At 64.6% G+C, this 57671-nt stretch carries 41 protein-coding genes (2 of these 41 running past the window's edge); 15 read left to right on the top strand and 26 right to left on the bottom strand.

The annotated features are described in order from the left end of the window. Positions 1-749 carry the 5' portion of an L-threonine 3-dehydrogenase gene (gene tdh, locus ACWA13_RS06650; RefSeq protein WP_463937361.1) on the bottom strand. Its footprint begins 298 nt before the window's first position, so 749 of the gene's 1047 nt are visible here — the first part of the coding sequence; the start codon lies at positions 747-749; the stop codon falls past the left edge of the window. 114 nt (positions 750-863) lie between these two features. On the opposite strand from tdh, the gene ACWA13_RS06645 reads away from it, so the two are divergent. Beyond that, positions 864-1781 carry a LysR family transcriptional regulator gene (locus ACWA13_RS06645; RefSeq protein ID WP_463937360.1) on the top strand — a complete coding sequence of 306 codons (918 nt, stop codon included), beginning with the start codon at positions 864-866 and terminating at the stop codon, positions 1779-1781. A gap of 76 nt (positions 1782-1857) precedes the next feature. On the opposite strand, the gene gatB is transcribed toward ACWA13_RS06645, so the two are convergent. The 4 genes from gatB to ACWA13_RS06625 form a co-directional block, all read right to left on the bottom strand. After that, the gene (gene gatB / locus ACWA13_RS06640) at positions 1858-3363 is read right to left on the bottom strand and encodes an Asp-tRNA(Asn)/Glu-tRNA(Gln) amidotransferase subunit GatB (RefSeq protein ID WP_463937359.1); all 1506 of its coding nucleotides are present in this window, start codon (positions 3361-3363) and stop codon (positions 1858-1860) included. Further along, positions 3364-4980: an Asp-tRNA(Asn)/Glu-tRNA(Gln) amidotransferase subunit GatA gene (gatA, locus tag ACWA13_RS06635; protein WP_463937358.1), complete on the bottom strand. Its 1617-nt coding sequence runs from the start codon at positions 4978-4980 to the stop codon at positions 3364-3366. It abuts the gene before it with no gap. 2 nt (positions 4981-4982) lie between these two features. Continuing rightward, complete coding sequence (gene gatC, locus ACWA13_RS06630) at positions 4983-5279, bottom strand: Asp-tRNA(Asn)/Glu-tRNA(Gln) amidotransferase subunit GatC (RefSeq protein ID WP_463937357.1); 297 nt, start codon at positions 5277-5279, stop codon at positions 4983-4985. An 81-nt stretch (positions 5280-5360) separates the two neighbouring features. Next, entirely contained in the window at positions 5361-6836 is a 1476-nt protein-coding gene (locus tag ACWA13_RS06625; RefSeq protein ID WP_463937356.1) for a CitMHS family transporter, read from the bottom strand. A gap of 156 nt (positions 6837-6992) precedes the next feature. Here ACWA13_RS06625 and ACWA13_RS06620 point away from each other — a divergent pair, with 156 nt between their 5' ends. Next, positions 6993-8729, top strand: coding sequence for a sensor histidine kinase (locus ACWA13_RS06620; protein WP_463937355.1), 1737 nt, complete (start codon positions 6993-6995; stop codon positions 8727-8729). Further along, positions 8722-9396, top strand: coding sequence for a response regulator (locus tag ACWA13_RS06615; protein WP_463937354.1), 675 nt, complete (start codon positions 8722-8724; stop codon positions 9394-9396). Before ACWA13_RS06620 ends, ACWA13_RS06615 begins: the two co-directional genes overlap by 8 nt. Here ACWA13_RS06615 and ACWA13_RS06610 read toward each other — a convergent pair. The 5 genes from ACWA13_RS06610 to ligA form a co-directional block, all read right to left on the bottom strand. Further along, entirely contained in the window at positions 9393-9776 is a 384-nt protein-coding gene (locus ACWA13_RS06610; RefSeq protein ID WP_463937353.1) for a RidA family protein, read from the bottom strand. The two genes, ACWA13_RS06615 and ACWA13_RS06610, sit on opposite strands and share 4 nt — an antisense overlap. Positions 9777-9822: 46 nt before the next feature. After that, positions 9823-10326, bottom strand: a complete 504-nt coding sequence (locus tag ACWA13_RS06605; RefSeq protein WP_463937352.1) for a GNAT family N-acetyltransferase — start codon at positions 10324-10326, stop codon at positions 9823-9825. A 137-nt stretch (positions 10327-10463) separates the two neighbouring features. Further along, a complete protein-coding gene (locus tag ACWA13_RS06600; protein WP_463937351.1) occupies positions 10464-11663 on the bottom strand; it encodes an AAA family ATPase in 1200 nt (399 codons plus the stop codon). A 1-nt stretch (position 11664) separates the two neighbouring features. Next, the gene (locus ACWA13_RS06595) at positions 11665-12480 is read right to left on the bottom strand and encodes an inositol monophosphatase family protein (RefSeq protein ID WP_463937350.1); all 816 of its coding nucleotides are present in this window, start codon (positions 12478-12480) and stop codon (positions 11665-11667) included. Then, on the bottom strand, positions 12477-14792 hold the full coding sequence (ligA, locus tag ACWA13_RS06590) for an NAD-dependent DNA ligase LigA (protein ID WP_463937349.1): 2316 nt from the start codon (positions 14790-14792) through the stop codon (positions 12477-12479). Before ligA ends, ACWA13_RS06595 begins: the two co-directional genes overlap by 4 nt. A 104-nt stretch (positions 14793-14896) precedes the next feature. On the opposite strand from ligA, the gene ACWA13_RS06585 reads away from it, so the two are divergent. Then, the gene (locus ACWA13_RS06585) at positions 14897-15262 is read left to right on the top strand and encodes a hypothetical protein (protein ID WP_463937348.1); all 366 of its coding nucleotides are present in this window, start codon (positions 14897-14899) and stop codon (positions 15260-15262) included. 262 nt (positions 15263-15524) lie between these two features. On the opposite strand, the gene ACWA13_RS06580 is transcribed toward ACWA13_RS06585, so the two are convergent. The 14 genes from ACWA13_RS06580 to ACWA13_RS06515 all read right to left on the bottom strand — a co-directional run bounded on the left by ACWA13_RS06580 (position 15525) and on the right by ACWA13_RS06515 (position 41852). After that, positions 15525-19970 carry an FtsK/SpoIIIE domain-containing protein gene (locus tag ACWA13_RS06580; RefSeq protein ID WP_463937346.1) on the bottom strand — a complete coding sequence of 1482 codons (4446 nt, stop codon included), beginning with the start codon at positions 19968-19970 and terminating at the stop codon, positions 15525-15527. Further along, positions 19967-20671: a hypothetical protein gene (locus ACWA13_RS06575; protein ID WP_463937855.1), complete on the bottom strand. Its 705-nt coding sequence runs from the start codon at positions 20669-20671 to the stop codon at positions 19967-19969. The genes ACWA13_RS06580 and ACWA13_RS06575 overlap by 4 nt, the downstream gene beginning before the upstream one ends. A gap of 47 nt (positions 20672-20718) precedes the next feature. Further along, entirely contained in the window at positions 20719-22551 is a 1833-nt protein-coding gene (locus ACWA13_RS06570) for a serine/threonine-protein kinase (RefSeq protein WP_463937345.1), read from the bottom strand. Then, positions 22548-24482, bottom strand: coding sequence for an FHA domain-containing protein (locus ACWA13_RS06565; RefSeq protein ID WP_463937344.1), 1935 nt, complete (start codon positions 24480-24482; stop codon positions 22548-22550). Before ACWA13_RS06565 ends, ACWA13_RS06570 begins: the two co-directional genes overlap by 4 nt. Beyond that, positions 24472-25389, bottom strand: coding sequence for a PP2C family protein-serine/threonine phosphatase (locus ACWA13_RS06560; protein WP_463937343.1), 918 nt, complete (start codon positions 25387-25389; stop codon positions 24472-24474). Before ACWA13_RS06560 ends, ACWA13_RS06565 begins: the two co-directional genes overlap by 11 nt. Then, complete coding sequence (locus ACWA13_RS06555; protein ID WP_463937342.1) at positions 25386-26633, bottom strand: RDD family protein; 1248 nt, start codon at positions 26631-26633, stop codon at positions 25386-25388. The genes ACWA13_RS06560 and ACWA13_RS06555 overlap by 4 nt, the downstream gene beginning before the upstream one ends. A 257-nt stretch (positions 26634-26890) precedes the next feature. After that, positions 26891-29434: a transglutaminase TgpA family protein gene (locus ACWA13_RS06550; protein WP_463937341.1), complete on the bottom strand. Its 2544-nt coding sequence runs from the start codon at positions 29432-29434 to the stop codon at positions 26891-26893. Further along, positions 29431-30813: a DUF58 domain-containing protein gene (locus ACWA13_RS06545; protein ID WP_463937340.1), complete on the bottom strand. Its 1383-nt coding sequence runs from the start codon at positions 30811-30813 to the stop codon at positions 29431-29433. The genes ACWA13_RS06550 and ACWA13_RS06545 overlap by 4 nt, the downstream gene beginning before the upstream one ends. 53 nt (positions 30814-30866) lie before the next feature. Next, positions 30867-31838 (bottom strand): AAA family ATPase, encoded by a 972-nt coding sequence (locus ACWA13_RS06540; protein ID WP_463937339.1) that lies wholly within the window; start codon positions 31836-31838, stop codon positions 30867-30869. Positions 31839-31902: 64 nt separating this feature from the next. Further along, entirely contained in the window at positions 31903-38016 is a 6114-nt protein-coding gene (locus ACWA13_RS06535; protein WP_463937338.1) for an Ig-like domain-containing protein, read from the bottom strand. A 199-nt stretch (positions 38017-38215) separates the two neighbouring features. Next, a complete protein-coding gene (locus ACWA13_RS06530) occupies positions 38216-39379 on the bottom strand; it encodes an adenylate/guanylate cyclase domain-containing protein (RefSeq protein ID WP_463937337.1) in 1164 nt (387 codons plus the stop codon). Beyond that, the gene (locus ACWA13_RS06525) at positions 39369-39965 is read right to left on the bottom strand and encodes a PH domain-containing protein (RefSeq protein ID WP_463937336.1); all 597 of its coding nucleotides are present in this window, start codon (positions 39963-39965) and stop codon (positions 39369-39371) included. The genes ACWA13_RS06530 and ACWA13_RS06525 overlap by 11 nt, the downstream gene beginning before the upstream one ends. Next, on the bottom strand, positions 39958-40914 hold the full coding sequence (locus ACWA13_RS06520; protein ID WP_463937335.1) for a biotin--[acetyl-CoA-carboxylase] ligase: 957 nt from the start codon (positions 40912-40914) through the stop codon (positions 39958-39960). Before ACWA13_RS06520 ends, ACWA13_RS06525 begins: the two co-directional genes overlap by 8 nt. Before the next feature lie 35 nt (positions 40915-40949). Beyond that, positions 40950-41852, bottom strand: a complete 903-nt coding sequence (locus ACWA13_RS06515) for an SDR family oxidoreductase (RefSeq protein ID WP_463937334.1) — start codon at positions 41850-41852, stop codon at positions 40950-40952. 252 nt (positions 41853-42104) lie between these two features. Between ACWA13_RS06515 and ACWA13_RS06510 the strand changes: the two genes are divergently transcribed. From ACWA13_RS06510 to ACWA13_RS06465, 10 genes are all read left to right on the top strand, one after another. Beyond that, the gene (locus tag ACWA13_RS06510; protein ID WP_463937333.1) at positions 42105-43688 is read left to right on the top strand and encodes an acyl-CoA carboxylase subunit beta; all 1584 of its coding nucleotides are present in this window, start codon (positions 42105-42107) and stop codon (positions 43686-43688) included. Beyond that, entirely contained in the window at positions 43685-43951 is a 267-nt protein-coding gene (locus tag ACWA13_RS06505; RefSeq protein ID WP_463937332.1) for an acyl-CoA carboxylase subunit epsilon, read from the top strand. The genes ACWA13_RS06510 and ACWA13_RS06505 overlap by 4 nt, the downstream gene beginning before the upstream one ends. Before the next feature lie 71 nt (positions 43952-44022). Continuing rightward, entirely contained in the window at positions 44023-45705 is a 1683-nt protein-coding gene (locus ACWA13_RS06500) for a DUF885 domain-containing protein (protein ID WP_463937331.1), read from the top strand. Positions 45706-46024: 319 nt separating this feature from the next. Continuing rightward, entirely contained in the window at positions 46025-47449 is a 1425-nt protein-coding gene (locus ACWA13_RS06495) for a dicarboxylate/amino acid:cation symporter (RefSeq protein ID WP_463937330.1), read from the top strand. A 189-nt stretch (positions 47450-47638) separates the two neighbouring features. Beyond that, positions 47639-48325 carry a TetR/AcrR family transcriptional regulator gene (locus ACWA13_RS06490; protein WP_463937328.1) on the top strand — a complete coding sequence of 229 codons (687 nt, stop codon included), beginning with the start codon at positions 47639-47641 and terminating at the stop codon, positions 48323-48325. A 44-nt stretch (positions 48326-48369) separates the two neighbouring features. Next, entirely contained in the window at positions 48370-50895 is a 2526-nt protein-coding gene (locus ACWA13_RS06485) for an MMPL family transporter (RefSeq protein WP_463937327.1), read from the top strand. 10 nt (positions 50896-50905) lie between these two features. Then, on the top strand, positions 50906-51538 hold the full coding sequence (locus tag ACWA13_RS06480) for a Maf family protein (RefSeq protein WP_463937326.1): 633 nt from the start codon (positions 50906-50908) through the stop codon (positions 51536-51538). A 127-nt stretch (positions 51539-51665) separates the two neighbouring features. After that, positions 51666-53477 carry an acetyl/propionyl/methylcrotonyl-CoA carboxylase subunit alpha gene (locus ACWA13_RS06475; protein WP_463937325.1) on the top strand — a complete coding sequence of 604 codons (1812 nt, stop codon included), beginning with the start codon at positions 51666-51668 and terminating at the stop codon, positions 53475-53477. A 15-nt stretch (positions 53478-53492) separates the two neighbouring features. Then, complete coding sequence (locus tag ACWA13_RS06470; RefSeq protein WP_463937324.1) at positions 53493-53921, top strand: YybH family protein; 429 nt, start codon at positions 53493-53495, stop codon at positions 53919-53921. A gap of 36 nt (positions 53922-53957) precedes the next feature. Beyond that, positions 53958-54689, top strand: coding sequence for a glutamine amidotransferase (locus tag ACWA13_RS06465; RefSeq protein WP_463937854.1), 732 nt, complete (start codon positions 53958-53960; stop codon positions 54687-54689). A gap of 57 nt (positions 54690-54746) precedes the next feature. Here ACWA13_RS06465 and ACWA13_RS06460 read toward each other — a convergent pair whose 3' ends face one another. Both ACWA13_RS06460 and ACWA13_RS06455 read right to left on the bottom strand, forming a co-directional pair. After that, on the bottom strand, positions 54747-56162 hold the full coding sequence (locus ACWA13_RS06460; RefSeq protein ID WP_463937323.1) for an MFS transporter: 1416 nt from the start codon (positions 56160-56162) through the stop codon (positions 54747-54749). Between the two features lie 203 nt (positions 56163-56365). Beyond that, positions 56366-56989: an NAD(P)H-dependent oxidoreductase gene (locus ACWA13_RS06455; RefSeq protein ID WP_463937322.1), complete on the bottom strand. Its 624-nt coding sequence runs from the start codon at positions 56987-56989 to the stop codon at positions 56366-56368. Between the two features lie 130 nt (positions 56990-57119). Between ACWA13_RS06455 and ACWA13_RS06450 the strand changes: the two genes are divergently transcribed. Beyond that, on the top strand, positions 57120-57671 hold the 5' portion of the coding sequence (locus ACWA13_RS06450) for a TetR/AcrR family transcriptional regulator (RefSeq protein ID WP_463937321.1). Its footprint extends 72 nt past the window's final position; the window shows 552 of its 624 coding nt (coding positions 1-552); it begins with the start codon at positions 57120-57122; its stop codon lies beyond the right edge, outside the window.

Below are 57671 nucleotides of genomic sequence, written 5' to 3'. Positions count from 1 at the left end.
ATCTCAGGCAGCGCCGTGGGGTGGCCGGACATTTCCAGGCCGATGTCGAAACCCTCGCGCATACCCAGCGCCTGCTGCGCTTCCTTGACCCTCGTGGTGGAAACGTCGATGGCAAGGTCCGCGCCGAGACTGCGGGCCAGCTGCAGGCGGGGTGCGGAGACGTCGGTGATGGCGATCTTCCGCGCCCCCGCATGGCGGGCTACGGCGATGGCCATCAGCCCGATGGGCCCGGCTCCGGTGATGAGCACGTCCTCGCCCACCAGGGGGAAACTCAGCGCAGTGTGGACAGCATTGCCGAAGGGATCGAAGATGGCACCGAGTTCGGGGGTGACCGAGGCATCCTGGTGGACCCAGACGTTGGTCTCCGGAATCACCACGAACTCGGCGAAGGCTCCGTCACGCTGCACGCCCACTGATACCGTATGGATACACATCTGGCGACGCCCTGCCCGGCAGTTCCGGCAGATCCCGCAGACAATATGGCCTTCCCCGGATACCTGGTCGCCCACTTTGACGTCGCGGACGTCCGCACCTACCTCCACCACTTCGCCGTAAAATTCATGGCCGGCGATCAACGGAGCTTCGATGATGCCTTGCGCCCAGGCATCCCACGACTGGATGTGCAGGTCGGTGCCGCAAATGCCGGTGGTGATAACCCGGATCTTGACGTCGTCTGCCCCTGCTTCGGGTTCAGGACGGTCAACGAGTTCGAAGCCGGCGTGCGGGCCGGACTTGTAGAGAGCCTTCATGGGTTCCTAACGTGCAGGGGGGCAGCCGCTCTGCTGCCGTGGTGAGACCATTGAATCCCTGCTGAGCATTAAGCACAAACGAAATTTACTGAAGCAACGGTTTAGTATTTGCTAATGGAAATCTCCCAGCTGCAGATGCTTCGCGAACTCGGTGACCTGGGCAGTGTCAAGGCTGTAGCCGAAACCCTGATGGTGACGCCGTCGGCCGTTTCGCAGCAGTTGGCGCTGCTGCAGCGCTCAGTGGAGGTTCCCCTCACCCGCAAGGAAGGCAGGGTACTGGTCCTCACTGATGCCGGACGAGTGCTCGCCGAGGCGGGTGCCGCCGTCGTAAATGCCATGGCAGATGCGCGGGCAGCGATCGGCGCCTATCACGAATCCCCGGGAATGCCGGTCTCCATCAGCGCCTTCCACAGTGCGGGGCAGGCGCTTTTCGCGCCGCTTCTTGGCGTGCTTGGGACGCACGGGACCACCCCGGAACTGCGCCTTGCCGACGAGGACGTTGCACAGGAAGATTTCCCCGGACTGACCGCCCGCTACGACCTGGTGCTGGCCCACCGGCTCGACAACAGCCCGCCCTGGCCGGAAGAGAAGGTGACAGTGATCCCGCTGGCCGACGAACCGCTGGACGTGGCGCTCCCGGCCGGACACGCACTGTCTGACCGCCACATCCTGACGCCGGATGACGTCGTCGCGGAGCCCTGGGTAACCAGCCGCCCGGGCTACTCGCCCGCTGACGTGCTGGCCGCCGTCGTTGCCGTCAGCGGGCGGCCCGCGAAGGTGCTGCACCGGATCAACGATTACTCCACAGTCGCGGCGCTGGTGTCCGACGGCGGTGCCATAGGCCTGCTCCCCCGGTTCACTTCGCGCCGGGTGCTCGACGCGGGCGTAGTGCTGCGGCCGTTGACCGGGGTGAACGCGCTGCGGAAGATCGACGTGCTGTCCCGGCCCGAGACGCTGAAGCGCCAATCCGTCCTGACGGTCTGCGACGGGTTGCGGGCGGTAATGAGCGAACTGGCCGCGGCTGCCCGTTAAACCCAGGTAGCTCGCAGTTAACGTCGTCAAAGACTGCTTTGAGAGCGTTAAATGCGAGCTACTTGGGCTTGGGTAGCTAGACGGTGACGCCCAGCTTCTCCAGGATCAGCTCACGAACGCGTCCGGCGTCCGCCTGCCCGCGGGTAGCCTTCATCACGCCGCCCACGATCGCGCCGACAGCCTGCACCTTGCCGCCGCGGATCTTGTCCGCCACGTCTGGCTGGGAAGCCAGGACGGTATCGATTGCCTCAAGAAGGGGTCCGTCATCAGAGACAACCGCGAGGCCGCGCTTGTCGATGATGTCGGCCGGCGTGCCCTCACCGGCCAGGACGGCATCCAGGACCTCAACGGCCATCTTGTTGTTGATGCTGCCGGCTTCCACCAGCTTGCTGAGTTCCACGATCGTGGCAGGCTGGACGCCCAACTGGCCGGGATCAACGTCAGCTGCCTTTGCACGACCGACGATCTCACCCATCCACCACTTGCGTGCCACGGTGGCCGAAGCTCCGGCAGCAATTGTCTCTTCGATCTCGTCCATGACGCCGGCGTTCACCACATCGCGGAACTCCAGGTCCGAATAGCCCCAGTCGGCCTGCAGGCGCTTACGGCGCTCGGCCGGCGGCTCGGGAAGCGTTGCGCGGAGTTCCTCAACCCATTCGCGCGAAGCCACGACCGGCACCAGGTCCGGCTCCGGAAAGTAGCGGTAGTCGTCGGCGTCGGACTTGGGACGGCCGGACGTGGTGGTCCGGGTGTCCTCGTGCCAGTGCCGGGTTTCCTGGACAACCGGCTCGCCGGCATCCAGGACGGCGGCGTGCCGCTGGATTTCGTAACGGACAGCATGTTCGACGGCGCGCAGGGAGTTGACGTTCTTGGTTTCGGAGCGGATGCCGAACCGTTCCCGGCCGTGCGGACGCAGGGACACGTTGGCGTCGCAACGGACGTTGCCGCGCTCCATCCTGGCGTCGGAAACGCCAAGGTTCTTCACGATTTCCCGGACGGCCGCAACGTAGGCCTTGGCAAGTTCCGGAGCGCGGGACCCGGCCCCCTCGATGGGCTTGGTGACAATTTCCACCAGCGGCACACCTGAACGGTTGTAGTCCACCAGCGAATAGTCGGCGCCCTGGATGCGGCCGGCCGCCCCGCCCAAGTGGGTCAGCTTGCCGGCGTCCTCCTCCATGTGGGCCCGTTCGATTTCCACGCGGAAGACAGTGCCGTCGGAGAGCTCGATGTCCAGGTAGCCGTCGTAGGCAATCGGTTCGTCGTACTGGGACGTCTGGAAGTTCTTCGGGGTGTCCGGGTAGAAGTAGTTTTTCCGGGCGAAGCGGCAGCTCTCGGCGATCTTGCAGTTGAGCGCCAGGCCGATCTTGATAGAGGACTCGATGGCCGTCTTGTTCACCACTGGAAGGACACCGGGCAGGCCCAGGTCCACTTCATTGACGTTGGTGTTGGGCTCGTCGCCGAAGACGTTCGGCGCGGAGGAGAACATCTTGGTCTTGGTGTTCAGCTCCACGTGCACTTCAAAGCCCAGCACGGGATCGTACTTCGCCATGGCCTCTTCGAAGCTCAGGATTGCGTCAGTCATTTATTTTGCCTCCCGGCTTCCGATGAGGGTCTCGACAGGCTCGACCACCGAGGCGGCAGGCTCGTCGACGTTGGCGGGCAGCGAGGGGGCCCGATCCAGCAGCGGGCCTCCCCATTTGGCTTCAAGCAAGGATTCAAGGACAGCACCTACCCGGTAGAGTCGCGCGTCCTGGCGGGCCGGGGCCAGCAACTGGATGCCTACAGGCAGTCCGTCCTCGTCGGCCAGGCCACCAGGGAGGGAAAGTCCGGGAACGCCGGCCAGGTTGGCCGGGATGGTGGCGACGTCGTTGAGGTACATGGCCAAGGGGTCATCCAGCTTCTCACCCAGCTTGAACGCCGTGGTGGGCGCCGTGGGGGAAATCAGCACATCGGCCTTGGCGAAGGCGGCCTCGAAGTCGCGCTGCACCAGGGTCCGGACCTTCTGCGCGGAACCGTAGTAGGCGTCGTAGTAGCCGGCGCTGAGGGCGTAGGTGCCCAAGATGATGCGGCGCTTGACCTCATCGCCGAAACCTGCGGCGCGGGTGGCACCCATGACGCGTTCAATAGTGAGTGGCGCATCCTGGGGCAGGACCCGCATCCCGAACCGGACGCCGTCGTACTTTGCCAGGTTGGACGACGCTTCCGACGGCATGATCAGATAGTAGGCGCCCAGCGCATACTGGAAGTTGGGGCAGGAGACCTCGACGATCTCCGCGCCGGCACCCTTGAGGAGCTCCAGCGACTCCTTGAAGCGGTTTTCGACGCCGGCCTGGTAGCCCTCGCCGTGCAGTTCCTTAATGATGCCGATCCGCAGTCCCTCGACGTTGCCGATGCTCGCGGCAGCAACAAGGTCCGCCAGCGGGTCCGGCAACGAGGTGGAGTCGAAAGGATCGTGCCCGCCGATCACCTGGTGCAGCAAAGCCGAGTCCAGGACAGTACGCGAAACAGGACCGATCTGGTCCAGTGAGGACGCCATGGCGATGGCGCCGTACCGCGAAACGCTGCCGTAGGTGGGCTTGACGCCCACGGTGCCGGTAACCGCGCCGGGCTGGCGGATGGAGCCGCCTGTATCCGTGCCCAGGGCCAACGGAGCTTCGAACGCGGCGACGGCGGCAGCGGAACCGCCGCCGGAACCGCCCGGGATCCGGTCCAGGTCCCAGGGGTTGCGGGTGGGGCCGTAGGCCGAGTGCTCCGTGGAGGAACCCATGGCGAATTCGTCCAGGTTGGTTTTGCCGAGGATGGGCATCCGGGCGGCACGGAGGCGCCTGACTACCGTGGCGTCGTACGGGCTGTGCCATCCCTCGAGGATCTTCGAGCCCGCCGTAGTGGGCTGGCCGACAGTGACAATCAGGTCCTTCACCGCAATGGGAACGCCGGCCAGCGCATGCAGCCCTTCGGCCTCGGCCCCGCCTGCGGCACGGATGGAGTCAACCTCCGCGGCAACGGCGAGCGCTTCTTCCGTGTTCACGTGCAGGAAGGCGTTGACACCGCGGTCCCCACCGTCGACGGCGGCAATGCGGTCCAGGTGTGCCTGCGTCACTTCGACGGCGGAGACGTCGCCGGCAGCCAGTTTGCTGGCAAGGGTGGCGGCGGAGGAACGGATCAGCGCGGACGCGTCCTGGGTGTTCAATTCAGTCATGGTTACGCCTCATCCAGGATTGCCGGTACCTTGAAGCGGTTTTCCGCCGCGTCCGGTGCGCCGGAGAGCGACTGCTCAGCGGTGAAGGTGTGGCCCACAACGTCTTCGCGGAACACGTTGGTCAACGGGATGGGGTGCGACGTTGCCGGGACGTCGTCGCCGGCAGCTTCACTCACTGACTTGATGGACTCGACGATGACGGCGAGTTCACCCGCCATCCTGTCCAGCTCTTCAGCACTCATCTCGATGTGAGCAAGCCGCGCCAGATGCGCAACATCCTCACGGTTGATCGCAGCCATGGATCTCCCCTGCACGTTCGAATTGGTTTCCGATCCAGTCTAGTGGCTCCGGCGGGCACCAACGTGCTGCGCGGCTGCCGCTCAGCCGACGCCGATGGCTCCGGTCAGCATGCCGATTCCCAGCATCACCAGGGACACCACGGCACTGCGCCACAGCACCTTCTTGTGGTGGTCGCCAAGATCAACCTTGGCCAGTGAGACCAGGAGCAGGATTGCCGGGACCAGTGGGCTCTGCATGTGGAACGGCTGGCCGGTGATGGATGCGCGGGCCATTTCGGCGGCGCTGATTCCGTAGTGGCCGGCAGTCTCGCTCAGGACGGGCAGTACGCCGAAGTAGAAGGCATCGTTGCTCATGAAGAACGTCATGGGGATGCTCAGGACGCCGGTGATCACAGCCATGAACGGTCCCATGTCAGCGGGAATGATCCGGACCAGCCATTCGGACATGGCGGTGACCATGCCGGTGCCGGTGAGGACGCCGGTCAGGACGGCGGCCGCCAGGACCATGCTGACCACTGCGACTACCGACGGTGCGTGCGCAATCAACTGGGCCGCCTGCTCCTTCACGTTCGGGAAGTTGACCAAAAGCGCAATGGCAGAGCCGACCATGAAGACATAGGGCAGGGGTACGAGGTCGGCGATGAGCATTGCCATGACCGCTACGGTCAGGCCGAGGTTGAACCACTGCAGTTTGGGACGAAGGGTCTTCCGGTTGGGATCCAGGGCGGTGTCAGCCATCGCGGTGTCGTGCTCGTCAACCAGCGTTTCCGTGCGATCCAGGACAGCAACGGAACCGCCTGCGGCGGGACCTCCGGCTCCACGGGCAGGTGAGGCATTGCTCCCGGTGCCGCTGCCGGCACCGGCGGCGGAAGCGCCGCCGTCGGACGCTTCAGCCGTAAAGGGCCCTGCCGTAGACGGCACGCCCCAGATTTCCGGCATGGTGGCGCGGAGGCGGTTGCGCTCCTGCAGGCCGAGCAGCCAGGCGAACGCGAGGACGACGGCGATGCCTCCGATGAGGGACGGGATCATCGGGACAAAGACGTCATTGACGTCGATTTCCAGGGCGGTGGCGGCCCGGGCAGTGGGACCACCCCACGGCACGATATTCATGGTTCCGTTGGCCAGACCGGCCACACAGGTCAGGACCACGGGGCTCATCTTCAACCGCAGGTAGATCGGCAGCATGGCTGCAGTGGTGAGGATGAAGGTAGTGGAGCCATCACCGTCCAGGGACACGGCGGCTGCGAGGAGTGCGGTTCCCAGCACTACTTTGGCGGGGTCGTTGCCCAGTTTGCGCAGGATGAACTTCACCAGCGGATCAAACAACCCGACGTCGATCATCAGGCCAAAGTAGATGATGGCGAACATCAGCAGGGCGGCAGTGGAAGTCATGGACTTCATCGACTCCATGACCATGTCGCCGATGCCAAGCCCGGCTCCCGCGAACAGGCCAAAAACGGTGGGAACGATGATCAATGCCAACACTGGCGTCAACTTCTTCGTCATGATCAGCACCATGAATACCGCGATCATGGCGAATCCAAGTAATACCAGCACGGCCGGCTCCTTCTGTGAACGGCGACACAACAGTGTGACGCGTGCTACAGACTGTAGGGTGGCGGCCATCACGGCTGGGCGTTTGGCTCAATTGATTGGCATACTGCTTATTGGGAGCATTTTGCTCATTGTGCTCACGGCTGGCGAAGGAGGACCATGAGGAGTTCCGCAACCCGGCGGCCCCTGCGGTTCTCCACCCAGACCCTGCTCCTGCAACTCGGCGTGGTGTTGCTGGTGGTCCTGCTCAGCGCCGCCGTCCACGCCTGGCTGAGCTATGACCGTGCCGGCCGCGAGGCTGAGAACCAAGCCCTTACCCTGGCCCGGACCGTGGCTTCAGACCCGCGGGTCAGGGCTGATGTTGCCGCCATCAGCAGCCAACCCGGCACTCCCCCGGCAGCGGAACTGGCCGCGGGACCGCTGATGGCCGTTGCTGAGGGTGCCCGCGCCAGGACGGGGGCGCTTTTCGTGGTCCTGACGGACGAGACCGGGCTGCGGCTGGCACATCCTGACGCAGCGCGGTTGGGCGAGCAGGTCAGCACAGACCCCTCCGAGGCCCTCGCCGGACGGGAAGTGACCACCCGGAACATCGGGACTCTGGGGCCGTCCGCCGGCGCGAAGGTGCCGGTGTACGCGCCGGAATCGGAGACGGTGGTGGGTGAGGTGAGCGTTGGATACTCGATGGAAACCGTGGGCCAGAGCCTGGCCAGGGACATCGGCCCGGTGGCCTTCACTGCCCTGGCTGCGCTGCTGGCCGGCGTGCTGGCCTCCTTCCTGCTGCGGCGCCGGCTGCAACGCCTTACGCTCGGCCTGGAACCAGAGGAAATCAGCACCCTGGTCCACGACCAGGTGGCGGTGCTGCAGGGTGTGGACGACGGCGTCATCGGCATTTCGTCAGACGGCCGGGTCAGCGTCTTCAATGCCGCCGCGCAGCGCCTGCTGGCATTGCCCGACCTCGCTGGAACCCAGTGGGCGGACGCGCCGGTCCCGGAGATCCTGAAGTCGCTGACACGGCCAGAGGCCGGCGAAGCAGATGCCCAGGAACTGGTGGCAGGGGGCCAGGTGATCGTGGCCAGTGCCCGCAAGGCCCTCCACGGGAGCGAAGACCTGGGCTGGGTGCTCATGCTGCGGGACAGGACGGAACTGCAGCAGCTGACCCGGCAGCTGGACGCCGTCGGCACCATGTCCACAGCGCTTCGCGCCCAGCGCCACGAGTTCGCGAACCAGCTGCACAGCATTGCCGGCTTCCTCAGCATTGGACAGCACCGCCAGGCACGGGAGTACCTGGCCCGGCTGGCTGCTACGGGCCCTTTGAAGTTCCCCGTTGATCAGGCAGAGCTGCTCCAGGATCCGTACCTGCAGGCATTCGTCGGGGCCAAGGGTGTTGAGGCTGACGAACGGGGTGTCACCCTCCGGATCGGCCCGGAGACCCTGGTCAGGGGCCAGGTCAGCGAGCCGCAGGACGTCACCACCGTGCTGGGGAACCTGCTGGACAATGCGGTAAACGCCGCCGTCGCCGGTTCCGCCGCAGACCGGTGGGTCGAGGTGGAGCTGCTGGATGAACCCGGCGAGGGAGGCGCTGCAGGCGGAGTGCTGTACATCGTCGTCGCGGATTCCGGTGACGGGCTGGGGGCCGCGCTGACGGCCGATCCCGAGCAGGTTTTCGCCGAAGGATTTACGACGGCGGCAGGCCCGGTGCGTGCCGCCGGCGGCCAGGGGCTGGGGCTGGCACTGGCCCGCTCATTGTCCCGGCGCCGCGGCGGGGACGTCCGGGTCCTGGAACCGGGGAGACCCGGCGGGCCGGGCGCCGTGTTCATGGCCACGCTGCCCGGAGTCACCAGGCTGAGTAACGGGGCTCAAACCAACGGTCTCAAGGGAGAGGATCGCAATGCCTGAGGACTTCAGGGTGCTGATCGTGGATGACGACTTTCACGTGGCCAAGCTCCACGCCACCTACGTGGATTCGGTTGCCGGTTTCATGGCCCTGGCCCCGGTGGGAAACGCGTCCCTGGCGCTGCAGGCCATCCACTCGCTGCGGCCCGACCTGGTATTGCTCGACGTCTACCTTCCGGATGCCTCGGGACTGGATCTGCTGCACCAGCTGGATGTGGACACCATCATGCTCAGCGCCGCCTCGGACGGGGCCTCGCTGCGGATCGCCTTCCGCCGCGGCGCGCTGGGCTACCTGCTCAAACCGTTTACCGGGGAGTCCCTGTCCCAACAGCTGCGCTCCTATGCCCGGTACCGGCGGATCCTGAACCAAGCAGGGTCGCTGGATCAGGAAACGGTGGAACGGGCCAAGCGGGCCCTCATACCCGGAGATGTGACGCCGTCAGCCAGGCCCCGGTCCGCCACGGAAGCGGCGGTGCTGGAATCTCTGCAGCCCGGCGAACAGTACTCAGCGGCGGAGGTGGCGGCGCGGGTTGGTGTATCCCGTGCCACAGCCCAAAGATACCTGTCCTCGCTGGCTGATGACGGCGCCGTCGAGATTCAGCTACGTTACGGAACCACCGGCCGGCCGGAACACCGCTACGGCGTTCCGGCCCGGCAGGAGGGGTCCTAGCCGGCGGGCTTCTGCGCCACCAACTCGATCTCCACCAGCATCTTCGGATCCAGGAAGGGAAGCACATGGACCAGGGACAGCGTGGGACGGATCTCACCGAAGACCTCGCCGTGCGCACGGCCCGCTTCTTCCCACTGGCTGATGTCCGTGACGTAGAGCTTGGACTGCACAACATCGCTGAAGCTGAAGCCGGCATCGGCGAGGACAGCGCCCAGCTTCTGCAGGATGAACCGGGTCTGGGTGTAGAAGTCGTCGCCGACAATTCCGTCCTCACCGCTGGCTGCCGTGGCGGAAATGTAAAGGGTGTTGTCCACCTGGACGGCGCGGGAATAGCCAAGAGTCTGTTCCCAGACGGAGCCGGTGCCGAATGTCTTGCGCATGCTGGTGCCTTTCAGTGCCGAATGATTCGGCACTACCCTAGGCGCGCTAGACCTCCTGGCGGTAAACCAGCAGCTTTATGTCGGTATCCGGAACAAACCAGTCACGCTCCGGAACCCGGTTGAAACCGGTCATGCGGTAAAGGCCGTGCGCGCTTTCCCAGCTCATCCCGGTAGTCAGAGCCACGGCCTTGACTCCGTCCAGGGACTTCGCATGTTCAATGATGGCTTCCACCATGGCCTTGCCCGCGCCGCTGCGCTGCACCGCCGGGTCCACCACCAGCATCCGGAATTCGAGCTCGTCCGCCAGCGCAATATCGGCGTAGGGTTCGCCCGCCAGAGCCAGCGTCACCGAGCCCACAACCTCGCCGGTTCGTTCCGCCACCCAGACGGTAGCCTCCGCGGCGCGGGCTGCAACGTCCTGAACCTGGCGCATGTACGGGTGGTCGGCGTCCTCGAAGTACCCGGCGGCAAGGTAGGCGTCGCGGGTTATTCGGGCTACGGCGTCGAAATCGGAAGGGACTGCTGGACGGACAATGATCTGCGGATGCACCTATCAATGGTAGTCGCGTCGAGGCCGCAAACCGGCGAAACATGTAGTTTCCGTGACCGAACTATCATCTTCACCGATTGGTTCGTCGGTCCTGGGCCGCTTCAGCCCCAGGGCGGCGGCGTCGGGTCTGCCACGGCTCAGCGTTTCGGCCAACTCCACTGCGGTTTCTCAAGAGATCCCAAACCTCTTATTTTGGTCTCCCCCACGTCCTTGTACAGCTCATGTTCGTGGGCCGCTCCGCTCAGGCGGAGTTCCTGAAGAAGCGCCGTTGAATGGGTCACCACGATCATCTGGCTGTTGGCGCTGGCCTCGACGATCAACCGGGCGAGAGCCGGCATCAGGTCAACGTGGAGGCTTGTCTCAGGTTCGTTGAGCACCATAAGCTCGGGCGGCCGCGGGGTCAGCAGCGCCGCAGTGAGCAGCAGGAAGCGCAAGGTTCCGTCCGAAAGCTCCGCCGCTTTCATCGGTCGCAGCATGCCCGGCTGGTGCAGTTCCACACTGAACCGGCCGTCCTGCACGGCAATCTCCAGTCGGCTGCCCGGAAAGGCGTGCCCGACGGCGGAGTCCAGCTTCCGTTCGAAGCCCACCTCCCGCAGGGTCTGCAGGGCGGCCGCGAGGTCTCTGCCGCTGTGGTGCAGCACCAGGGTACGGGTACCGGTCTGTGCCTGCCGCGCAGGAGCTTCAGCGTCCGTCCTGAAGTGGTCGTAGAAGCGCCAGGACCGCACGGAGTCCCGCACCTGCGCGACTTCGGGTGCCTTGTCCTGGTCTGATACTTCGGTGAGCATGCTTTGGAAGGTATCCAGGCGCCTGGACAGTTCCGCCCATTCGCCGTCCTGTCCCCGGAGCCGGGCGTGCCCGCCCCTGCGGTCCACCAGCAGGGCTCCGGGGCGGGCAACGGGTCCGGAGAAGATCTGCTCCCTCTTGATCTCAGGGTCACGGGCGAAGGCAGAAGGCCTGGGCTTGCCGGTTACTTCGTCAAAGCCTGCGCCGCTGGGCACGGGAATACCTAGGTCCACCAGGTATCCGAAACCATCCCCGGAGTACCCTAATTTGAGGTTGACGGGGTCCCGCCGCACGGTCCCCTGGACAGGAACGTCGCCGCGCCGCATGGCGTCACTGATGGTCTCCGGCCCTGCCCACAGCGTCGATTCCAGCCCGCCATCCCTGGCCAGCGAGCCGACGATGTTGCCGGCGGCGCATTCGGCCAGCAGGCGCAGCGCCCGGTACAGCGAGGATTTCCCGCTCCCGTTGGCCCCAGTCACCACGTCCAGCCCGTGCAGTTCCAGGGACAAGTCACGGATCGAACGGTAGTTGGCTATGGCCAGGGTCCGGATCATGTCAGAGCGGGAACTTGCCGGACAACTCCAGTGTGGCCGCACAGGTCCAGGCCGCCAGCCGGTGGCCGTGGTCCGGTCCACCGTCCAGAGGGCTGGTGAGGCGTGGCCTGCGAACCCAGCAGCCGGCTTCCTCGGCAATCAGCGCTCCCGCGGCAAAGTCGTGCTCATTGAGTCCGCGCTCGCCGTAGGCGTCGTGGGTCCCGTCAGCCACCATGCAGAGATCCAACGCAGCCGAGCCCAGGCGCCGGACGTCCGCGAAGCCGTCCATCAGGCCACCAAGCAGTGCCGCCTGTTCGCTCCGCACAGCAGGGTCATAGCTGAAGCCGGTGGCGAGGATTTGGCCCTTCCTGCCGGGCTGCGGCCCGGTGAGCTGCGAACGCACCCCGCCTTCCTCAAGCCAGGCCCCGCCGCCGCGGGAGGCGTAGTAAACCCTGCCCAGTGCGGGCGCATCCACCACTCCGGCCAGCCACGCGCCGTCGGCATCCGCTACGGCAACCGAGGTGGCGTAGTAAACGATGTTGCGGATGAAATTGGTGGTGCCGTCCAACGGGTCTATGGACCAGCGGTAGCCGCTGGGGCTCTCCGGATGGGTGGTGCCGTGTTCCTCGCCGGTGATGGCGTCCGCCGGGCGCTGTTCGGTGATGACTCCCCGCACGGCATTCTCCGCGGCCATATCGAAATCTGTAACCCAGTCCCCGGCCTCCCCCTTGTTGGTGGGTTCCAGCTTTGCCGTGCTGCGGCCGGCAAGGACCGCCGCGCCTGCCCGCGCAGCCTCCCGGGCTACGGAAAGCAGTGACTCAGGGGTAGGTTCGCTCATTCGGTTGCTCCGTCGACGTAGGTTTCAGTTGCTTCTTCGGCGGAAGGTTCTGTAGGTGCGGGGCCTTCCGCCAACAGCTTCCGGAAGCCATCCTCATCCAGGACCGGCACGCCCAGCTGCTCGGCCTTGTCCAGCTTGGTGCCGGCACTTTCACCAGCCACCAGGTAGTCGGTCTTCTTTGAGACAGAGCCCGACGCCTTGCCCCCGCGCGTCAGGATGGCTTCCTTGGCTTCGTCGCGGCTGAAGTTGGGCAGGGTGCCGGTGACCACGATGGTCAGCCCTTCAAGCGTGCGCGGCGTCGATTCGTCCTGCTCGTCAGCCATCCGCACTCCGGCTTCTGCCCAGCGGTCAACAATTTCGCGGTGCCAGTCTTCGGTAAACCATTCGACCAGGGCAGCGGCGATGGTGGGACCAACCCCGTCGACGCCGGCAAGTTCCTCTTCGGAGGCGCTGCGGATGGCATCCATGGTGCCGAAGCGGGTGGCCAGCGCCCGCGAGGCCCGGGGCCCTACATGACGGATGGACAGCGCTACGAACACCCGCCACAACGGCTGGGTCCTGGCCTTCTGCACTTCCGCGAACAGCTTCTCGGTGGATGCCGTCGGCTTGGAAGGGGCCTTGGCCGTGGGCTTGGTCCAGAAATAGGGAACCAGCTCCCACTCCCCCGTGCCTACGCCCTTGGCCCGCTTCTCCCGCCAGACTTTCACGTCCGCCAGGCTGTCCCGCAGTTCCGGGTCCGGTGCGTCCGCAGCGAGGTCGAAGATGCGGGCCTCGTTTTCCAGCGCCCCCGGGCCCTCCGGCTTGGGATAGCCGCCGATAGTTGCCGGATCAGGACCGGGGCCGGAGGTCAGCGCGATGGCAGCTTCCCAGCCAAGCGCCTCGATGTCGAAGGCACCGCGGCCGGCAAGGTGGAAAACCCGCTCACGCAGCTGCGCCGGGCAGGACCGTGCGTTAGGGCAGCGGATGTCGACGTCGGCTTCCTTGGCAGGTGCCAGCGGGGTGCCACAGGACGGGCATGCCGATGGCATCACGAAGTCCCGCACGGGCGGGTCCTGCTTGTCCCGCAAAGCAAGGACCGGTCCCACAATTTCCGGGATGACGTCTCCGGCCTTGCGGAGCACCACGACGTCGCCGATTTTCACGCCTTTGGCTTTGACTACCTCCTGGTTGTGGAGGGTGGCCATTTCCACGGTGGACCCGGCAACCTTCACCGGCACCATCACCCCGTACGGGGTAACCCGGCCTGTGCGGCCGACGTTGACCGCAATGTCCAGCAGCTTGGTGTGCACTTCTTCCGGCGGGTACTTGTAGGCAACAGCCCACCGGGGAACCCGCGAGGTGTAGCCCAGCGCACGCTGGGTGGCAAAATCATCGACCTTGACGACGATGCCGTCGATCTCGTGCAGCAGGCTGTGGCGTTTGTCGCCGTATTCGGCGATGAAGTTGAGGACGTCCTCCAACCCGCCCAGCACCTGCGAGTACGGGCTGACGGGCAGGCCCCATTCGGCCAACCGATCGTAGGTCTCCGATTGGCTGGCCGTTGGGAGGCCGTCGCGGACACCAATGCCGTGAACGAACATCCGCAGCGGGCGCTTGGCGGTTTCGGCCGGATCCTTCTGCCGCAGGGACCCGGCGGCGGCATTCCTCGGATTGGCCAGCGGCGCCTTGCCCTCGGCGATCAACGCGTCGTTAAACTCCGCGAAGGCCTGGGAGGGAATGAAGACTTCACCCCGGACCTCCATCTCGGCCGGAAAGCCGGTGCCCTTGAGCTGCTGCGGAATTTCCTTGATGGTCAGCACATTATGGGTGACGTCTTCGCCGGTGGTGCCGTCGCCGCGGGTGGCAGCCCTGACCAGTTTCCCGTCCCGGTAAAGAAGGTTGACGGCAAGCCCATCGATCTTGAGCTCGGTCAGCCAGGCACCCCGGACGCCGCCCACCCGCTCGATTCCGGCCTGCGCCTTGACCATCCAGGCTTCAAGCTCCTCAAGCGAGAAGACATCCTCCAGGCTGTACATGCGCTGGAGATGCTCCACGGCAGCAAAAGCAGCCGAAACCTCGCCGCCTACCTCCTGGGTGGGGGAATCATTGGACACCAGCTCCGGGTGCAGCGCCTCAAGTTCTTCAAGACGGCGGAAGAGCGCGTCAAACTCCGCGTCCGAGACGAGCGGGGTGTCCTCCTGGTAGTACGCAAAGCGATACTTACGGACCAGGTCCGCCACGTTCTCGTATTCCTCCCGCAGCGACCCGGCCGGAACCACTTCGGGTCCGGAGGCTGCTGCGGCTGCTGGGGACGTTCCTGGTGCTGTGCTCACAGACCTATCTTGCCTTAAGGGCCCGACATTAGTGGCTGGAGAACCGGCTCCGCGCCCACCAGGCGAAGGCCAGGCCGGCAACTCCCACCAGGAAGACACCGCCCATGATGGCTAACAGGCCGCCAAGTCCGGGACCCGGCGCGTTGAAGGAAACCAACGCTGCCTCATTGCTCGGCTCCGCCGACTTCCTGATCGGCTTGTTCCAGTTCGATTCCTTGCTGGGCTCCGGTGATCGCGTCCAGGCACTCGCCGTGGGAGAAGGAGTTACCGGATCCTCAACCGTCGGCTCCGGGATGGGCACTGCCGCTTCGGTTACCGGAGCGGGTTCCGGGGCCGGCGGCAAGGCTGGCGCCGGCGCCGGTGGCGGTGGCGGAGCGGGTGCGGGCGCCGGTGGCGGCGCGGGCGCGGGCTGCTCTGCGGAAGGCGCGGGCTGGGGGTCAACGGGTTTTGGTTTACCTGGCGGATCGTGAGGCGGATTCTTCTTCTCATCAGGCGGGCAGACAACAAGAAGGCAGAGGTCCGTGGCCACCGCTGGAGCCGCAGCCACCGCACCCGCAGACAGGGCAAGAACGGCGGCGGCGAGCCCGGACATGGCTGCTCTCCGGATTACGAAAGGAGTTTTCATGGAGACCTTTTCGACGTCGTGCGGCCCCCTCCGCAGCTGACATGATTTTGGTGTAGTCTGCTACACCTTGTGGCGGCGGAGCAAATGGATCTGGCTCCAGCAACGGCTCATGAGCGGTTTTCCGGAGGCAAGGCAATCTGTAGTTTCCGTACCTTTCCGCGGCCAACGATGTAGCCACGGCCCGGAATGAAGTCAGTGCTGATCCTGCCCAGCGAGGTGTTGAGCAGGCTGTCTCCTTCGATGTCTCCAGGGTTGATGAGCAGGCCGCGCCGGCCGGACTTGAAAGGCTGGGACAGGGACCAGGCCGAGGACCAGGTGGAGGTCTCAGACTCGCCTACCACCCACTGGTCTGCCTTGATCGAGGCCGAGACCAGCTGTTCCAGCCCTGACTCCGCTCCGGTATCAGTGAACTCGGTGAGGCCTTCGATGAAGAAGGCCAGCTGGCCCGGATTGGCCACCGAGTGTTCCATCAGCTCTTCCACTGTTGCCTCAAGGTCATCTGCGCCCACGATAGACCGGCTCCAAAGCCGCAGCGACGCAACGGCTGAGCGCCGGGAACCTATGTAAACCAGCTCGGTGTCGGGGTTGGAGCGACGCATCGCGTAGGCCATGGTCACCAGGGCCACCGTGCGCCCGGCGCCTGGAGGACCGGCAAGCAGCAGAGTCCCCTTGGCCAGGATCTCTGCCGGCTGCAGCGTTTCGTCGTCGACTCCGATGACGGGCAGATCGGTGCTGCCGGTGGGCAGGATGTCCAGGTCCACCTGCTCCGGAAGACGCTGGATCTTGGGTGCCGGCTCGACGCCCTGGCGCAGCATCGCCTCGCTGAGCCTGTTGACCTCGCGGGCCTGCAGCGCAAGGTTGGAGTTCCCGCCCAGGACGGCAAGCTGGACCTCGAAGCCGCCCAGCATGCCGCGTCCCGGCGGTGACGCCGCGCTCAGCACATCCTTGGGGATGTCCATGGAGATGTAATCGTCCTCAGAGGACAGGCGCAGCACCAGCCTGCGCTGGATGGAAGCCAGCAACGACGCCGGCACGGAGTTCGTGCGGTCACCGGACACTACAAGGTGGATGCCCAGGGGTCGGCCGTCGGTTGCCAGCTGCAGGAAGATATCCCACAACGCGGACAGCCGGCTGTATTCGTACGCCTCACGGAAGGCGGACATCCCGTCCACCAGGATGAAGATGCGCTTTTCGTCCGGCATATTCGCCAGCTTGCGGTATTCGACGATGGTGGAGGCCCGGACCTCGGCAAAACGCGCGGACCGGTCGTCGGCAATGTCACGCAGCCAGCGCAGCAGCCTGCCCACGCGTTCGACATCGTCGCCGTTGATAATTTCACCAACGTGCGGCAGCCCGTCAAGCATCTTCAGCCCGGAGGAGCCGCAGTCGATGCCATAAACGTGCACCGGCCCGCCGCGCGGTGTCACAGCCGCAGCGATGGCGATTCCGCGAAGGGCTGCTGACTTGCCCGATCCGCCCGTGCCGTAGATGGCCATGTTGCCGTCCCGGTCAGGCTCATAAAACACCGTGGGCTGGTCCTGGTGGGCAGGATCGTCAGCAACCCCCAGCAGCAGCCGCTCATCGGTGCGCGGGTTGGGCAGCTTCGAGAAATCGTAGGTCACGGCCAGCTCGTTCAACCACGGCTTGCGCGGCGGGTTGATGGCCAGGACCTCCGCGGCACGGACGATGTTGGACGTCATCCGTGAGATGTCGTTGGGGCCGGCGGGCTCTTCCTTAACAGGCTTCTCCGGGGCTGGTTCCTGCCAGCTGGGTCCGGAGCCAAACGCCATCTCCACAATGTCGATCTGCGGGCGTTGCGGCTTCTCGGTGGTCCAGCCGCCTGCGTAGCCGGTCTGGAATCCCTGGATCCGGCCGGGTCCGGTTTTCGCGGCACCACGGCCGGGAATGGAGGGGTCAAAGTAGGCGGCGTCGGGGACGCCCAGGATGTCGCTGGCGTCGTCCTCATCAGCCATCCGCAAGGCAACGCGAAGGTTGGTGTTGGCGCGCAGGCTCTCCTTGATCACGCCGGCAGGTCGCTGCGTGGCCAGGATCAGGTGCAGGCCCAGCGAACGCCCGCGGGCGGCAACGTCCACCACACCGTCAACGAACTCAGGCACTTCGGTGGCCAGCGCGGCGAATTCGTCCACGATGATGATCAGGTATGGCGGAGCCTCGGGGTCGGCTTCCCGCTGGAGCCCCAGCAAGTCCTTGGCCTTTTTCCGGTTGAGCAGGTGTTCGCGGTAGTGCAGTTCGGCGCGAAGCGAGGTCAGCGCACGGCGGACCAGGTGCGGGCTGAGGTCGGTAACCAGGCCCACGGTGTGGGGCAGGTGCAGGCAGTCGGCGAAGGCGGCACCGCCCTTGTAGTCCACGAACAGGAAACTGACCCGGTCCGGGCTGTAGGCCGCGGCCATGCCCATTACCCAGGACTGCAGGAATTCAGATTTGCCCGCACCCGTGGTGCCGCCCACCAGGGCGTGCGGGCCCTCGTTCTTCAGGTCAAGGTACAAGGGCTCAACGCCTTTGGAACCAACCAGCGCACGGAGTGTTCCGTTGTCTTTCCGGTTCGGTGCGGCGAACGCGTGGACCGAGTTGTTTTCTTTCCACCGGTCGGCCACGGCGTGCGGGTTGTCCATAAAGTCCTTGCCGATCAGCGTCGCATAGGACACCGCCCGGGGAAGGTCCGAATCATCCGAAAGGGGCTTGCCGACGTCGACTACCGGCGCCAGCATGCGCGCCAGCTGTCCTGCCAGTTCGGCGTCAACGCTCTCGCAGCTGACCGGGTAGGTGTGCCGGCCCAGGCGGACCTGGCCCGTGGTGGTGCCGTGATCGCCGTCAACGGCCATAAAGTCGCGGCAGGCTGCAGGCAGGGACTGTATGTCGGCGGCAACCCACATTACGTGGACGCCGGAATCCGGGCCGCGTTCCACCAGCCGGGTCAGCCGGCCGCGGTCCACCGGCGCGTCGTCCTCGACGATCACCAGCACCACGGGAAGGACGGGTCCCGGAACAGGAACGCTTTCCTGGCCGATCGCCGGCCGCGGAAGCGGACGGGGTCCTTGCGCCGACGCTTCGCGGGACGCGACCAGGTCCTCGAGCCGGGCCAGCAGTGAAGAACCGCCCGCGGAGCCCGCGGCCAGGTGGTCGCCGGACAAAGGGCTGTGGCCCGAGCCGACGTGTGGGAGCCACTGCAACCAGTCCCAGCGTTCGCGGGACTGGGCGGAGGTGATGGCAGTAACCACGACTTCGGCCGGGGAATGCAGTCCTGCCAGCTGGAGCACCATGCCACGCGCGACATCGTCCACCAGCCCACGGGACCCGGCAAGGCCGAAGGACCCGGCTGAGCGGAGCTGGGAGACGATCGGAACACCTTCGATGTCCTGGAACTGCCTGATGCAGGCCTGGATCTCCCGGGTGAATTCAACTTCGGTGTCGCTGGAATTGCCTTCCTCGAAGTTGATCCTGGAGGGACTGGTTCCCAGCCCAAAGCGCAGGCCCAGGAAGCCGGAATGTTCAGGACGATGGGTCCACAGCAGCGGGCCCAGCTTGTAGATCGAGTCAACGGTGTCCGCCACCGATGGCGCTTCCTGGAGCCGCACCGCCCGCTCCACCTGCTGCAGCTCAGTGATGTCCTCACGGAAGGCAGCCATGGATTCGCGGAAATGCTTGACCTGCTCCTTGCGCTCCCGCTTGTTCTGCATCTTGTGGTCCACATAGTGGCCAATGATGAACAGCGGCATCATTCCCATGAACACCACTGACAGCACGTTCCTGGTGATGGCGAAAATGACCGCGCCCATCAGCAGCGGGGCAACCAGCATGATGTACGGGAACGGGTGATGGTCCTGCCGCTTCGGTCCGGCGGGCAGCATCTTTTTGATGGGATCGAACCGCGGAACCACCCGTGGCGAACGGTTGAAATCGACCAACGGCGACGTCGGAGCTGCCGCCTGGTTCCGGGACAGCGCCACCACCGTGATGGTGGTGTCGCCAAGGGTCACTGTGTCCGAGGAGTTCAACGTGGCCCGGGTGACCGGCAACCCGTCCATCAACAGGCCGTTGGCGGAATTCGTGTCCACGATTTCCACTGTCTCCCCCACCGTGATCCGTGCATGGCGCTTGGAGGTCATAGGGTCCGAAAGCCGGATGTCGACGTCGTGGTCCCGGCCGATGTAACTGGTACCGGACGGCAGGGAGAATTCCTGCCCGACGTCGGGACCGGACAGCACCCGCAAGGTCGCCGCTGCCGGCCCCCGGCTGGCTCCCGGAACGTTGAACTGCTCGCTCACCTGGGTGAGGGACACAACAGACCCCGGCCGCAGCCCGGATTCGAGGAGGTTGTCGCTGCGCTCCAGGACCAGGCCACGCATGCCACCTGCCACGAAGGCTTCGTCGATGCGCAGGGACAGGCCTTCCGGCGGTGGTGTGCCCTTGCGGTCGGGATCGGCAGCCCACAACTGGACGGCGATGTCGGCAACGGTAGCCAGGCCGTCCACCGTTACGGCCAGGTTCTTGGCTTCGGCCGGTTCGCGGCGGAGCGTGAGTCGGATCCTCACCCTTCGTCGACCCCTCTCATCTTTTCAATCAGGTACAGGTCATCGGCCGTGACGAGGTGTGAGGTCACGGCATGTTCCACGAGGCGCGCCCGCCGATTGGTGGCGAGCTTGCCGCCGCCGCCACGGAGGCCCACAACGCCAACGCGGTCCAGTTTGTCGCAGACGTTGTCCAGCTTGCGGTTGAACCGGGTCAGCGCCCAGCCCAGAGTATTGGCCGCCTCCGCGGAGGACGGAATGGCACTGAAGCCGGTGCCTTCGCGGCGCAGCATCGGCTCGGCCAGTGCCACGATCAGGGCCTTCTGCGAGTCCGTGAAAACCACCGGACCAATAGTGGTTTCGCCGTCGCTGTCATCGTCGCGTGACTGCTGCCGGAACGAAGGGGTCCGCAAGTGCACGGCAAACTCATAGGTGGTGGGTCCAGCAGTGAAAATGACATTGGTGTGGCTGAAGACCAGCGGGATGCGGGCTCCCGGCGCCAGCCACGCCTGCATGCCGCCCGAGGCGTCGGCCACTGTCGCAGCCAGCATGCTGCCCACGTTGCTCAGCCACCAGATGCCGTCATAACGGGCGATCTGGAGGAACTGCCGGTGCAGGTACGGGTTGTCATCTACTTCCAGGTCCCCCTCGCGGCCGATGTTGAAGATGTCCTCGTCGGACGGTTCGTACCATTCGCCGCAGAAATCCAGGCTTAGATCCCCCATGCCGGATACCTCTCTCACTGTGTTGACGTCGCTGCTCAAATAGGCGCTCATGGCCGCACGCAAGCGATGGAATCCTGCTCCTGCGGTGAAGAAGCGCCGTCGCTTCGCACCAGGATGACCTGAATGCATGTGGGCTCGACAGGGTTAAGCGCAACCTCTGCCGTGGGCACCTCCGTGGACTGGAACTCACCGCTGCCGGTCAGCGCGTAGACCCGCCACTTGTAGGTGTCACCGTCTTTCGGCTGCGGATTGGTCCAGGTGAAGGTCACCTTCCCCGCTCCTCCAATGCTGCCCGCCAGCTCGCTGACGTCCGGAACGGTGCCATTGTCCAGGGCGTCGGCCGGGGGCCTGTTAACGGTTTCCTGGGGCAGTGCCTTCGTTTCCGGTGCGTTGCCGGCCACAATAATTCCGACGACGACGGCGAGCACCAGCAGGGTGCCGCCCGTAATGGCCAGCCAGAGGTTGCGGTGCGACGGATGGGCCTCAGGGGCTGGCGCCTGATCTGTCGCTGCTTCGTCCGGCAGCGCAGCCCTGCTGACGGTGGCATCGATTTCCGGTTTAACCGGACTCCAGCGGGAGTCGCCGGCCTGACCCGGAGCCGGATCGCGGGTTGTGGACGGTGCACCCCGTTGGACTGTGGCTTCGTCGAAATCTGGTGGTGCGGCGGCGGTGCTGCTGCGAAGCATGGTTGCCTGCGCCCAGGCATCACCTGTCCGCTGGTCCGGGGCAACGGGGTTCCGGGCAATGACGTCCCGGGCATCAGCGTGCGGTGTGCTGCGGGCTGGCTTGCCGCCGTCGAACAGTTGCCCGGGAACCTGCGGAGCGGTGGAACGGCCAGGCGCCGGCGCAGCGGCGGCACCGGGCGAGGCGGCAGGCGCGGGAGCGTTTGGCCTGGTCCGGGCAGGAAAGGTGGGTGAGCTGCCCGTTCGTTCGGGATCGATCGCGGCGATGCTCCGGACACGGGTTTCTTCGAAGCCGTCGTCCGGGTGGCTTTCCTCATGGCCGGGTTCTTCCAGGACCTCGAAGGGCGTCACCGAAAGATTGAGCTCCGCCTGGATCCGCTGCAGGGCCAGGGCAAAGGCATGGGCCGATGAATAACGCGACGCCGGCGCTTTGGCCATGGCAGTGGACAACGCCAGTTCCAGGGTGGCCGGCACGTCGGCCCGGCCCAGCCGCGGAACCGGCATGGAGGTGATCCGTGAAATGAGCTCGCGCTGGGAGTTGTCCGCACCGGGCATCACAAACGGCGAACGGCCGGCCAGTAGGGTGTAGAGGGTGGCGCCGAGGGCCCAGACGTCCACCATGACACCGTCCACTGCACCATCGCGGAACTGCTCCGGCGGGGACCACGGGATGGACATACCGGCGTCCTCGTCTGCATCGCCGCCCAGCGTGCCGGAGATACCGAAGTCGGTCAGCGCGGGCCGGTTATAGTCGGTCACCAGGATGTTGGCCGGCTTGATGTCGCGGTGGGCGATACCGGCCCGGTGTGCTGTCTCCACTGCCGAAGCTACCTGGATTCCGACGGCAAGTACCTCGTCCACGCTGAACCGCTGCCGCCGGTACCTGACGTCCAGGCTGGGCCTGGAGCAGTACTCCATGGCCAGGTAGGAATGCCCGTCCTCGGTGACCTCGGCCTCGTAAATGGTGACGATGTAGGGATGCGAAGACAGTTGCGCCATCAGGTTGGCTTCGGACTCGAACCGGCGCCGGGCGCCTTCGGTTTTGAGGTCCGATAGCAGCACCTTTACGGCAACCTTGCGGCGCGGCCTGTCCTGCTCGTAGAGGTAGACATCAGAGAAGCCACCCGATCCGAGCAGGCTGACGTAGGTGAAGCCCGGGATGTGCGGCGGTGGAGCAATGGGGCGTTTCGAACTCACCGGATCTCCTCGAACCGCAGAGAGATATCGTCGCCCAGCTCGGCGATGTCGCCATCGAGGAGAATGGCCATCTCGTTCTGCGCGAGGCGGCGCGGAGGCTGGCCCTGGCGGACCAGCACCGTGCCATTGGTTGCTTTCAAATCGCACAGCATGACGTGCCAGCCTTCCAGCCGCACTTCGACGTGTGAGCGGGAAATGTCGCCGCTGGGGCTGGCGACCTGAACCAGCCGCGGCATGCCGCCGCCCTGCACGCGGGAAACCGAAGGCTGGCGTCCGATGACCAGCGACTGGTCCAGCTCCACCACTTCACCGGTGGAAATCCGCATGACGCCAAGCCGCGGGCGCGGCACCTGGATGGCGTCTGCCGGCAGCTGCCGGCCGCAGGAGGCGCATTGGGCGTTCGTCGGCGGATTGGCGTGGCCCTGGTCGCAAACCCTTGCCAGCACCATGGGACCTGTTGCGGGATCGGCGACGACAGGCGCGGGGTGGGCCACCATTCCGGCGAGGTCGCCCTTCATGATGGTCTGGCCGTCATGGTCCTCGTCAAAGGACGATGCCGCATAGTGGGGCTGCGCAACCTGCGGCGGGGCGGGCCAGGCCCCGCCAGGTTGCGCCTGTCCGGGCTGAGCCGGCACAGATTGGGGCGCCGGTGCCGGCTCTGGAGTCGGTGGAACCCAAGGCGCGGCAGGACTGCTGGAGGTCCGCCAGGGAACGGAATCTATGAGGCCGGAGCCCGCAGTCGGTTCCGGATCGGGATCCGGTGGACCAGGCTGGCTGGCCCCGGCAGGCCCCGCGGCAGGGTCGCTGACAGAGTAGGGTGCCGCCACGTCTGCGTCTGCAGGCGAAGCTGCAGGAACTTCTGCTGCGGGCTCTTTCCCTGGCGGCTCTTCTTCCTCCTCAGGATCTTCCCTGACGGCGGCGTCTTCGATGCTGCGGGCCACGGTTTTTTCCCAGAGGTGATCGTAATTGCCGGTCATTTCCTGGACCGGCTCTGCCACGTCCGGTGGGGAAGGAACAGCCTTCGCGGTATCCGGAGCGGCGGCGTGCACATCAGCAGGCGCGACGGTGTAGTCCACATCCTCGTCAGAGAGCGCCATCATGGTTTCGGCCGAGGCTTCGCGGGCGTCGGATGGCGACTCAGGAGATTCGGTGGCAGGAGGTTCGGTGGCAGGAGGTTCGGTGGCGGGAGGTTGGGCGGCAGCTTCCGTCACGGCGCTGTCCAGTACGGGAGAATCCAGTTCAGGGGACTCCAGGTCCGGCACAACGAGGGAGGGTTCCGCTGCTGCGGTGGCTCCGGGGTCGAGGTCCGGTTGCCGGTTCGGCGCCGGTTCCGGCTCCGATGGAGGCGCTGCTGATGGTGCAGCTTCAACAGGTGCGCGGGCAGGCATGGCGTCTTGGCGGCCCGGTAAAGCGCCGCCAGAACGGCGCGCAGCGGAGTTCCGCCCCTCAACCTCTGTTACTGACGAAGCACCGCCCACCGTGACGGCAAGGGCACCCAGCTGGACCACTCCTTCGACAAGCGGCCAGGCAGCATCTGCACAAACGCCTGGGATTGAAAGCCGGAAGTTGCCGGGTTCGGCCAGCCAGCGCTCAGCCCACGTGGAAACATTGCGCCCATTGAGTTCCACCAGCCCGCTTCGGTCCTCCGGCTCCTTTCCACCATCGGGTCCGTCTATTTCCAGGTCAATATCGCCGCGGAGGAAAACCCGCAGCGAGTCCTTGAATCCGATAATGCCGAAAGACGGCATGTCAGTGAGCGAGCCGCCGAACCCGGTGGTGACGGCGTGCAGGACTTCATGGACTTCCGGAGCCTTTTCCAGGAGGTCCCAGAGGGTGAGTACCAGTTCAGGCGAGGTGCCGGGCTCCAACAGCACGGCGGTCTGGCCACGCACCATTCCCACCCAGGGGCCGGGACCATAGTTAGCGGTCATCACGGTTCTCCTCTGCTATATCAGGTCCAGCCGTGACATCCGGATCAGTTTCCGCGCCCAGCACCTGGGTCCGCGGCAGCGTAGTGCCTTCCTCGGCATCAACCGCTGGCCGCGGGGCGGTGGTGGCGATTCCGGCGTCGTTCAGTACGTTCTTGGCGTCCACGATGATGACGGTGACGTTGTCCCGTCCCCCGTTGCGCAGTGCCGCCTGGATGAGTGCGTCGACAGCATCCTGCGGATGGCCCACGGTGCTGAGTATCCGGAACATGTGTTCGTCCGTGAGCTCAGCGTTCAGGCCGTCGGAGCAGACCAGGATCCTGTCACCTTCTTCGACGGGCAGCAGCCAGTAATCCGCTTCGGTCTCGTCACCGGTACCGAGCGCCCTGGTCACCACGTGGCGGCGCGGGTGCACAGCCGCTTCCTCCCTGGTGATGTCCCCGGCGTCCACCAGTTCCTGGACCTCGGAATGATCTACGCTTACCTGGCTGAACCGGCCCTGGCTGAGCCGGTAGGTCCGCGAATCACCGATGTTCATGACCAGCCAGTAGGGCATGCCCATCTGTTCAACCACGACGGCGCCGGTCAGCGTGGTTCCGGCCCTGGCCCCCGTTGCCTCCCGGATGCTCTGGTCAGCGCGCACCAGGTACTGCTGCAGCACCCCGGCGGTGACACTCCGCTCCCCCTTGGCCAGCTGTGGCATGGCGGCCAGGGCGCGTACACACATACCGCTGGCAATCTCACCGGCCTCGTGTCCGCCCATGCCATCGGCAACCGCGAACACCGGATCCGAGGCTATAAAAGAGTCTTCGTTGAGCTCACGCCGCAGCCCCCGGTCAGTACCATAGCCATAGCTCAGGCTCAACCCGGCGTGGCTGTTTGCGGATGGCTCCGCTGCGCCCGCCATCATGCCTGGCCAACAACGAAGTGCCGGTCACCGAAATGCACCGTGGAACCGGGGGTGACAAACACCGGAACGCCCGGCTGCAGGGGTGAACGCGTTCCGTCAGGTGTACTGACGGCGCTGCCGTTGGTCGAGTTGCGGTCAGTCACCCACACTCCGGCCCCGTCGGTGAGGAGGTGGAGGTGCGTTTTGGAGATGGATCGGCCGGGATCGGTTACTGCAAGCACCATGGCGCTCTGCTCGCCGCCCTGGGCCACCGGGTTCCGGCCAACCAGGACGTTGCGGTCCAGCTGGAAATCCCTGCCGTCATCCAGCCGGATGCGCAGTACCGCCACCGGAGCCTTTACCGCGGCGGCATCTCCGCGCATCTGCGTACGGTCAACGTCGTCGTCAGGGTGAGGCGCGGCTTGCGTCTGAGGAGGCTGGAAAGCCTGTGCGGGCGCGGCCACGACTGCTGCCGCCGGTTGGACTGGTGCCGGTTGGACTGCTGCCGCAACCGGTACGTGCCCGGCGGCGGTGGCCGTAGCCTTGGGCGGTACCCAAGTGCCGCCGTCGACGGGTGCCTGGGCGTTGATCACGCTCGGGGTCGAACGGGCACCGGCTACGGGAGAAGCAACTGCCTGGACCGGGGGAAGGTCCATGGGCGCAAAACTGTACGGGCCCTGGATCCCGCCGGTAGCTACAGGATTCCGCCCGGCCTTGATGTCAAAAACGAGGGTTTTGGCGGCGGTGTCGTGCCAGCCCCGAAGCTTGTTGTTTCGGTCCCAGGAACTGGAAATGACGACGAGCACGGCCCACGCCACGGCCAGCAGGGACAGGGGCCCCAGGATGATCAGGGCGGCATCAAACCAGCGGAAGATCACCACCAGGATCGCGGCGATCAGGGCAAGGAAGACTCCCGCGCCGGTAATGATGCCGCGGACGAAGACCGGCCCCGCGCCGGGCGCGAAACCGTCGCTGTCAGCACTGCGGATCCCCATCAGCCGGTTGCCGAGAGTGACGCCGGAACGGCCTTCCAGGCCCATCATGACGAATGCATAAACCAGCGCAATGCCGACTCCGATGCTGCCAAAGAGCACCAGCGAACTTGTGTCGTAGACAATAAAGCCGCCGCTTTGGCTCCGGGTCACCCCGGCAAAGCCAATGGCGAAGGCAAGCACCAGCACGGCGAAGGGCGGCAGCCAGTCCAGAACCGCTGCTCCCAACCGTTTAGGCGCCGCTGCCGGTACGAGCTCGAGCTTCGTAGCCACGTTCATTCCTCCCACTTGACCATGCCCCTGACTGTGACCTGCCAGCGTCGGGACCGCCACGGCTGGTGTTACCGGGATATTACCGGGATTCTGTCCCGGATGCTCAGTGCCGAGGTCCGGATGGTTCCGGTGCGCGGAGTCCACATTTCGTGAATTGCGGGCGGCCCGGTTGCTCAACGGGGAGCCGCACGCAGTGCAAAAAGCGGCGCCGGGGCGGATCAGTTGCTGGCAGCGCGCGCAACGCTCGGCTTCCTGGCTCATTGTTCGGTGGGACTCTTCCTGTCGGATTTATTGCCGGCCGCGCTGGGGCCCGGGTCGGAGGGATCAGTTGCAACCCTACCGCCGGCTTTTGGCCTATGAGCGTAGCCGGAACCGGAACCCTGCCCTTTACCTGCCCGCCGTGCCGCCACGGCCGCGCGGCCGTCCGCCAACAGCGACCTTGGGGAGAACTTCGCCGCCTGCCGGCGCCAGAATCCGAGGCTGCCCGTCATCTCCTTCAGCGAGGAGTCCACAATTGCCCAGTAATCGTTGACTTCCTGTTCGCTGGGCTGGCCGGCGCCGAAAATTGCGGCGTCGGCCCGGTTGGCCAGCAGCGCAGTGTTCGTCTTGGTCTGCGGGAACGCGTCCGCCAGGACTGCCGCACTTTCGCGGCGCGTTGCCCTGTGGTCCACGCCGGCTCCGACGTCAGTGGCGAGGCTCACCACTTCGTTCCAGCCGCCGCCGACGCGCTGGGCCGGATGACCCTCCGCGAACCGGGCCTTACGGCGCCGGGACTTCAGCACGGCGATAAGGATCAGCGGAATGGCCAGGATCACCAACGGAATCATGGCGATGCCGATCGCGGCCAGGAGCGGTCCCCAGAACAGCCAGGGGTTGTCCTTCTTCTCGTCGGCGTCCAAGGCATCAGGTGAAGAGTCCGGCGGTAAGTCAGCTGGCTCCTGCGGCGGGGGAGGTGGCTGCAGCACCTGCGGCTTGGGCTTCGACTTGTTTTCCGGGTCCGGCGGAATAGGCACATTATCCTTAGGCGGCGTCGGGTCAAACTGCACCCAGCCCACACGCTCAAACGCTACTTCAACCCAGGCGTGGACGTTCTTGCCCGTGATGCTGACCTCGCTGGCCCCGTTCTCCGGGCTGGTGGGGTCCGGGTAGAAACCCATCACCACACGGGACGGAATGCCCAGGTGGCGAAGCATCAGGGACATCGCAACGGCGTACTGTTCGTCGTCGCCCAGCATTTGCTTGGCCGTGAGCAGGCTGCGGATCCGGGCGGAGCTGTGTCCGGAAACGCTGGGCAGCTGACCTTCGGAAATGAGGCCGTTGCTGAACGCGCCGGTCTTCTGGAAGTGGGCTTCAATCTGGCGGACCCGGTCGATTGCCGTGGGGGCATCAACGGAAAGGTCGTTGGCCTGCGAACCCACCACCGGGGGGACTTCGAATGCTTCCGGCAGTGACACCTTGGCGAAGTCGTACTGGGTGAGCTGGCCGTGTTCGAGTTTGACCGGGTCCGAAACCTGGACGCTGTAGGAATCGCCCTGGGCCACACCCTGGGTGGTTACTGCGGTGTCCGTCCCGGCATTGAAGTACAGACCGGACGCTGCACGCGAACCGGCGCTGTCAAAGCTGATCCCGGTGGTTTGCCGGCCGCCGGGCAGGAAGTAACCCTGGTAGTCGGCGATGGCGATGTCCAGAGTGTAATCATTCGTGGCCACCACCCCAGAGGCATCCGCGAGGGTGTTCAGTGAATCGGTGTCGCCCACCTTGCTGAAACTGCCGGAACCGTTAGGGTCCATGTTGTAGTTGGTCCCGTCGAAAGCGTCCAGGGCGGCGAGCCTTACACGGGCGTCTTTGGGCAGCCCCTTGACCACGAACAGGGTGTCGTCCTTCTGGTCCTTTACGAACGTGCGGAAACTCGCCAGGGGGGTGATGTAGTCCTTTGGATCGAAGGGCGGTACGACGACGTTGCGGAGCACCTTCCGGTCATCCGCTGCGGTGATCAGAGGTGCTGTCAATGCCGTGACGGCAACGCTGGCGGCGATGACGCCGGCGGCGGTCCCGAGCCTGCGCAGCCGGGCGCGCCGGGCTGCGGCGGTGTCCGCCTGGGGGCTGTTGACGGAGATTTTCCTGGTGTCGCGGCGTCGTAATTCATCACGGCGGAAGGTGGCCCACGCAATGGCCACCACCGTCAGTCCAATGCCGCGCTCAACAGTGAGGAACGAGGCGTTGGTGGAAAAGGCGATGCCGGTGATGAACAGGACCAGCACCGGCAGCAACGGCCAGTACGGGGTCCGCAGCCGCCAGGTGAGAACGCCGGCGACCAGCGCTGTGACCAGCGAACTAAGGAAGGGCACGATCAGGACGCCGCCGGCTGTGCCCACGGGCACACCAACCGTCAGCATGTCCTTCCAGGAGAACACCACACCCAGCAGCAGAATCCGCAGCGAATCCAGGGTGGGCACAAAACCGGCGATGGCCGAATCCGGCACAGCCAGCGCAGTCCCGAGTACAAGGTAGGCGCCCAGGGTCAGGGCGGTGGTGATCAGCAGCCCCAGCCGCAAGTGCGCGTTGACTCCGGCAATAGCCAGGCCCAGCAGGATGCCGCCAAAACCGGAAATGAGGTAGTACGGGTTGCCGCCGAAGCTCAGGCTGAAGCCAAGCACGCCCAGTCCCAGCAGGATCACCAGGACCACGGCGTCCAGCACAATATGCCAGGCAGGACGGCCGTCAGTGAACGGCGACTGCGAGGAGGGCAGGCCCCCTTGCCGGTTGACGCGCCTGGGCCGGAGTCCGGGTGCGGTGCTCATGCTGCTGCCTTTCGAAGAATGATGCCGAGATCGCCCAGGTCGCCCACGGTCAGGACGGTGAGGTCGGCGATGTTGGCCCGGGACGGGGCCGCGCCGGCCTGCACCCGAACGGCAATGGCGCGGACACCGGGAGCCACCGACGCGGCGGCGCTCCTGAGCTGGGTGGGGGTTATCCGCTGGCCCACCACAAAGAAGACCACCGAGGCGTTGGGCACGGCGTCAGCCACGCTGCGGGCGAGGTCGACGGCGGTGCGGCGGTGGGGTGCCCCCACAATCCTCGTCATATCATCCAAGAGGTTTCGGCCGGTTTCGCAGCGCAGTGGCCCCTTCTGGGTGATCACGTCGAGGTCCCGCTGTTCGCGAATGGCCTGCCGGCCGATGGAGGCCGCCACGGAAATGGCCATCTCGAATTCTTGCTCGGAGTCATACTCGTCAGTGTTAATCGAGAGCGAGATGGCGAGGTGCGCGCGGCGGGTTTCCTCGAACTGGCGCACCATCAGCTTGTTGGTCCTGGCTGTGGTCTTCCAGTGGATGTGGCGGCGGTCGTCACCGGGCACATAATCGCGAAGGGCATGGAAGGAGACGTCGGCACTGGAAAGATCCGTGGTGGGCATGCCTTCCAGGTCGCGGATAAAGCCCGCGGCGGAACCGGCCAAGGCAACCGTCCGCGGGTGGACGTAGAGATCCTCCGGTTCGGTCCACAGCACCTGGCGCCGCAGCAAGTGCAACGGGTCCGCCCGTACCGAGCGGACTGGCCCCACCGAGATGACTGCCCGCCGGGCGGTGGGGATGGTGAACAGGTCCTCGTGGACCTGCTGCGGTTTCATCCGGGGCAGGTGGAACAAAGCCGTGGCAGCGCCAACCGGCAGTTCCAGGGCGGCCGGCAGCAGCGGACGGGTGGACGTGTTGGACACGGCGATGCTTCCCACCGCGCTGTCCCCCACGGCGACCCGGGTGCGCGCGAGATCCAGGACGACGCCGTAGGACGAACGGCCCAGGATGAAGCCGATGGCGATGACGAACAACACGAAAGCTGCGACGGCGGCTGCCTTGGCTTCCTGCCAACCGAAGGCCTCCCCCGTGCTCCACAGCAGGATGGACGCCGCCAGCACCGACCAGCCAAGCACGCTGACCACTGAGAGGACAGGCCACACGTAGCGGAGCCACAGTTCCCGGAGCCTCTGCCAGCCCGGCTGCAGAACCAGGCTTAGCGTACTGCTGGCCTCTGCCCAGACTGCCGCCGGATGGAGCCGGGTCTGCCGGCCGTCACGGACGAACGGCCGGCGCAGTTGTGCCCCGAGACGTGAAGCGGCGCCGCCCTGATTGAACGGCTGCCTGGCGCGCTCAGCAAGCCGGGTCAGCAGTGTGCTGCTGGACATGGATGGACCTTCGTTCGTGCTGGCATGGGGACTACGTGGACGTGCGGGTCGGGTCAGGCGGTGGCGCGTTGCTGAGGTGCTGCCACGTCGCGCAGGACGCGTGCCAGGATTACTTCAGGGGTGGCCCCGGAGAACTCTGCTTCCGGATCCATCACGAAGCGGTGTGTCCACACTACGGGCGCCAGTTCCTTCACGTCGTCCGGGAGGACGAAGTTGCGGCCCTGGGCCGCGGCCCAGACCTTGGCGGCCCGGACCATGGCCAGGGCACCACGTACCGAGACACCCAGCCGGCTCTCCGGGGCGTTGCGCGTCTCCTCGGTCAGCCGGGAGATGTATTCGAGCACGGCGGTGTCCACGTGGACCGTTGCCGCGAGGTCTGCCATGTCCGCCACGGCCTGCGTGGTGATTACCGGAGTCAGGTCGCTGGCCCGGTTCTTGAGGTTGGCCCCGCCCAGCAACCTGACAGTGGAGGCGTGGTCCGGGTAGCCGATGGAGGTTTTGATGAGGAAGCGGTCCAGCTGGGCCTCGGGAAGGCGGTAGGTACCGGCCTGCTCAATCGGGTTCTGGGTGGCAAGCACCATGAAGGGCCTGCCGGCCTCGTACGTTACCCCGTCCACGGTCACCCGGGACTCTTCCATGACTTCCAGGAGAGCGGACTGGGTTTTGGGCGAGGCGCGGTTGATTTCGTCTGCGAGGACGATGTTGTTGAAGATCGGCCCCTTGTGGAACTCGAACTTCTGGGTTTTCTGGTCATAGATGGTGACGCCGGTGACGTCGGACGGCAGGAGGTCAGGGGTGAACTGGATCCTGTTATTCGAGCCCTGCACGGTGGCCGCGAGGGCCCGGGCCAGGGAGGTTTTGCCGGTACCGGGAGCGTCCTCGAAGAGGATGTGGCCCTCGGCGAGCATGGCCGTGAACGTCAGGCGGATGACGTGCTCCTTGCCCAGCACCGCCTTGCCCACGTTGGCCACCAGCTTCTCGAAGGTGCCTGCAAACCAGGTGGCCTGCTCGCTTGTCATTGTCATGGCTGATTCCTTAATTTCTGCTGCATTCCATGGGGGGTGTTGTCGGGGTGCGGTCGCCTTGTGCCTAGCACGGTGACTTTCCGGAGGCGAAGTACACAGTGTCTGCACGGACCCAACGATCGTTATAGGCACCGCCCGTTATGTGGTACCAGCCGCTGGTACCCCACGGGCTGCCGCATCTGTCAACCTCTACGGCGGCATCGTAGCGGTTGAGCCACGGATAAGGGGCGTCGTCCCCGCCGCCTGGCTTGCCCCAGCACCTCTTGTTCGAGGTTGAATCGTCGAAGCCGCTGGGTTGACCAGACACGTCAGTGCAGCTGTTCACGGTGCTGCTGTGGACCTTCACCGTGTTCTTGACAGGCGGAGGCGGAGGGTTGCCTGACGTTGAGTTGGCACTGCCCGCCGGGCCGTAGACAACGGTGAAAGCACGAACATCAAGGTTCCGGACCTCGTTGAAGCCTCCCGTATTCACTTCGAACGAATTGCGCTTGCCAACATTTTCCCAACCACCGTTGTTGACACGAACTTCGTAGTGGTCCAGGGCGCGCCCGTTGGTGGCGGGGTTGTTCCATTGCCAGTAAACCATCTTGTCTTCGGGAGAAGACTTTCCACCGCTCACGTTCGGGGCGTTTGGCGGACCGTAGGGGTTGGCTGCGCCGATGGGCTTGGCATCCCCGGCCTGGCCGGTTTTGGTGGAGGTGGCAATGATGTTGACCGTGACGTTGGTGCCATTGGGCAAGCCGTTGATGACGCCCCCGCCCGGGTTGATGGGGCCGCGGGCGCCACTGCTGGTGGTGTAGCTGTACTGGATCTCACCCGCCGTCGAGCCGTTGCGTTGCGCGTCCGTCAGGAGTGTAAAGGACACCTCGAGCTGACCGCTGGTGCCGGTTTCCCGCACACTGCCGCCGTCGACCATCCCCGGTTTTCCGGCTGCCCGGACCGGCGCGGACGGTGCGCTGGTTTCGCTGGTTCCGGCCTTGTTTGTGGCCGAAACCGTAAACGTGTAGTTGGCCTCGGAGTTGTCCACCGTGACGTTCTGGGAGGTGGCGGCAACCTGCTGCGAGGATACAACGGCACCGCCGCGAAGCGTGGTCAGGGTGTAGGCGGAGATGGCGTCGCCGTTGTTGTTGGGCGCCGTCCAGGAAACCCTCATCTGGCTCTCCGGCCCTACCGATGCTGCCGAACTGGCAGACGGTGCTGCAGGCGTCATGGGAGGGCCAGCCGGCACCACGGCCGCCGAGTAGGGACTCCATTCCGAGGGCTCCTTGGCGTCGTTCCTGGCCAGGACGCGTACCTTGTAGGAAACACCGTTCTGCAGCCCCTTCCACACATAACTGGTAGAGGTCAGGTTCTGGACCTGCGCGTTCTGCCCGGCCGGGGCCGGCGAGATCTCAAGGTCGTAGCCCTTGATGGGTGAACCCTTGCTCAGCGGAGCCGTCCAGGTAATAGTGGCCTCCTTGTCGCCAAACTTCGTGGCCGGAGCGAGCGGGGTCTCGGGCTTGACGTCGGGGCGCACCTCCGCAGACGCCGGTGAGCGGTCAGATTCCCCGAAAGCGTTCGTGGCCGTCACCTCAAAGTGGTACTTCGTGTTATTGGTCAGGCCGGCCAGGGTGCAGGTGTTGGCCGGACACGCCTGCTGGAAGCCTGCCTCCCCATACACGGTGTAACCGGTGATGGGCGAGCCGCGGTCTGCGGGCGCCGTCCAGGTGAGCAAGGCTGTCCTGTCCCCGACGCTTTGAGCCTGGGCGGTGCCCGGAGCCAGGGGCTTGTCCTTCACGCTGAGCCGAACGCGGGCTGTGGCCTGGCGCGAGACCTCGCCGGTCTTGTCCTGCACCGTGTAGGCCACGATCATGGAACCGGAGAACCCGCCTGCCGGCGTCACCAGGACGGAATCTCCTGCCACGACTGCCGTGCCCTGACCAGTTTCCACGGTTGCCTCGATGATTTTCAGCGCCGTTTCCGGGAACGGGTTAGTGTCGTTGGCCAGCACGTTGATGGAGGCCTGCTTGCCTGCCGCAGCGTTGTCCTCTACGTCATCGTTTGCCACCGGCATGGGCCGGTCAGAGGCTGTGACGGACAACTGGTAAGTGGCCGTGGCCTCCAGGCCGCGGGGATCCGTTGCCTTGACCTGCACGCTACCGGTGATCCCGGTGGCGGTGCCGGCATCGGTGGAAACCTTGAGCTCCTTGCCGTCCAGGCTGACGTTGAACGAGTTGGTGTTGCCGCCTTCCAGCCGGTACTTCATGTTGGCAATGTCATCCTTGTCAGGATCCTCGGTGAGCCGGGACAGATCCAGGCTTCGGGTCTCGCCCTTGGGCACGGTCAGCCCCGCGCCAAGCAGGGCGGGCGGGTTGTTCTTGTTCGGGTCCGGCAGCACTTTCGTGCGGATACTGAGGGTCGATTTCAGCCCGGCAGGGTCATCGACCGAGGTGCCGTCGGTGACTTCGAAACTGATGGAACCCGGTCCCACATACTCGGCGCCGGCAGTGTATTTCAACGAAGTGGGGCTGGCCAGGGGATCGCTTCCATCGCCGCCGATCAGCTTGATGCGGTCCGCCTGCGTGATCCGCGGCGCGTGTCCGTCGCGTACCTTCACCCATTCGTTCAGGTCGATCGTCACTGACTGGCCGGAAATAAGCTCCAAAACCTCGTCCTTGGCCAAGGTGGGAACCTGCTGGCCCAGACCCGGTACCCAGATGATGGCCGTGGCATTCTGGCCGTCAACGTCTTCGACCGTGTACGGAATCAGCTGTGGCCCTTCCGTCAGTTCCACGATCATGTTGCCGTCGCTGCCCGGGCGGGCAGTGAGGGCTTCGGTGCTGATCTTGAGGTTTTCGCCGACGCCGTCCGGATCCTCGTCGTTCTTCAGCACCGGAACGTCGACCGCGGTCTTGCCCAGGGTCTGGGCCGAGGTGACGCGGTCGTCGCGGGCTATCGGGGCCTGCAGCGGAACAGTGCTGTCCACCACCACCGTAATTGCCGCCTGGGCGGTGGCATCACGGTCATCGGCGATCGTGTACTGAAGGTTCACAGTCCCCTCTTCAGCAGGTGCCCGGAGGATGATCCGCCCGCTGGCCTTACTGACGGTGGCTTCGAGGGAGGCATCGCCGACGATGCCGTCGGTCATGATCCGGATGGGATCGCCGTCGGGATCGGTATCGTTGCCGCTGGCATCGACGGCGATCTGGCGCCCGGGCCGGACCTTAACCTCATCATCGACCGGTGTCGGGTTCTGGTTTATGTCCCCGCGGGGAGCAACACCGACGGTCACGGTGCCGGAGTTCGTTGCCCCTTGCCGGTCAACTACCTTGTAGCGGAACGTGTCAGTGCCGGAGCCGTCGCCGGCCGCGGTGAAGTCAATGAAGTTGCTGCCGACGCTGGCCGTGCCCATGGACGGCGTGCTGTCGATGCCGGTCAGCTGCACAGAGTCACCATCAGGGTCGATGCCGTCCAGCGGCACCGGAATGCGCACCGTTCCGCTGGCCACCACTCGGGCCGTCAGGTTCTTCGGCTGCGGGCGCGAGTTCTCGGCACCTTCCAGCGGAAGGATGTGGATCGTGACGGCGGCCGCACTCTTTTGGCCCTGCGGATCAACAGCGTTGTAGATGGCCCGGACAGTCTTCGGCAGCGGCCCGGCGATGAAGCGGACGGTGTTCTCAGAAACAAACACCTTCCCGTCCACCTCGTCGATGCCCTGCGGGAGGACCGGGTCCACGCTCAGTTCCTGGCCCTGCGGATGGGTGTCGTTCTCCAGGACCGGAATCGTCACGACGTCGCCAACGCGGACATTGACTTCGTCGGGCTTGGGCTGTGGAGCCTCCACCACAGCCGGCGCAGGCACCGGAACCACGGTGACGCTGCCTGTGGCGGACTTGCTGCCGTTGGACATGGTGTATTCGAACAGGAAGGGTTCAGCTGTGGCGCCAAGATCGGTGATTCGGATGACGCTGTGGTCGATCACGCTGATGGAGGTTGTGGAATTTTCCGGTACCTTGACGGACTGGAGCACCAGGACGCCGCCGGCCGGATCGGAATCGTTGGCCAGCGGGTCCAGCAGAACGCTGCCACCCACCGGCATCAGGGCCACGTCGTGCACGGCCACGGGATCGCCGCCGTCCTCGCCGGATTCGACGTCCACCCGGATCAGCCCCTGCGAGCTCTGTGGCCCGTTGCTGGCGATGTACGTCAAGTACATCGGACCGATCGAGGTGCTATTGAACGTAAATGTTCCACCATCGGTCACCGGACCAATCTCGGCCGGACCACTGGCTTCCACCTGGGCCAGGCGGAGGGCACCGCCGTTGGGGTCGACGTCGTTCTTCAGCGGCGAGATCACCAGGTCCTGGCCCACCACAGCCGTGACGTGGTCAGCATTCACCACGGGCGCCAGAGCACCCGGCGGCTGGACATTAATCACCACGGTTCCCGTAACGGTAGTTATGCCGTCCCAGATTGTGACGGTGACGTTCTTCTTGCCCGCCGTGGCTCCGGAGTCCTGGTAGGTGAGCAGGCCGTCACGGCGTACTTTGACCTGGTCCTGTTCGTTGTCCGCCTTGGCATCGAGCAGCACCAAATCGTCGCCGTCGGGGTCCATCCAGTCCGTGAGGATGTTCTGGCTGACTGTTTTGCCCTGCTCCACCAGCAGAGTGGTGGCGTTGCCGCCGCGTTTGAATTGCGGGGGGTGGTTCTCCTCCGGCCCCACCACGTTAAGCGTGACCTGGCCCGCGGCCGAGAGCCCACGGCCATCGTCGGCCGTGTAGCTGAACGTTTCCGTTCCGGCTTTGGCGTCCGCCGGAACGTTGATCTGGAAGGCGGTACCGCCGTAGATGTTCTGGAGCTTGCCACTGGTGGGACCGGAATTCCCGACGGCGGCCGTCAGGACGTCGCCGTCTGGATCGGAATCGTTATCCAGGACGCTGATGATGGTGGTGCGGCCGGGCCGGACGCCCACGCTGTCCGGCTTGGTTTCCGGCGGCCTGTTGGGCTTGGTCCGGTCCGGGAGGACATTGATGGTGTTGTTATCCGCGGATTCCTGATCCTGCTCATCAGATTCATTCTGCGGCGGGATGACGTCTTCCCAGTTGTTCACCAGCTGCATGTTCTGGTTCACCAGCCACACATTCCCGGAATTCACATCATTGAGAACCACCAGGTCCCGGTTAACCCGGAAAACGTACGACGGCGAGGCACTCGCCTTCGGAACGTCAACGTTCTTATCGTCAACATCGTTTTCACAGTCACGCACATACTTGTTCGCCCCGGACCACGCCGCATGCACACACCCGCCCAACTGCACCGGCGCCGCAGGAATACCCTCACCATCAAAAGACACCGTCTTAGCCGTGGAACCGTCCAACGGCTGCTTCAACAACGCCTTCTTCGTAGCCAAAGCCACCGAACCCGACTCCGGGCCGGACTGCTGCAACAAAGCATCCCCGGCATCAGCCAAAGCCAACTCCCGCCCACCCGGCAAAAACAACTTGCCCCGGGCAGCATCAAGCACCACCGGCTTATCCCCCACCACAGCCAACTGGATATCGCCCGCACCCTTAAGCCCGCTCCACGTCGACGATTCCGTTGACACCGCCGCCCCGGCCGCATCAACCTCAGTAACAGTCACCACACCGGACTCAGGATCCGCCGAATAAATCCGGTCATCCACACCAACAGCCGACACCACACCCTCAGAACCCACATACACCGGCTCAGAAGCTTCCTCATCAAAACCATTGATTGTTGACGGGGAAACAGCCCAGACCTTCCCGGAGCCGGTGTCCGTCACGGAGATGACTTCGGTGCCGAAACTCACATCAGAGGACCCCGGCAGCTGTTTATCGCCACCCAGTCGCAGGTTGGCCGCAGACACCTGGTTGAGCGTGGAACCGGCCGTGTCGTCAACCAGGACGTCCAGGCCGTTCTGCAGGACATCAAAAGACGTCGACGCAGGAGTCACCGCACCGTCCAGGACCCGGGACGGGTAGTTGAGGCGGCCCACAGCGTTCCTGGACTTGGAGACGACCCAGACACCGCCGTCGTTCAGCTCCACCTCGGTAGTCTTGAATCCGGGGTACAGCACGGCGCCGGCTACAAGGAATGCGGTGGCCACGCCAAAGGCGGTGCCAGAAACGAGTTTATTGTGGCGCTTTTTCAGCCCAAGCTTCCCCAGCAGTGATGTCACAGCGTTACGAATTCCTCAAAATTGCAGCCGCCGAAGGACAGCCTGTCCAATACCCGGATCCGGGGTCTGTATTCCCGCGATAGCCTATCCGACCCCTGCAGGGTCTGCGATGGGCAGCCCTCCCCACCGTCGGGAGGCCTGGGAGTCATCCTAGCGGAATCAAACATCAATTAGATAAACTCCGGAGGCGACCCAAGACTCAGTCCAGGACCAGGCCCTTACCCCGCCCGCGGGCCAGCAGGACCGGGTGGATTTCGCCAAAGCCGCGGACGTCCTCGGCGGGCTGGGGCATCAGGACGAAGCGCTCATCGTTTTCCAGGGCGCCGGCCGTCATGGAGTCCACCAGGACGGTGCCGGGATTGGCCAGTGAGGTGAGCCGGGCAGCGAGGTTGACTGTAGGACCATATATATCGCCAAGCCTGGACAGGATGCGGCCCCAGACCATGGCCACGCGGGCCTCTGGAAGGATTTCATCCTCGGTAAATGCCTGCGCCAATGCCAGCGAAATCTCGGCGCCCGCTGCCGGTGTTTCTGCAATGTAGAGGACTTCGTCGCCCACCGTTTTCACGAGCCGGCCACCGCCCACCGAGATGATCTCGGCGCACTTGTTCTCGAAGCGCTGCACCAGCCGGGCAAGCGTCTTTTCATTCATTCGGCGCGAAAGGCTGGTGTAGGAGACGAGGTCGGCGAAGCCCACCGCGCGGGCCAACGGCAGCGGGGCGTCATCTTCGTCCCCTTCGCGGCCTTCTTCGCTGGCCTGCAATCCGGCTTCGGCCCGCACCGCAAGGCGCTGGACCCCGGCATTGAGCTGGCGGCGCCACGAGTAAACCAGCATCTCCTCCAGCGCATCGACCAGCGCGGGAAGATCGTTCACCAACTGTTTACGCGCTACGGCGTCTGTTACGCCCTGCTCGTGGACCATGTCCTCGATCAGCGCCTCGATCTGCCACACAACCATGCGGTCGGTCATCTGGCCGATAGCCCGGGTAACGGAAATGGCAGCTTCCTCGGTCAGCTTTTCCGCGCGGACCAGATCCACCACTGTGCTGAGCGCGGCCTGGTCCCGTTCGGTGAAAGCCACGTCCTCGTCGCTGTAATTGGGGAAGCCGAGGGCACGCCAGAGTTTGCGTGCGGACAGCAGCGACAGCCCCGCACCAGCAGCAACTTCACGACGCCGCAGCTTGCGTTCGCCGCCCAAAAGCCGGGTTTCCAGGGCCTTCGCAGCCAGCCGCTCTGCGGAGATTGTGCCGGTTGCGGGCGCTGGTTCCGGAGCGCGCTCGGGAACAACGTCGGCCGTGGGCGCAGCAGGGGGCGCCAAGGGCGTAACTTCCGTGCCGGCGTCGTTCAGGTCCTCACCGCTCATTCTCTCCACCTGCTCTCCCATCCCACGGCTCTGCCCCTTCGGCAGGACTGTTCATCCGTTCAACTTCAATGAATTCCTCTTCCGGAAGGTCATCGATGGCTTCGAGGACGAAATTTCGAAACCGGGCAACCTCCGGCATGTCCGGAAGCTCCAGGCTCCCGCCGTAGCCGGACTCCAAGGATATATTCCCCGAGCGCAATACCCGCTGTAGGAGCGATTGGCTGACCGACACGTTGCGGACCGCGGCAAGGGAAAGCTGCCGGTCGTGCCGCCGCACGGTGCCGGACCGGTGGATGACCCGCCGGCTGGTCAGGATGTAGCGCGTGGCACTCCAGCGCATCAAGCGCGGGAGGCAATAGCCAAGCCAGATCCAGGCACCCAGCACCACACAGGCGGCCACCAGCCAGAACTCCAGTCCGGAAACCACAGGAAGGAGCGCTGCCGCCCCGCCCCTGAGAATCCAGGCCCAGGCAAAGGCAACCAGGGCAGGCGTGAAAATAAAGACGACGGCGGTAACGGTCAGCGCCCGCGGTTGGGGCCGGGTAAGGACAATGACCTGCTCGCCTGCAAGCAGGTCCTTACGCATAACCACTTTCGCCGCCGGCCTCGCGCGACCAGGGGCGGACGTGGACAACATCCCCGGCGGTGACAACGTGCTCGTGCCCGGCCTCATCCACTACCAGCAGCGAGCCGTACGGGTCCAGGCGGGTCGCATGGCCGATAATTTCGTGGTCGCCGGGCAGCTGGGCCCGGACCTGCCGCCCGAGCGTGACCATCACGCTTTCCAGCCGTTTGTGCAACGAAGGTCCACCCGCCAGCCCTGCCGTAGGATCGCCGTCGGCATTGCAGAACGCGCGATAGAGGGCGGCAAAGCGGGAAAGATAACTCTTGAGCAGGTCGGTGCGGTCAGTCGCCCTTGACTGCTCCAGGAGGACCGAGGTGGCGGTGGGCACCGGCAGTTCCGGCTCCGTCAGCGTGACGTTGACTCCCGTTCCCAAAATGACCGCTGGCACGCCAGGTCCGCTCAGGGGCTCCAGCTGCGCAAGGATGCCTGAGATTTTCCGGCCGTGGACCAGGACGTCGTTGGGCCACTTTATCTCGGCCGGCAGCTCCGCGGTTTCCATCAGGGCTTCGCGAAGGGCCAGTGCTGCGACCATCGACAGCCAGGAATAGCTGTGCGTGGGAACCGGCAGCCCCTGGGAATTAACAGGCCGCAGCACCATCGACACGGCAATCGAGCTGCGGGGCGGAGCCTCCCAGTGCCGGGCCAGACGGCCTCGGCCCGAGCTTTGGTGTTCGGCGGTGAGGATGGACAGGTCAGGCCAGGCTTTTGGCTCGACGGTCACGGCACGCAGCAGGTCCTCGTTGGTGGAGCCCGTGGTCTCGACAACGGCGAGGCTGCTGATCCCGTGTGCTGCCAGGAAGTCCGGCGCAGTAAGCGCTGCCCTGTCCAGGGCTGAACGGGCGGGGACAGAACCGGCGGGACCCGAGCCGGCTGTGGTCTCTTCGGGGCCGGGGTTCTGTGCGTCATCCATAACTAGAATCCTAGCGACTCGGCTCAGTCGCGGCGTTAGAGGAAGATGTCCGGTACCAGCTGGTCCTCGGCCGCTCCCAGGCTGTACGGGGCGAAGTCCGTGATGCCGGCGCCCGCGAGAACTTCCTCGTCTGTATAGAATCTGCCGGTTTCGCGCCCGGCGTCGGGCGGTACATGGGCGCCGGTGAGGATGGCATGGGCGGCATCGGCCATGATCTCCGGCCCTCGCGCCGCTTGGACGATTCTGCTGCCGCCGGGCATGTTGCGGATGGCAGCCGTGTCGATCAGGGTGCAGGGCCAGAGTGAGTTAACGCTGAGCGGCTGATCCTTGAATTCCTCCGCCAGGCCCAGCGTGGTCAGGCTCATGCCGTATTTGGCCATGGTGTAGGCGAGGTGTTGGCCGGCCCACTTTGGATCCAGGTTCAGGGGTGGCGAAAGCGTCAGGATCTGCCCGTCGCCGGATGCCAGCAGCGCCGGGAGCGCCAGTTTTGAGAGCAGGAAGGTGCCCCGGACGTTGATGTCCTGCATGAGGTCGTAGCGTTTCATGTCAACGTCAGGAGTGCGGGAGAGGTCAATAGCGGAGGCGTTGTTAATCACGACGTCGATCCGGCCAAACCTGTCAAGGGCTGCGGCAACTGCGGCCGCCACATCGTCGTCGTTCCGGACGTCTCCTACCAGCGGCAGTGCCTGGCCGCCGGCTTCCTCCACTTGTGTGGCCGCGGTGAAGACCGTGCCTTCAAGCTTGGCGTGCGGCTGGCCGGTTTTGGCCAGCATCACGATGTTTGCTCCGTCGCGTGCGGCGCGGAGCGCAATCGCCAGGCCAATCCCCCGGCTGCCGCCGGACATCAGGATGGTGCGGCCCTTGAGCGATCCCTTCGGCCGGTATGGTGTGGCCGTAGACGGGGAAAGGGTACTTCGAGCATCGTTGCTGGCAGTCATAGGCATACTGTAACGGACAAATGTTACTCACGAGTAACATGCTTTCCGGACAGTCGAAAGGGCCGGACGCCACAAAATTGTAGGGTTTCTACAGCGGTCCCGGCACCAAGCGTCATTAGACTAGCCAACAGGCGCGTACCGGAGTTCGGGAGCTTGTACACAAGCTACTTAATCCCGCCGTGAACCACGTTTTCATGCGTGTGTTGCCCCTGAAGAACTGCACTGAACCCGAAACAGAGCCGGAGACCCCTGATGAGCCACGATCTGACCACCACAGCTGGGAAGATTGCCGACTTCCGTGACCGCCAGGCCCGTTCGGAACAGCCATCGGGGCCGGAAGCGATCGAGAAGCAGCATGCCCGGGGGAAGAATACGGCCCGCGAGCGGATTGCCCTGCTGCTCGACGAAGGCTCGTTCGTGGAGTTTGATGCCCTGGCTGTGCACCGTTCCACAGCATTCGGCATGGAAAAGAAGAAGCCTCTGGGTGATGGCCTGGTCTCCGGCTACGGCACCGTGGACGGCCGGCCGGTTGCCGTCTACAGCCAGGACTTCTCCGTCTACGGCGGCTCACTGAGCCAGGTCAACGGCGAAAAAATCGTGAAAGTACAGGAGTTCGCGCTCCGTAACGGTTGCCCCGTGGTGGGCATCCTGGACGGTGGCGGCGCCCGCATCCAGGAAGGCGTGGCATCGCTGGCCATGTTCGCGGACATTTTCCGCAACAACGTCCACGCCTCCGGAGTGGTCCCGCAGATCTCGGTGATCATGGGCCCCTCTGCCGGCGGCGCCGCCTACTCCCCTGCCTTGACTGACTATGTGGTGATGGTGGACAAGACCTCACACATGTTCATCACCGGCCCGGACGTCATCAGGACCGTTACGGGCGAGGACGTGGATATGGAAACCCTGGGCGGTGCACGGCAGCACAACGCCACCACGGGAACGTCCACCTATCTGGCGGCCGATGAGGCTGACGCCCTGGATTTTGTCCGCGAACTCCTGGATTTCCTGCCCTCCAACAACCTCTCCGAGCCGCCGGTCACCGAACATGACCAGGAACTGGAGATCGACGAAGACGACCTCGCCCTCGACGCGCTCATCCCGGACTCCGCCAACCAGCCCTATGACATGCGCACGCTGATCGGACAGCTGGTGGACGATGCCCATTTCCTTGAGATGCAGTCCCTGTACGCCCCGAACGTGATCATCGGTTACGGCCGGATCGAGGGTCACACCGTTGGTATCGTCGCCAACCAGCCCCTGCAGTTCGCCGGCACCCTTGATATTGCGGCGTCCGAAAAGGCCGCCCGCTTTGTGCGGAACTGCGATGCCTTCAACATCCCGATCATCACCCTGGTGGACGTCCCCGGCTTCCTGCCCGGCAAGGACCAGGAATTCCAGGGCATCATCCGGCGCGGCGCCAAGCTCCTTTATGCCTACGCCGAGGCCACCGTCCCCAAGCTCACCGTCATCACCCGCAAGGCCTACGGCGGAGCCTACATTGTGATGGGTTCCAAGAAGCTGGGCGCAGACCTGAACCTGGCCTGGCCCACTGCCCAGATCGGCGTGATGGGCGCCCAGGGAGCTGTGAACATCCTGTACCGCCGCGATCTCGCAGCAGTCGCCGAAGCGGGCGGGGACGTCGAGGCCCGCCGTGCAGAAGTGATCAAGCAGTACGAAGAAGAGCTGCTCAACCCGTACCAGGCAGCCGAGCTTGGCTACGTCGACGCAGTGATCGCCCCTTCAGAAACCCGGCCGCAGATCATCCGCGGACTGCGGGTACTGCGTGACAAACGCGCGTCGCTGCCCACCAAAAAGCATGGGAACATCCCGCTGTGACGTCCCGGAAACCGGTGGTTGAGCCTGTCGAAACTGAGCCTGTCGAAGCCATCGAAACCGCCGAAAGCCCGGCCGTCCTCTCGGTGGTCAAGGGAAATCCCACGCCCGAGGAACTCGCGGCGCTCACCGCCGTCGTGCTTTCCCTGCCGGGCACGGCAGCGGAGGCACCATTGCGTCCCACTACCCGGCACTGGGTGCGTCGCCAGCAGCTGCGGCTCCCGCCCACGCCCGGTCCGGGAGCATGGCGGCGCAGCCGCGGCTGAGTCCCACCGCTTCCCCGGCTCCGGGCGTGGCGGGCCTGCACAGGGGGATGCACCGCCATTAGTCTCGTTTTATGACTAACCCTGCTGCACCTGTTGCGCGCCCTCGGACACCCATCGACGCTGTCGCGGACCAATATACGGACACGCTGATCAGGCTCAATCCGAGCTTCGCCACGGAGCTGGGTATTCCCGGCCGTGAAACCGAGTACCCAGATTACTCCCCCGCCGGAATTGCAGAACTGGCCAACGAGGCCCGGAAGACCCTCGCCGAACTGGACGGCCTGGCGCCGGCTGACGACGTTGACGCCGTTACCCTGGACGCCATGGGCGAGCGGCTGGGGCTCCTGCTGGAAATCCACCAATCCGGTTGGGATGCCGCCGACCTGAATAACATCGCCTCCCCCGCCCAGGAAATCCGCGCCATCTTCGACCTGATGCCAACGGAGACGCCGGAACACTGGGAGCACATCGCCGGCCGTGCCCACAACGTGCCCGCCGCACTGGCCGGGTACATCGAAGCCCTGCGTTCCGGCAAGGAGGCCGGGCGGGTATCCGCCGCGCGCCAGGTGGAAACTGTCATCGAACAAACCACCAAGTACGCGGCTGAAGACGGCTTCTTCGCCAAGCTCGCCGCCGAAGCCCGAATCTCCGGCCAGGCGGTGCCTTCCGTTCTGCAGGAAACTCTCGACGCCGGGGCTGCCGCTGCCCGGAGTGCCTACGCGGACTTTGCCGCATTCCTTCGTGACGAACTCCTGCCGGTAGCCCCGACCAAGGACGCAGTGGGCCGCGATCGTTATGCACTGGCGTCACGGAACTTCCTCGGTGCAACGGTGGACCTGGAGGAAACCTATGCCTGGGGCGTGCAGGAGCTGCAGCGCCTGATCGACGAGCAGCAGACCGTGGCAGAAGCCATCCAGCCGGGAGCCACCGTCGCCGAGGCAAAAGAAATCCTGAACAACGATCCCGCCCGCCAGCTCAAAGGCACGGCTGCACTCCAGGCCTGGATGCAGGAGCTCTCCGACAAAGCCGTCGCCGAACTGGCAGGCGTGCACTTCGACATCCCCGAACCAATGCAAACCCTTGAGTGCCGAATTGCCCCCACCGACGAGGGCGGCATCTACTACACAGGCCCCTCCGACGACTTCAGCGGGCCCGGCCGGATGTGGTGGTCAGTCCCCGCCGGCGAAGACACCTTCACCACGTGGGCCGAGACCACCACGGTCTACCACGAAGGCGTTCCCGGCCACCACCTCCAGGTCGGAACAGCCACCTATCGCAGGGAACTGCTGAACAAGTGGCGCCGCAACGTCTGCTGGACCTCCGGGCACGGCGAAGGCTGGGCGCTCTACGCCGAAAAACTCATGCAGGAACTGGGCTACCTGTCCGATCCCGGCGACCACATGGGCATGCTGGACATGCAGCGGATGCGTGCCGCCCGGGTTGTCTTCGACATTGGCGTACACCTGGAACTGGAAGTTCCCTCAGCCTGGGGTACCGGAACCTGGACGCCCGAAAAAGGCTATGAATTCCTCCGCGCCAACCTGCCCATCAGCGACGGCCAGCTCAAGTTCGAATTCACCCGCTACCTCGGCTGGCCAGGCCAGGCCCCCTCCTACAAGATCGGCCAGCGGCTCTGGGAAGAAATACGCGCCGAGCTCGAATCCCGCCCCGGCTTCAACCTCAAGGACTTTCACACCCGGGCGTTGAACATAGGGTCCGTAGGCCTCGATACCCTCCGCCGGGCGTTGCTTTAGCCCTCTCTGCCTTCCGGTGCGTCTGGAGGACGGACGCCCTCGGCATGCTGCTCCCCACCGGCACCCTAGCTTCGCAAGCTCAGCCAGGGAACCCTGCCGGCGTGGGCCCACTTCGTCGCTTTGACGCATGCTGCCGGGCGCCCGTCCTCCAGACCAAAGGGCAGCGAGACTTTTAACACACCCGCGCTGGGAATATCTTCATAAAAGTGGCTTGGGGTGGCGGGTTTGCTGGTGTTTCGTCGCTTGAGGGGGCTTGGGCCGCGTAATATTTCTCAACGTTCGTTCGTGATGGTATGGCGGTTGGACCTAGCGTATTCGAGTGAGCACTTCAACCAGCACCCCTAAAAAATCGGGAACGTCCGGCTTCCAGTTGCCCAAGTGGGCAGGATCCTTTGGCGTCCAAATCATCGCTGCCCTTATTGTTGGCCTGGCCCTGGGCCTTTTGGCCAAGTACACCGGCAGCACCAAAGACGATCCCAACGCCCTTGGTGCCACGCTGCAGACCATCGGTTCCAGTTATGTCGCGCTGCTGCAGACCGCCGTCGTGCCCTTGATCTTCACGGCCGTTGTCAGCTCCATCTCCAACCTGCGCGAAGTCTCCAATGCCGCACGCCTGGCCTGGAACACCCTGCTCTGGTTTGCCATCACCTCCCTGATCGCTGTGCTGATCGGCATCGGACTGGGCGTACTGCTCCAGCCCGGCGCCAACACCGGCATTACCGGCGAAGGAGAGGAACCCGGCAAGGTGGGCAGCTGGTGGGCCTTCCTCACCGGCCTGTTCCCGAAGAATTTCCTGGGCCTGGGCGCAAGCACCACGGTCGCCGAAACCGGCGCTACCACCTCGGTCAGCTTTAACGTCCTGCAGATCCTGGTCATCGCTATCGCCGTAGGCATTGCCGCCCTCAAGGTAGGCAAGGCGGCCGAGCCGTTCCTGAACTTCACCGCTTCGGCCCTGGCCGTCATCCAGAAGGTCCTGTGGTGGATCATCAGGATCGCCCCGCTGGGTACCGTCGGCCTGATCGGCAATGCGGTGGCCGTCTACGGTTGGGACACCATAGGTTCGCTGGGTAAATTTGCCATTGCCATCTACGTTGGCCTGGCCCTGGTGCTGTTCGTGGTCTACCCCATCCTGGTGCGCAGCCACGGACTGTCCGTCAAGCAGTACTTCACCGGGGTCTGGCCCGCGGTGCAGCTGGCCTTCGTCTCGCGTTCCTCGATCGGAACCCTGCCGTTGACCCAGCGGGTCACCGAGCGCTCACTGGGCGTGCCGCGTGCCTACGCATCCTTTGCTGTACCGCTCGGTGCTACCACCAAGATGGACGGCTGCGCTGCGATTTACCCGGCGATCGCCGCCATCTTCGTAGCCCAGTTCTTCGGTGTACAGCTGGACTTCACCCAGTATCTATTGATCGCACTGGTGTCCGTCCTCGGTTCAGCTGCTACTGCCGGCACCACTGGCGCCGTGGTGATGCTCACGCTCACGCTCTCCACGCTGGGGCTGCCGCTGGCCGGCGTCGGACTCCTGCTCGCCATCGATCCCATCCTGGACATGGGCCGCACCGCGGTCAACGTTGCCGGCCAGGCATTGGTGCCCACGATTGTGGCCAAGCGCCAGGGAATCCTGGACGAGGACCTCTACAACGCTCCGCGCAATGGCACTCCGTTCGCGGATGACGAGGCCGGCTCTGCAGAGCCGGTTGCTCCTTCCACAGCGGAACGTGAATTGGCTGACGCCAAGGCATAACCTAGAAGCCTGCTCCACAAAGGAGGTCCCCGGAATTTTCCGGGGACCTCCTTTGTGTGTAGCGGTGCTGCCGATTAAGCCGGCTTCCACCGATGTGGTAACAGCGTCAGCCTCCACCTGCGTCAACGTGGTGCCGTCAACGCCGGCCAGAACTTGCGCATAGTGCAAACTTGCACATAGTGTAATCAAGTGAACTCCTCCAGCGAACTGACAGCTGCATCGCCGGTACTTTCCCGTCGTGAACTCAACAAGGCTGCTACCCGCGAGGCGATCGCAACGGCGGCGCTGCAACTCCTCCGTAGCAAGGGCTACGGCAATTTCACCGTGGAGGATATCGCTGACGCCGCGGGCATCTCCCGGCGCACGTTCTTCAACTACTTCAACGGCATCGATGCGGTGCTGGCGTCAGTAGCCGACGGATTCCTGGACAACGTCCTGATCCGGTTCCGCCTCCGGCCCACCGACGAACCGATTCTGGAATCAGCCCGAGCCGCCCTGGCCGAGCTCGCCGACCCCATGACGGTGGCACCGATTGCGGAACTCCACAGCCTGGCGCAGTGCAGCCCGGGGATCTTCCGGTCGGAGCTTGAGGCCTGGGACACCTGCACGGTCCAGATCATCGAGGCGGTCCAGGAGCGCCTGGCCAAATCCGGAGCCGACGTCGACGACCTTTACGTGCGTGCCCTGGCCAGCTCGGTGATGGGCTGCGGCAAGGCTGCCGTGGACAGCTGGTTCGCCCGATGCGGCGCGGACCTGTCCCCCGAATCGCTGGCCACCCTGCGTTCACTCCTGATCGACTCCATGAGCCTGTTGGCCGATGGATTCACCACCTACCCCGCGGCCGGCAACAACCCGGCATCCGCGCCAGGTATCTGACCTACTACCCTCCTTCGCCACCTTCCTGACAGAACGGCTCTGACATGGCACTCCTGCTTTACCGACTTGGCAAATTCTCCTACCGTCGCCGCTGGCTGGTTATTTCACTGTGGCTGGCCATCCTGGTGGCCGTGGGCGGATCCGCCGCGGCCTTCCACGGCACCATGTCCAACAACTTCCAGATCCCGGGTACCGAAACCCAGCAGATGGCGGACAAGCTGAAAGCCGAGCTCCCCTCCGCTTCCGGCGGTTCCGCCAGCATCGTCTTCGAAGCACCCGACGGCGGATTCACGGCCGAGAGCCGCTCCGCCGTCGCCGATGCCCTGACCGAGCTGGAAGCCCTCCCGGACGTCCGGGGCACCGTCAATCCGTTCACCACCCAGGAACAGCTGGACGGCGCGGCGAAGACCATCGCAGACGGCAAGGCACAGATTGATGCAGGCCAGGCGGAGCTCGACGCCGCAAAGGCCCAGCTCGACGCCGGGGCGGCCCAGCTGGCAGCGGCAGAACAGCAAATGGCCGCCGCAGGCCTTCCAGCTGCCGCAATTGAAGCCCAGCTTGGTGAACAGAAGGCAACGTTGGCTGCCGGTCAGGAACAGCACCAGGCCGGAGCAGCCGAGCTTGAGGCAGCGAAGGCCAAACTGGAGCTGGGCCAGCGCCAGGCGGAAGCCAGCGAAGGACTGCGCTTTGTGTCCGAGGACGGCAAGGCAGCCATCGCCCAGGTCCAGTTCAACACCTCGATCAACGGCCTCACGCCGGAAGTCCGTGGCGAAGTCCAGGACATCGCGCACAACGCTTCAAGCGCCGGCGTCACCGCTTTCGCCAGCAAGGAAATCACCGAGGACATCTCCGAACTCTTCGGTGCAGCGGAAATCATCGGCATCGCCATCGCTGCGCTGGTGCTGATCATCATGCTCGGCACCCTCATCGCCGCCGGCCTGCCGCTGTTGATGGCCGTGATGGGTGTCGCCGTTGGGGTAGGCGCCACCTTCGCCCTTTCCGGGGCTGTCGAGATGAGCTCAATCTCCCCCATGCTGGCCCTCATGCTGGGGCTGGCCGTGGGCATCGACTACTCGCTGTTCATCGTCAACCGGCACCGGACGCAGGTCCTGGCCGGTATGGATGCGGAGGAGTCGGTGGCACGTGCAACCGGCACGTCCGGCAACGCTGTCCTCTTCGCCGGCCTGACGGTCATCATCGCGCTGGCGGCCCTGGTGGTCCCCGGCCTGCCCTTCCTCGCCGTCATGGGACTGTCGGCCGCCGCTACAGTGGCGGTGGCGGTTGCCGTGGCGCTCACGCTGACCCCGGCCGTCCTGGCCCTTGTTGGCCGGAGGATCGTCTCCAAACGTGCCTGGGCCAAGGCAGCTGCGCACAACGCCGAGCCAGGTCATGAGGAAGAAGACGAAGCCAAGGATGAAGCGTTGAGCACCCGCGGTTGGGGTGGAATCGTCACCCGGCACCCCGTGATGGCCCTCGTTGCCGGAGTGGTCCTGCTGGTCACCATGGCGCTGCCGGCCACCCAACTCCGGTTGGCCCTTCCGGACGGCGGTTCAGAACCCGTGGACTCTGAGGCCTACCAGGCGTACGACCTCACCGCCCGCAGCTTCGGCGAAGGCATGACCGGACCCATCGTGGTGGTGGGCGAATTCCCCGAAGGCCTGGACGAAACGGGGGCGCAGAACCTGCAGTACGACGTCGCGGACCTGCTCCGCGGGCTGGACAACGTTGTTGCCGCCGCCCCCGTCGCCCTGAGCGATGACCGCCGCACGGCAGTCTTCCAGGTGATCCCCAGCGAAGGCGCGGCCAGCGAAAACACTGTCCAGGTAGTTGCCGAACTGCGGGAACGCAACGCTGAAATCGAAGAGCAGACGGGCGTCCACATCGGCCTGACCGGGCAGACGGCCGGCAACATCGACGTCTCCACGAAGCTCGCCGACGCCCTCCCGCCCTACCTGCTGATCGTCGTCGGACTTTCCCTGGTCCTGCTCCTGCTGGTGTTCCGCTCCATCGTGGTGCCGCTCCTGGCTACCGGAGGCTTCCTGCTCTCGCTGGCCGCGGCGTTCGGCGGCGTGGTGGCTGTGTACCAGTGGGGCTGGCTGGGCGGTGTGTTCGACGTCGCCAATCCCGGCGCCGTGCTCAGCTTCCTGCCCATCATCGTGATCGGCGTGCTGTTCGGCCTTGCCATGGACTACCAGGTGTTTATCGCGTCCGGGATGCGGGAGGCCTACGTCCACGGGCAGTCGGCCAAACACGCAGTGCAGCTGGGCTTCCGGCATGCCGCCGCCGTGGTGACCGCTGCTGCAATCATCATGGTGAGCGTTTTCGCCGGCTTCATCTTCAGCCACCTCACCATGGTCCGGCCACTGGGTTTCGCCATGGCGTTCGGGGTGCTGCTTGATGCCTTCGTGGTGCGGATGACCATCGTCCCGGCCGTCATGTACCTGCTGGATAAGAAGGTCTGGTGGCTGCCGGGGTGGCTGGAGCGGATCCTGCCGGATGTGGACGTGGAGGGAGCCCGGCTCAGCCGGGAGCAGGTTCCCGCGGATTCCCAGCCCCAACCGGTCCACTAGGCTAATTGACGTGACCCGGCTCATTCTCGCTTCCCAGTCCCCCGCCCGGACTAAACTGCTTACCGACGCCGGCATTGGGCACACCGTGATGGTCTCTGATGTGGATGAAGACGCAGTCCAGGCCAAGTACGGGGTGACCGATCCGCACGACACCGCCCTGCTGCTGGCCCGGGCCAAGGGCGAAGCCGTGGCGGCGCTCCCGGAAGCGGAGGGCGCCCTGGTGATTGCCTGCGATTCAGTCTTCGAGTTCGACGGCGAGGCACACGGAAAGCCGTACACGGCAGCTGTGGCCCGCGAACGGATGCTCAGGATGAGCGGGAGCGCAGGGGTCCTCCACACCGGACACTGGCTGATTGACTGCAGGGACACCGACTCCGGGAACGGCTCCGGTGCCACGCTCGGTGCAGTTGCCTCGGCGGAGGTGGCCTTCGAAGACATGACTTCAGCCGAAATCGACGCCTACATTGCCACCGGGGAACCGCTGCATTGCGCCGGCTCCTTCACCATCGACGGCTTGGGGGGCGCCTTTATCCGCAAGGTCGATGGCGATCCCCATGCCGTGGTGGGCCTCTCCATCTCCACCCTGCGCAGGCTGCTGGCCCAGGCCGGCGTCGGCATCACAGAACTGTGGACCTCCGCCTGAACGGATCATTTCCACGCAAGTTGTAGCTTCCCTACAAAGGATGACCGCTGCACGGGCGGATTCCGCAAGTAACATCGGCGGAACCCTCAAAATAGCGCTAGGCTCCCTGAAGAAAGAAGGAGACGCCTTGTCAGCTATTTCGGAGCAGTCCGGCCCCCAAGCACCATCAAACATCACGAAGGTGCTGATCGCGAACCGCGGTGAAATCGCCGTCCGGATTATCCGGGCAGCACGCGACGAGGGCATCGCCTCCGTCGCCGTTTACGCAGATCCCGACCAGAACGCACTCCATGTACGTCTTGCTGACGAGGCGTATGCACTGGGTGGCAACACGGCCGCCGAGTCCTACCTCCTGATGGACAAGATCATCGACGCCGCCGTCCGTTCCGGCGCCGACGCCATCCACCCGGGCTACGGCTTCCTGGCTGAAAACGCGCAGTTCGCAGCCCGGGTCATCGAGGCCGGGATCACGTGGATCGGCCCCTCCCCCGAAGCCATCTCCGCCCTGGGGGACAAGGTCCAGGCCCGGCATATCGCCGAGAAGGTTGGCGCTCCACAGGTTCCCGGGACTGCTGACCCGGTCGAATCCGCCGAGGAAATCCTGGCGTTCGTTGACGAGTTCGGCCTTCCCGTTGCCATCAAAGCGGCATTCGGCGGCGGCGGCCGCGGCATCAAGGTGGCCCGCACCCGTGATGAAATCCCCGAGCTGTTCGAGTCCGCAGTCCGGGAGGCCACGGCCGCCTTCGGACGCGGCGAATGCTTTATTGAACGGTTCCTGGACGCCCCGCGCCACGTGGAAACCCAGTGCCTGGCCGATGCGCACGGCAACGTCGTGGTGGTCTCCACGCGCGACTGCTCGCTGCAGCGCCGCAACCAGAAGCTTGTCGAAGAGGCTCCGGCCCCGTTCCTGACCGAAGAGCAGAACCGGTTGCTGTACGAGTCCTCAAAGGCCATCCTCAAGGAGGCCGGCTACCTCGGCGCCGGCACCTGCGAGTTCCTGGTGGGGCAGGATGGCACCATCTCCTTCCTTGAGGTCAACACCCGGCTCCAGGTGGAGCACTGCGTCTCAGAGGAAGTCACCGGAATCGACCTCGTCCGCGAGCAGTTCCGGTTGGCCCGTGGCGAGGAACTCGGCTACGACGATCCCGAAGTCCGCGGCCACTCCTTTGAGTTCCGCATTACCGGGGAAGATCCGGGCCGCAACTTCATGCCGGCGCCGGGAACCATCCGGACGCTTCGGAACCCCACAGGCCCCGGTGTCCGCATAGACTCCGGCGTTGAGCAGGGTGACGTGATCAGTGGCAACTTCGACTCCATGCTCTCCAAGCTGGTCGTCACCGGCGCCACCCGTCGCCAGGCCCTGGAACGCTCACGCCGTGCCCTTGAGGAAATGGTGGTGGAGGGCATCCCCACTGTTATCCCGTTCCACCTCGCCGTGGTCACCGACTCCGCGTTCGCGCCGGAAAGCGGCCCCTTCGCTGTCCACACCCGCTGGATTGAGACCGGATTCACCAACGCCCTTCCGGCCTGGACTCCGGAGGGGATCGCAGAAGCGGCAGACGCCGGAGATCGCCAGAGGGTCGTCGTCGAGGTTGGCGGCAAGCGCCTTGAGGTAGTGCTCCCTGCATCGCTCGGTTCCCTGGCAATGGCAGGCCCAAGCGCAGCCAAGGCAGGAAAGTCCAAGAAGCGCGCCCGCTCCGCCGGCCCCGCCGAAGCCGCGACCGGTAACTCCCTTGCGTCTCCCATGCAGGGCACCATCGTCAAAGTTGCAGTAGCCAACGGCGACGTCGTTGCCGAGGGTGACCTCGTCGTGGTGCTGGAAGCCATGAAGATGGAACAGCCGCTCACTGCCCACCGCGCCGGAACGATCACCGGCTTGAGTGCCATCGCCGGTGAAACGGTGGCTACCGGTGCCGTCATTGCCACCATCGAAGACTAAGGCGGAGACCAGCACGTGCTTGCACCAAGTTTTGAAGAAGAAGTTGCCCGCTACCACCTGGCCATCCCGGAAATTATGCGGGGCAACCCGCAGGCCGTGAAGGAGCTCTATTCCAGGCTCGACGACGTCACCTTGGCTAATCCGCTGGGCGGGATCGCCCGTGGCTGGGCGCAGGTAGAGGCGCGGCTTGACCAGGCGTCGCGCTACTACGCAGATGGCGTGATGCTGGGGTTTGAAACCATCACGTCGTATCACGCGCAGGACACCGCGTATTTGGTGGAGACGGAACATTTCCGCGCCCGGGTTGGCGCCGGGCAGGCGGAAGAGGAATTTGCCCTGCGGGTAACCAGCATCTTCCGGCGTGAAGAGGGCTTCTGGAAGCTGGCCCACCGTCATGCCGACACCAATGCCCATCCGCAGGCACGACGCGCTACGGTTACCTAAGAGGCACAGTCTCCTGACTGAAGGGTGGTGAGCAAATTGTTGCCCTTTGTGCTGTTGGCTTCCCGCCCTGAGGAAGCGGCCGCGGACGAGGAATACGCGGCCTACCTGCGCTTTTGCGGCCTGCAACCTGAGGAGTTGCTGCGCATCAGGCTTGATGCCGGCCCCATCCCCCGCCTGGACCTGGACACCATCTCCGGCATCATCGTTGGCGGCAGCCCGTTTACCTCCAGCGATCCTCCGGAGTCCAAGTCGGCAACGCAGCAGCGGGTGGAGCGGGAGCTATCAGGGCTCCTGGACACGCTGGTCGCTGAGGATTTCCCGTTCCTGGGCGCCTGCTACGGAGTGGGGACCTTGGGCGCCCATCAGGGCGCGGTGATTGACAGGACCTTCGGCGAACCGCTGGGAGCGGTAGAGGTCAGGATCAACGACGACGGCGGTACCGACCCACTGCTGGCAGGCCTTCCCCGGGAGTTCAGCGCCTTCGTCGGCCACAAGGAAGCGTGCACCCGCCTGCCGGAGCATGCAGTGCTGCTGGCGACGTCGGCGTCGTGCCCTGTCCAGATGTTCCGGATCAAACAGAACCTGTACGCCACCCAGTTCCACCCGGAACTCGATGCTGAAGGCCTGATGACCAGGATCCGGGTCTACCGGCACTCGGGGTACTTCGCCCCCGAAGCAGCCGAGGACCTGATTAGGGAAGCCAGGTTGAGTACAGTCACAGAGCCCATGAAGGTCCTGCGGAATTTTGTGGAACGCTACGCGAAGTAAAAATGCCCGGCATGTTCCCCAAGAGGGAACACGCCGGGCATTTTCAGGTAAGCGACACTAGGCTACGTTGTTCTCGTAATCAGTGTCCTTCGTTTCGCGGGTGATCCAGAGCGCGATGAAGGTGAGCACCGCTGCGGCCGCCATGTAAACGCCCACCAGCCAGGTGCTGCCGCCGGCTGCCTGCCACAGCGCGATCGCGATGAACGACGCCGGAGCGGCGCCAATCACGCTTGAGAGGTTATAAGCCACCGCGGACCCGGTGTACCGGACGTTGGCCGGGAACAACTCCGGAAGAATCGCGGCCATCGGCCCGAAGGTGAGGCCCATCAGGGTAAAGCCCACGATCAGTCCGACGATTGCAGCCGCCTGGCCCGGTCCGAACATGGTGAACCAGAGGACGCCGAAGACAAAAATGCCTGCGGTGACGGCGAGCAGGAACTTGCGGCGTCCCCACTTTTCGGCCAGTGGGCCGGAGACGAGGGTGAAAATGCCAAAAAAAACGACGCCGAGGATCAGCATCCACAGGAAGTCTCCACGGGGAATACCCAGCCCGGGAACAAAGCCGGCGATCTCTGCTGCTGACATCGGCTTGCCGGCCTTCTCCGCCACCGCCTGGGCGGCCTCCACGGAGGCGGGCTTGGTGCCATAGGACAGGGTGAAGGAGGTCATGATGTAGAACAGCACGTAAGTGGCAAGCATGATGAACGTTCCTGCCACCACCGGGCGCCAGTGGTTCTTGAAGGTGGCCGTGAAGGGTACCTTGGCCACCTTGTCTTCGGTGAGTACCTTCTGGAAGGACAGGCTTTCCACCAGCTTCAACCGGACGTAAAGGCCCACAATCACCATCACGGCGCTAAGCAGGAACGGTACCCGCCAGCCCCAGGCGAGGAACGCCTCCGGAGTGAGTGCCGCGTCGAGCCAGATGAACAGCACGTTGGCGAGGATAAAGCCGATGGGTGCCCCAAGCTGCGGGAAGGTTCCGTAAACTGCCCGCTTGCCCTTCGGAGCATTCTCAGTAGCCAGCAGGGCCGCGCCTGACCATTCGCCACCGAGCGCCAGCCCTTGCGCAAAGCGCAGGACCACGAGCATCAATGGAGCCATGACTGCCCAGCCGGGAAGGGAAGCCGTGGGGAGCGTCCCAATGAGGAAGGTGGCAATACCCATGGTGAGCAACGAAGCCACCAGCGTGCCTTTGCGGCCGAACTTATCGCCAAAGTGGCCAAAAAGAACCGAACCCACCGGGCGGGCAATAAAAGCCACACCAAAAATGGCGAACGAACTCAGCAGCGCATTAATTTCTGTCGCGTGCGGGAAAAAGAGCTTCGGAAAGACCAGGACGGCAGCCGTGGCGTAAATATAGAAGTCGTAGAACTCGATGGTGGTGCCAATGAGGCTGGCAAAGATGACCTTGCCCTTGGAGTTCACGGGCTTCGTGGACCCTGGCTCCGCTGTTGTTGTTTCAGCTGATGACATGTATCAACGCTTTCGTCAGGCCGGGCTGCTTCCGCTTTCCGGGCCGCAAATAGTTAGAGTTCAATATTAGTTCCCACAGTCCAATCTTTGGACAAGAAGTCCACTATGTGGACCTGCCTGGGCATAACGCGGCCTTATGTTCCAGCGCCGGGACTTAGGAGCTGGCGGCTCGAAAAGGCTGAGAATTGGCTGCAGGGCGTTCTTCAAGAGGAGGGCACCGCACTCAGCGATATCTTGCTCGCTCCTCTAGCGATGTCCCTGGCAAGCGAGCTCACCTCATCGGCAATTACCGACCGCCCCTTTGTCTCGGAATCATAGATGTAGGTGGTTGATCCACGTCTGGCCCCGCAGAAGTCTATGACCCCGTGCTCAATCTGGGTGCTGATCGATGCTCGGTAGCCGTGCCGCTCATACGCGCTGGCATCACTCCCCGCGATGGGGACAAGGTGTACGCACAACCGGCCTAACTTGGGCTTCAACGAACTCCCCTCGGGCTGTTCGAACGCCCATCCACTGACGAAGACACGGTCTATCCAACCCTTAAGCAGAGCCGGCATCGACCACCAATAAACCGGGAAGACCAAGATAAGGTGATCAGCCCGATCGATCCGCTCCTGCTCGCTAACCACATCAACCGGCAACCCTGTCACCTGCTGGTATGACAATCGGTCGTCTTTAGTGAACCGCGGATCGAAGTTTTCCGCTGCAAGATCTGCGACCTCACTAGACATCCCGCAATAAGCGAAGGCGCCTTTCAGCTCCTTCGCAACGAAATGGGTCAACGAGTTCTGGTCCGGATGGGCAATCACGATCAGCGCTTTGGTCACGACGTCTCCTGGTGAATTAGTTAAGGAAGCACCTTCTCGGCTTAAACCTACCATCAGTAGGTTACTAGCAGTAGGCTACTATCTGTAGATAGACCTGATGAGATGAGAGGACGGCATGGCATTAGGAAAAATGCGCAAGAATGAACGGCGGGAACAGCTGTTGTCCGTCGCTTGGTCAGTCCTCGATGTCGGTGGGACCGACTCCCTGACTCTTGGCCGTCTCGCTGAGCGCGCTGGCATCACCAAACCCGTTGTGTATGACCACTTCGCCTCGCGTTCTGCGCTGCTTATAGCTATGTACCGTGAGTTCGACGCCCTACAGACGCAAAAGCTGGAGCGGTCCCTTGCGGACGCCGAGCACACTGTGCGCGGTCAGGCAACGGCGATTGCCCAATCTCACGTGGAGTGCGTCGTAGCGCACGGACGCCAATTGGCTGGCATCCTCGGTGCACTCGAAGGATCCCCCGACCTGGAACAACTTAAACGTGATACCGAGGCGGCCTACATCGACCTATGCCGGAGTGCTCTAAACCCCTTCTCGGCAACCGGCAGGGTTCCAACCGCTTCCATGATCGCGATCGTAGGAGCTGCGGAGGCACTGGCTCAAGCCGCCGCACGCCAGTCCCTTCCAACCGAAGAAGCCATCGCCGGGCTCATCAACATCATCATTTCGATTCTCACC

Source organism: Pseudarthrobacter sp. TRD_SC_9 (assembly GCF_055361265.1).
Note: the sequence above shows the minus strand (reverse complement) of the source record. Positions and strands in the feature narration are given on the sequence as shown.

Excerpts from the sequence above, each read along its gene's own strand:
- ACWA13_RS06645 (WP_463937360.1), top strand. The coding sequence starts at position 864 with ATGGAAATCTCCCAGCTGCAGATGCTTCGCGAACTCGGTGACCTGGGC.
- gatB (WP_463937359.1), bottom strand. The coding sequence starts at position 3,363 with ATGACTGACGCAATCCTGAGCTTCGAAGAGGCCATGGCGAAGTACGAT.
- gatA (WP_463937358.1), bottom strand. The coding sequence starts at position 4,980 with ATGACTGAATTGAACACCCAGGACGCGTCCGCGCTGATCCGTTCCTCC.
- gatC (WP_463937357.1), bottom strand. The coding sequence starts at position 5,279 with ATGGCTGCGATCAACCGTGAGGATGTTGCGCATCTGGCGCGGCTTGCT.
- ACWA13_RS06620 (WP_463937355.1), top strand. The coding sequence starts at position 6,993 with ATGAGGAGTTCCGCAACCCGGCGGCCCCTGCGGTTCTCCACCCAGACC.
- ACWA13_RS06615 (WP_463937354.1), top strand. The coding sequence starts at position 8,722 with ATGCCTGAGGACTTCAGGGTGCTGATCGTGGATGACGACTTTCACGTG.
- ACWA13_RS06610 (WP_463937353.1), bottom strand. The coding sequence starts at position 9,776 with ATGCGCAAGACATTCGGCACCGGCTCCGTCTGGGAACAGACTCTTGGC.
- ACWA13_RS06600 (WP_463937351.1), bottom strand. The coding sequence starts at position 11,663 with ATGATCCGGACCCTGGCCATAGCCAACTACCGTTCGATCCGTGACTTG.
- ACWA13_RS06595 (WP_463937350.1), bottom strand. The coding sequence starts at position 12,480 with ATGAGCGAACCTACCCCTGAGTCACTGCTTTCCGTAGCCCGGGAGGCT.
- ACWA13_RS06585 (WP_463937348.1), top strand. The coding sequence starts at position 14,897 with ATGATGGCTAACAGGCCGCCAAGTCCGGGACCCGGCGCGTTGAAGGAA.
- ACWA13_RS06575 (WP_463937855.1), bottom strand. The coding sequence starts at position 20,671 with ATGGGGGATCTAAGCCTGGATTTCTGCGGCGAATGGTACGAACCGTCC.
- ACWA13_RS06565 (WP_463937344.1), bottom strand. The coding sequence starts at position 24,482 with ATGACCGCTAACTATGGTCCCGGCCCCTGGGTGGGAATGGTGCGTGGC.
- ACWA13_RS06560 (WP_463937343.1), bottom strand. The coding sequence starts at position 25,389 with ATGATGGCGGGCGCAGCGGAGCCATCCGCAAACAGCCACGCCGGGTTG.
- ACWA13_RS06550 (WP_463937341.1), bottom strand. The coding sequence starts at position 29,434 with ATGAGCACCGCACCCGGACTCCGGCCCAGGCGCGTCAACCGGCAAGGG.
- ACWA13_RS06545 (WP_463937340.1), bottom strand. The coding sequence starts at position 30,813 with ATGTCCAGCAGCACACTGCTGACCCGGCTTGCTGAGCGCGCCAGGCAG.
- ACWA13_RS06540 (WP_463937339.1), bottom strand. The coding sequence starts at position 31,838 with ATGACAATGACAAGCGAGCAGGCCACCTGGTTTGCAGGCACCTTCGAG.
- ACWA13_RS06530 (WP_463937337.1), bottom strand. The coding sequence starts at position 39,379 with ATGAGCGGTGAGGACCTGAACGACGCCGGCACGGAAGTTACGCCCTTG.
- ACWA13_RS06525 (WP_463937336.1), bottom strand. The coding sequence starts at position 39,965 with ATGCGTAAGGACCTGCTTGCAGGCGAGCAGGTCATTGTCCTTACCCGG.
- ACWA13_RS06520 (WP_463937335.1), bottom strand. The coding sequence starts at position 40,914 with ATGGATGACGCACAGAACCCCGGCCCCGAAGAGACCACAGCCGGCTCG.
- ACWA13_RS06515 (WP_463937334.1), bottom strand. The coding sequence starts at position 41,852 with ATGACTGCCAGCAACGATGCTCGAAGTACCCTTTCCCCGTCTACGGCC.
- ACWA13_RS06510 (WP_463937333.1), top strand. The coding sequence starts at position 42,105 with ATGAGCCACGATCTGACCACCACAGCTGGGAAGATTGCCGACTTCCGT.
- ACWA13_RS06500 (WP_463937331.1), top strand. The coding sequence starts at position 44,023 with ATGACTAACCCTGCTGCACCTGTTGCGCGCCCTCGGACACCCATCGAC.
- ACWA13_RS06485 (WP_463937327.1), top strand. The coding sequence starts at position 48,370 with ATGGCACTCCTGCTTTACCGACTTGGCAAATTCTCCTACCGTCGCCGC.
- ACWA13_RS06460 (WP_463937323.1), bottom strand. The coding sequence starts at position 56,162 with ATGTCATCAGCTGAAACAACAACAGCGGAGCCAGGGTCCACGAAGCCC.